The following is a 57,671-nucleotide window of genomic DNA, read 5'->3' as shown; positions in this document are numbered from 1 at the left end:
AGGGTAGAGCCCTCCGCCCTTTTGCTCCTGACAGGTGAACTTTAGGGGCGCGTACCAGACTGTTAATATACCAGGAAAGGCGGAACAGACTTATGAAGACAGGGGCTGTCATTATCGCAGCAGGCCACAAGAGCACAATCAGCCGTTTTCAGCCCATGCTTCCCGTGGGGGACAGCACGGTTATACGAAGAATCATCATCACACTGAAACGGGCGGGAATCGATCCGGTGGTAGTGGTTACAGGGCAGAAGGCGGACGAGGTGGAAAAACATATTGCCGGACTTCGGGTCATCTGCCTGCGCAACCAGGATTATGAGCAGACTCAGATGTATTACAGCATCTGTATGGGGTTAAATTATATAGAGGATTTATGCGACCGGGTATTTGTCCTGCCTGCCAAATTCCCTATGTTCCTTCCTGATACCATACAGCGGATGATGGGTTCCCGGGCCATGGCCGCCTGTCCTGTGTATGACGGGAAACGGGGCCATCCGGTTCTGGTGTCCAAGGCAGCCATTCCGTCTCTTTTGATCTATCACGGTGAAAGAGGACTCAGAGGGGCCCTGCGCCAGCCGGAAATCAATGGGCATCTGGAAGAGATTCCGGTGGAGGATGAGGGGATTATCATGGCCGTGGAATCGGACGAGGACTGCGCCCTGGGCAGCCTGGGCAGGGAAAAGCTGGCCGTATATCCCCAGGTACAGCTGACATTGGAGCGCAATGAAGGGTTTTTCGGACCCCAGGCAGCCCAGTTCCTGTCTCTGATCGACCACACAGGCTCCATGCAGACAGCCTGCAGGCAGATGCATATGTCCTATACCAAAGGATGGAAGATTTTAAAAGAGGCGGAGCGGCAGCTGGGCTACCCGCTGCTGATTACACAGTCAGGAGGGGCGGAGGGAGGATTTTCACAGCTTACGCCCAAGTCTAAGGATTTTCTGGACCGCTACCTGCGGATGGAAAGGGAACTGCGCATGGAGGGGGAACGGCTTTACAAAAAATATTTTACCGGGGAGGAAGAGACGGAGTCATGAAAACATTATTTACAGAGTTAAGACAATTACTGGAACAGGGGGAGGAAGCTGTCCTGGTGACTATCATTGCCAGTTCCGGCTCCACTCCCAGGGGAACCGGATCCCGGATGCTGGTAAGGAAGGACGGGTCCATAGAAGGAACCGTGGGCGGGGGCGCCGTGGAGTACCAGGCAATACAGGCAGCCCTTAAGGCCATGGAGGACAAGGCTTCTTTTGCCAAAGGATTCACACTTACCAGGAACCAGGTGGCGGATATCGGAATGGTGTGCGGAGGAAATGTGGTGGTATATTTCCAGTACATCCGTCCCGGCGACCAGGTGCTGACCGGTTTCTGCGGCCAGGTCCTGGACGCCCTCTCAAAGGATGAGGACAGCTGGCTTATACTGGATATCACCGACGAGACATGCTGGCAGATGGGCCTTTACAGCCCCAGTCTGGGGCTGTCCGGTATTAAGGGGCTGGGACAGCTGTTAGAGGGGGAACTTTTCGGCAGCAATGCCCTTCAGAAGGAAGTGGATGGACGAACGTTTTATATCGAGCCCCTGGTACAGGCCGGGACTGTCTATATATTCGGAGGCGGTCATGTGGCCCAGGAGCTGGTTCCGGTGCTGGCCCATGTGGGATTCCGCTGCGTGGTTATGGATGACAGGGAGGCGTTTGCCAATCCCCAGGTGTTTTTGCAGGCAGAGAGAACCGTGGTGGGGGATATGGAACATATCAGCGATTATGTGGATATCCGTCCCAGAGACTATGTGTGCGTCATGACCAGAGGGCACCAGTTTGATTATTACGTGCAGAAGCAGGCCATGGCTCTGCATCCTTATTACATCGGAATCATGGGAAGCAGGAACAAGATACGGGTGGTGACGGATAAGCTGCTGGCGGACGGCTTCTCCCTGGAGGAAATCCAAAAGTGCCATATGCCTATCGGTACGGACATAGGAGCAGAGACTCCGGCGGAAATTGCCATCAGCATAGCAGGGGAACTGATCGCCCGCAGAGCTGAAAGGATGGGTAAAAAGAAATAAATACAAAAATTTTTAGGCAATCTAAAATATTTTGCATTCATGCACAAAAAACAAATGGGTGTTCACCAAAAGATTAGATATAATGCGGATTGCGCAACCGGTCTGCCTGACATATAATGAATCTATCACAGTGATGGAAAACATTTTGAAAGGAAGGAATCAGTTATGGCAGTCATCGGAGTTATATTAGTGTTTGGTATCCTGAGTTTTGATTTGTATGGTGTGATCAGGAATAACATCCAGAAATAAGGACAGGGTAAGGATGGAATAAGGCCCGGGCAGGCCGAAGTAAGGCCGGAGTAAGGCCGGAGCAAGGCCGGAGCAAGGCCGGGCAGGATAAAATCCAGCAGAGATAGAACAGCAGGAATAGAAAGCAGGAATAGAACAGCAGCCGGAAGCAGGGGATTCCCCTTGTTTCCGGCTGTTTTTGAATGATGATTTTTGGATGTAAGTTTTGAATGGAAGGGAAAATCATCTTTCCCAATCCAATGTTTTATGATAAAATAGTCAAAGTATCAAAATAAGGGTTTGCATTAACTGTAAAAATGGAGAAATTGCCATGAGGGCTTATTTTTACCAGTGCGGCATATGGACCGGAACAGACAGCCTGTGGCATGGCCTGGGGCTTAATGGACGGATAAAGCAGGCACGGTCCGGGAAAGGACCGGGCCCTTTTGTGGTATCTCTTGCAGGAGCGGGCGGCAAGACATCCACTATCCGCAGACTGGCCTGGGAGGCTGTGGGACGGGGACTTAAGGTCCTGGTGGTTACCACGACCCATATGGCCCGCCCCGGTGCGTTCGGAGTATTTGACGGCAATGCAGAAGAAATCAGGACCGTTCTGGAACGCCGCAGCCTGGCGGTAGCCGGAAGGCCGGCAGAGAAGGGGAAAATTACATTTACAGGCTGGGAATTATATAAAGAAGCCTGTTCCCTGGCGGATTTGGTGCTGGTGGAGGCCGACGGCTCCAGACGCCTGCCTTTGAAGGTGCCGAGGGCCGGAGAGCCGGTGATACCGGACAATACAGATATGATTTTATGTCTCAATGGCCTGACATCCCTTGGAAAGCGGGCTGAGGAATGCTGCCTGAGGATTGAGGAGGCCGGGGCTCTGATGAAACGATATGGCCGGAAGATGTATGAGGATAGCCGGGAGCAGCGGGGCAGCGGGACAGATGCATTGGAGCTGAACGCAAAGCATAAGACAGACTGGATCATACAAAAAGAAGATATGATGACACTGATGAAGCATGGATATCTGCTGCCTCTGCGGGCAGCCCATCCGGGAACCGAGGTCCTGCCTGTATTCAACCAGGCCGACACCCCGCAGGAAGCAGCGCTGGCCGGAGAAATGCTGGATTGCATGGGAGAGACATCAGGGATTGCATGCGGACATCTTGACAAGGACGGCTCCGCCCGGTTATTTTAAAGGATGGTTAAGGGGAATGAGGATTTCATTTATCTATATGGCTTCCGGATTTGGAAGCCGTTTTGGCTCTAATAAGCTGCTGGTACCCTTTAAAGGAAAAGAACTTTACCGCCATGGTCTTGACTGCATCTGCCAGGCAGCAGGGGAGCTGGAGAAAGAGGGGCACCAGACAGAGGTTCTGGTGGTCAGCCAGTATGAGGCGATTTTAAAGCAGGCTGAGAGCCGGGGACTTCTGGCAGTTCCCAACAGATTCAGCGGTGAGGGAATCACCGCCTCTCTCAGATTAGGGACTTCATCGGCCTCTCCTGAAACAGAGGCCCTTCTGTTTTCAGTGGCCGACCAGCCATATATGAGTACGCCCACCCTGAAAGAATTCATACATGGTTTCCGGCTGTCAGGGAAGGGCATGGGCTGTGTGTGCCATCAGGGAAGGCGGGGGAATCCCGCTGTTTTCAGCAGCTTTTACAGGAAAGAACTTATGGCACTTCGCGGCGACAGGGGAGGAAGCGTAATCATGAAGGCGCACCCCGGGGATGTGTGGACCATGGAGGTGCCGGAGGAAGAACTTAAGGACATTGACCGAACAGAGGATTTGGGCGCGGTATAGACATTGCCGGCAGCATTTTCCAGGTATATTTGGTGCGGCCGGGTCAAAACAGACAGAATGTATGGAAATGTGGTGGGAGTATGAAACAGTCGGATAATCAAATGGACAAACAATCGGACAATCAGAAGAAAAACGATTTTTCCAGGGGCAGTGTGGTGGGAAATATCATGAAGCTGGCGGTTCCCATGACCCTGGCGCAGCTCATCAATGTGCTGTATAATATTGTGGACCGCATTTATATAGGAATGATACCGGAGAACGCCACCCTTTCCCTCACCGGGCTGGGTCTCTGCCTGCCCATCATATCCATTGTGATTGCCTTTGCCAACCTTTTCGGCATGGGCGGCGCTCCCTTGTGCTCTATTGAAAGGGGAAGGGGAAATGAGAAAGAGGCGGAGGCCATCATGGGCAATTCCTTTGTGATGATGGTGGCAGTGGGAATCCTGCTGACGGTCCTGGGCCTGATGTTCAAGCGGCCCATGCTGTATCTCTTTGGCGCCAGCGACGCCACCATACCCTACGCAGACGCTTATGTGACGATCTATCTCATGGGCAATATCTTTGTCATGACAGGCCTGGGCATGAACAGCTTTATCAATTCCCAGGGCTTTGGGACCGTGGGTATGATGACCGTGCTTTTGGGGGCGGTCACCAATATTGTACTGGATCCTGTTTTTATCTTTGTTTTCCACATGGGGGTAAGGGGCGCTGCCCTGGCCACCATTCTTTCACAGATGCTGTCGGCCCTATGGATTCTGGCCTTCCTCACAGGCAGGCGCACCATACTGAAGCTGCGGCCTTCGGCCATGAAGCTGGACGCCGGCCGGCTGCTTCGCATCGTGGGCCTGGGAATGTCCGGATTTACCATGTCCATCACAAACAGTCTTGTACAGATCATGTATAATTCCATGCTCCAGAAATTCGGCGGCGACCTCTATGTGGGAATCATGACCGTAATCAACTCGGTCAGGGAGGTTATTTCCATGCCGGTAAACGGCCTGACCAACAGTGCCCAGCCTGTGCTGGGGTATAACTACGGAGCCAGGGAGTATAAAAGGGTACAGAAGGCCATTGTATTCATGTCCGTGGTCTGTATCCTGTATACAGTTGTGGCATGGGGATTCGTGGACTGGTTTCCGGCGTTCTTTATCCGCATCTTCAACCGGGAGGGAGACATGGTGGAGGCGGGAATTCCGGCTATACGCATGTATTTCTTTGGATTTTTCATGATGTCCCTTCAGTTTGCGGGCCAGTCCGTGTTCGTGGGACTGGGAAAATCCAGAAACGCGGTATTTTTTTCCATTTTCCGCAAGGTTATCATTGTCATACCCCTTATCATCATACTGCCCACTGTATTCGGAATGGGAACCCAGGGCATACTGATGGCAGAGCCCATATCCAACTTTATCGGAGGCGCCGCCTGCTTCGGGACCATGCTGCTCACTGTGTGGCCTGAGCTGAAACGAGGCGGAGAAAAGAACCACAGCTAAAGGAGAAAGAACCAATGAAAAGACCATGTATGAAGGCCGCGGTTATACTGGGGGCGGCAGCGTTCCTGTTTACATCCGGGTTTGCCAGGGCAGAGGACCATGCTGCGGGGACAGCAGGTTACCTCAAATCAGCCACCTATTATTCCGATGACTGGGTCATCAATTTCTGGAACAGCGAGAGTGGCAATATGGACCAGGAGCTGGCCCGCATTGCCCAGGACGGCTTTAACAATATTATCCTGGTGGTGCCCTGGAGGGAATTCCAGCCCGGCATGACCCCCTGTACATACAACCAATATGCCTGGGACAAGCTGGACCGTGTTATGGATGCAGCTGCCGCCCAGGGACTGAGTGTGATGCTGAGGGTGGGATATACCTGGGATTACTGCGGGGGCGGCAATGTGATGGACCGGTACCAGGGGCTGATGCAGGAGGGGACAGAGCGGTCTGCCTGGCTGGAATATGTGGGCCGTCTGTACCAGGCGGCATCCTCCCATGAGAATTTCTGCGGAGGGTTCCTGACATGGGAGGACTTCTGGAACTTTACGGATTCCAGCGCGTCCCTGGGAAACGGGGTAAAGGGGCGCAGCATGGCCAAAGCCTTCGGATATGTGGATTACGCCATGGAAAATTATGAGCTGGAGGAATTGGAGGAAATGTACGGCCATGAGCTGGCCAGTTATGACGACCTGTATTTTCCGGCCAGGGATTCCCAGGCCAGAAGTGTATTTTATGGGTTTTACGACCAGTTTTTAAATGAACTTCTGGCTGACAGCCAGACGGTGTTTCCCGGTCTGTCCATGGAAGTGCGCCTGGATGTGGACCCGGTGGAGCACAAGGACGGAAGCCAGGAGGGCTTTATGCATTCCTCCACCTTCCCCAGCGGCAGCGCCGCCTATACCAGCGCAATGTACGGCATTCCCATGGGCTTTATGAATGAGCATGAGCGCGTGACGGCAGCGGAAGCACTGGAAAAGATTCCCGTGTTCCTGAACCGGCTTCATGTGTACAGCGGAGGCAAGCCTGTGTATCTGGACCAGTTCCTGTTTACGGACAATACAGTTGGATACGAGCACAATGCCCAGCTGCGGGATGATGAGAAATCATTGTACCTGGATGGCGTTGCTCCCATTCTTAAAAATTCCACCATGGGGTACGGCATCTGGACCTACCGGGATTATGGGGATAATAAGCTGTTCAATGCCCAGTTTGCACTCGGTATGGACGGATGGCGTTTTTCCGGAGGAAGCTACATTGCGGAGGATGAGACCGGAAAATCCGCAATGATTCCGTCGGGCGGAAATATATACCAGAACCTGGGCGGCCGGATGACCGGCAACACAGGCAAGGATACCTATGTGAAGCTGAGGACAGGGGCAGAGGAAAAATGCAGGCTGACCATACGCATGGGATCCCAGACAAGGACCGTGGACGTGAAGGAGGAGCGGAAGGTAGAGCTTAAATTCAGCAACTGCCAGCCTTCTGATGTTACCATCAGCGTAAGCGGCGGCAAAGGCGCCTATGTGGACGATATCCAGGTATATACCTTTGTGACCAGAGGAGAGCTTTATAACATGGACGGCAGTGAAGGAAAATGCATTGAAGCCCTGCGGCTTATGAATCAAAAATTATAATCCGTACATACTATCCTTGTCATTTGGTAAACATGAAGACCAGGAGAAGGAGGTAAGGACTATGACCAAGCTGGAATGTAGTGTAAAGAACTGCCTGCACAACGCTGACAACTGCTGCTGTAAGGCGGCCATTGCGGTGGATGGCAACAAGGCTAAGACGGCGGAGCAGACCTGCTGTGCAAGCTTTGACGAGAACAAGGGAGGCAAGTTCACCAACCTGTTCAAGACCCCTGAGACAAGGCTGGAGATTGCCTGCGACGCAGTAAAATGTGTCTACAATGAGGAGCACCGCTGCAGCGCTGAGCGCATTGATATAAGCGGTGACGGTGCCTGCGAGTGCACGGAGACCAGGTGCAGTACCTTTAAGGCCAGATAGATTCAGAATCAGGACAGGATGGGCGGGGACGTCTTACGGGGAACCGGAAGGCGTCCCCGCCCTTTTGCCGAAGACTGTAGAAGGGGTTATAAAGGTTTAGAAGAAAAGCATTATAAGAAATCATAAGAAAAGTTTTAAAATTAGAGTTGACAAATACGATCAAATGTAGTAAATTAATATAAGTTGTGAGAACGACTGACAGGAAAGCAGGTATCCGCCTCACCCTGGCACGAACATGTGACCCGGGTTCATAGATGAAACGATGTGCTGTATTATTTCAGGGAGTTTCCGTGTGAGATAGGGCAGCAGATGGTTTTATATGAGGAAGTGGATAGCCAGGCTGTCCGCTTTATTTTTTGCCCTACAGGGAAAGAACGGGGCATGCCGATTCCAGAACAACATGACTTATTTGGAGGTGTACGACTATTAGCGAATTAATGATTAACGAGCAAATCAGAGACAAGGAAGTACGGCTGATTGGCGAGGACGGGGAGCAGTTAGGCATCGTGCCGGGAAAAGAGGCACTGAGGATGGCTCAGGAAGCAGAGCTTGACCTGGTGAAGATTGCACCTACGGCAAAGCCGCCGGTATGTAAGATTATCGACTATGGCAAGTACCGTTATGAACTGGCACGCAAGGAAAAAGAAGCCAAGAAGAAACAGAAGGTAATCGAGATAAAGGAAGTTCGTTTGTCACCCAACATTGACACCAACGACTTGAACACCAAGGTGGGAGCTGCCAGAAAGTTTTTGGAGAAGGGCGACAAAGTGAAGGTGACACTTCGTTTCCGCGGTCGTGAGATGGCCCATATGTTCAAGTCCAAATACATCCTGGATGATTTCGCTGAGAGTTTAAAGGATATCGCAGTTATAGATAAACCCTCCAAAGTTGAAGGAAGAAGCATGGTTATGTTTTTAACTGCAAAACGTTAAAATAGAAAGTTTTAAGGAGGAAATTTACAATGCCAAAGTTAAAAACCAGCAGAGCAGCAGCAAAGCGCTTTAAAAAGACAGGAACCGGTAAGTTAGTCCGCAATAAAGCTTACAAGTCTCACATCTTAACTAAGAAATCCACTAAGAGGAAGAGAAATCTTAGAAAAGATATCGTTACCGATGCTACCAACTCAAAGGTAATGAAGAAGATTTTACCATATCTGTAAGTTTGAATTGTAGAAGGAGGAATTACCGATGGCAAGAATAAAAGGCGGTTTAAATGCAAAGAAGAAACACAATAGAGTCTTAAAGATGGCTAAGGGCTACAGAGGCGCCCGTTCCAAGCAGTACAGGATTGCAAAGCAGTCTGTAATGCGTGCCCTGACCAGCTCCTATGCAGGCAGAAAAGAGAGAAAGAGACAGTTCAGACAGCTGTGGATTGCACGTATCAACGCTGCAGCACGTATCAACGGCCTGTCCTACAGCAAGTTCATGTACGGCTTAAAGTTAGCTGAGGTTGACTTAAACCGTAAGGTTCTGTCTGAAATGGCTATCAATGACGCAGAGGGATTTGCAAAGTTAGCTGAACTGGCTAAGTCCAAGATTGCTTAACTTAGAATTGATATAGGATTACAAGAGGGTATTGCAGGACAAGCTGCAGTGCCCTCTTTTTTGAAACGGACTTTTCGCGGCTGTTTCAAAAAAGGGAGGAGAATGAGTTGAAGAAAGCGCTGATATACGGGATTCTGGCATCCTTTTTCTTTGCGTTTACCTTTATCCTGAACAGAAGCATGAATCTGGCCGGAGGATACTGGATGTGGGCGGCCAGCCTCAGGTATCTGTTTACATTTCCCATATTGTGGATTATGCTGGCAGGGAGCCCCTCGGCGGGCAGGGTGTGGAGCGCCGTAAAAGAGGCGCCTGTCTCATGGCTGGTATGGAGTACGGTGGGTTTCGGACTGTTTTACGCACCTCTTACCTTCGGATCCGTGTTGGGGGAATCCTGGCTGGCAGCGGCTACCTGGCAGCTGACCATAGTGGCTGGCGTGCTTTTGACGCCGTTATTTGGAAAAAGAATACCAATCCGGAACCTGGGGTGGTCTGTTCTCGTACTGGCAGGCGTATTTATGATGCAGGTGCCTCATCTGAAGCGGATGGAGGTGAGGACTGTGCTCTTTACGCTGGCACCCATACTGGTGGCGGCATTTTCCTATCCCCTGGGAAACCGCAAAATGATGGCGCTTTGTCCGGCAGGCATGACCACCCTGGAACGGGTTTACGGCATGACACTGTGCAGCATGCCCTTTTGGATTTTCATGTCTGGCTGGGCCTGGGTAAAAGCTGGGCCGGCAGGCCGCGGACAGGTATTCCAGTCCCTGTGCGTGGCTCTGTTTTCAGGTGTTATTGCAACGATCCTGTTCTTTAAGGCCACGGACCTGGTAAAAGAGAATCCGCGCCATCTGGCAGTGATAGAGGCTACCCAGTGCGGTGAGGTGGTATTTACCCTGCTGGGAGGAATCCTGCTGCTAAAGGACAGAGTTCCGGAGCCGGCGGGACTGGCCGGAATTGCGGTGATTGTGGCCGGCATGGTGGGAAACAGTCTGTCCGCGGGGAAACAGTGCGGTGAAAGCGCGGTATACCCGGCGGATTCCCGGCAGTAAATAAGGGAAAAAGCATCCTCCAAGCGTTATAATAACCAAAGGAGGTTGTGGGCAATGATTAAGGATGCATATGTACAATACCAGTCGCGGAAAGCGGCAAAGGACCTGTTTGATGCAATGGAACTGCTGCCGGGGCGGGTGAAGATGGAGCGGGATGTCCACTATATTGACGATAAGACAGCAGCTATGAATCTGCATCTGGTCCTGATGATGGCGGCCCTGGAGGACGGGTTATGGCAGTGAGGCTGTTCATGGAAAGGCAGACCACAGGAAAGTAAGGGAGAAAAAGAGGGACAATGAAGAAGGCGGATAATAAAGATGAGAAACTGAATATGAATCTTTCATGGAAAATACTGGATGAGACAACTGTAATTAAGGATTCATGGATTGATATGCGCGCCAGCACCTGCCAGCTGCCAGGCGGCATGGTCATTGCCCCCTTTTATGTCAATCATCTGCCGGATTTTGCGGTGGTAGTGGCGGTAACGCCGGAGCACAGGGTGATAATGGTGCGCCAGTACCGCCACGGTGTGGAGAAGGTGCTTCTGGAGCTTCCGGCGGGATGCATCGAGGCAGGAGAGGATCCAAAGGACGGTGCTGCCAGAGAACTGCTGGAGGAAACCGGATACAAGGCAGGGAGTCTGGAATTCCTCTTCAAAATCGCCCCGAATGCCAGCAACTGCACCAGCTATGCCCAGTGCTACCTGGCCAGGAATGTATTCCCGGCCGCACCCCAGAATCTGGATGAGACAGAGGCCTTGGAGGTAGTGGAGTTGGAGGGGGAGGAAGTGAAGCGTTTGCTGAGGGAAGGCGGGGTAGAACAGGCCGTACATGTGGCGGCGCTGTACAGGGCGGCTGAGCTGGGAGCATTAGGTTAAATGGGATGACTGTAAACCGTATGGGTGATGCTATGAACAAAAAATGAAACTTTGATTTGATACAGGCGGGCGCCGGATGTGGCCAGGCCCGCCTTTCCATACCTTTAATGCTCTCCTGTTTTATAATCATCTCTTGCCCAGTTGGGAGCATTGATAGGGCCTGCCTTGGCGTTTCCGTTTTTGGCAGCCCCCTGGATTTCGGGAACCTGGGCCTGCTCATTTTTGGGATGGTTCATTTTGTGGTGGTTCTCGGTTCCGTGATTATCAGCGTCGTAAGGGCTGGGCCTTCTCATTCCTGCTTTTGCCATGGTGATACCTCCTGTCCATAGTAGTTTTTGTATGATTGGCGGAAAATATTCAGGAGAAGGTTCCTTTCCGATTTTGCATTTGGTTTTTCCGCCAAATCCACATATTGCCAGCTGTGAATTTGCCTGCGTACCCGATACAGAAACATTAAAAAAACAGTACTGAAACATTACAGATAACGTTGAAAACAACGAAAAAACGTTACTGTCATTATGGCATAGTTAAGGAATCGTTAATAATTATTATTTTGCATTCCCTCCCAATATATGGTACACTGAGTCCTGTATCATATATTGTTTTTACGGGAGTGATTGCGGCGATGCTGGAGATATCAGGAATTTATAAGTCCTATCACAGACAGAATATTTTAGCGGGAGCGGACCTGACAGTGGCTCCGGGAGAATGTGTGGGCATTGTGGGGTATAACGGCTGCGGCAAGACGACTCTTTTGTCCATTCTGGCAGGTGCCCAGAAAGCGGACCGGGGCAGTATCTTATATAATGGCAGGGAGGCGTCGGGCCATCCGCGGGTATTTGCGGAGGAGGCGGCTTATGTGCCCCAGGAGAATCCTCTTATGGAGGAACTGACAGTAAGGGACAACCTGCTATTGTGGTACAGGGGAAGCAGAAAGCAGATGGAATCGGATTTAAAGGACGGAGCAGCTTCCATGCTGGGTGTGGACTGCATGCTGGATCGTACAGCGGGAAAGCTTTCCGGCGGGATGAAGAAGCGGCTCAGCATAGCATGCGCCCTGTCCAACCATGCTCCTGTTCTTATTATGGATGAGCCGGGGGCTGCCCTGGATTTGGAGTGTAAGGAAATTATCCGGAATTATCTCAGGGAATATATGGCTTCGGGCGGGGCTGTTATACTGACGTCCCATGAGCTGGCGGAGCTGGCCTTGTGTACCAGGATGTGCATACTAAAAGGCGGAGTTTTAAGGGAAATCGAATGTGGACTGTCGGCAAAAGAGCTGATTAGCCAATTTCGATAGATTCATAACAAAAGGACAGCCGCAGCAGCATTTAAGGCGGCGGAAGGATCCTTTTACAAGGGAGGAGAGAGAAATATGAAATGTACCAAGTGTGGAGCAGAGCAGGAAGCAGATGTGAAATTCTGTACCCAGTGCGGGGCTCCGATGGAACATGAGGATCAGACACCGGAAAACAACGGCCCGGAGCCGGCAGACAAGGAACCGGCGTCCGGCGCGGAGGCAGTAAAGTCGGAAGAACCGGCATCCGGTGCGGAGGCAGTAAAAGCAGAGGAACCGGCGGCCAAAGCAGAGACAGTAAAAGCAGAGGAACCGGCGGACGAAGCAGAGGCAGTAAAAGCAGAGGAACCGGCGGCTGAAGCAGAGAATGTAAAAACAGAGGAACCGGCTCCGGCAGCAGTGACTGTGCCGGAAGAGCCCCAGCCAAATAAGAAGTTTATCAAGATATTGGCTGCGGTCATCGCCTTTGCCGCTGTTATTGCCGTTGCAGCGCTGGCCTATGTGAAGATGACCACAAAGGATCCAAAGCAGGTGGTCATTGACGCTTTTGAAAATGTATTCCCGGAAGGACAGGTTTACCCTTCTGAGGAGCTGTTCGGCCTGAAGGACTTTGCTGAGACAGTGAAGACAGCAGACAGCCAGGGCGGCCTGACACTTAAGATGGACAGCTGCTCGGATGCGACAGTCAATGCTTATGCAGGAAGCGGCCTGCGCTTTGAGGCAAAGGACGACAAGACCAACGGCAGGAGCTTCTTCAACATGGGAGTTATCTACAGCGGAATGGACCTTGCCAATCTGAACGCATATTACGGGGATGATACCCTGATGCTTGCGGTTCCGGAGCTGTCCGCCAAGGTGTTTACCGTGGACCTGGGAGAAGGACTGGCAGACCGTATTAAGAATTCGCCTACCGTGGGACCTCTGCTGGAGCAGAACGGCGTGGATGTAGAAGGCATGGCTGTTTATTTCACAGAGCTGATGGACGAGGCTGAAAAAGCACAGACAGAAGGCAGACAGCCCTTTGATGTAGAGGCGCTGATTAACCGTTATAAAGAAGGATGCAAGGCCCAGGAGAATTTCAAGGCTGCCCTGACAGTTGAAAAGGCCGCTAAGGGAACCTACACCATAGACGGCGCCCAGGTAAGCTGCAAGGGATATAATGTGACTGTCAGCAAGGATTCCATGATTGAATTCCTTCGCCAGTCTTCTGATTTCTTCCTTCAGGACGAGACCCTGAAAGCAGATTTTATGCGTCAGCTGGAGACCACCGTTAAGATGAGCGAGCTTATGGGAGGAACCATGTCAGGGACCGGAACCATGTCCGCGGAGGAGATGCAGCAGCAGTCCTACGAGGAGGCAAAGAAAATGGTGGACCAGATGATAGAATATCTGGACAAGGCGCTGACTGATGTAAACATGACGGTTTATGTGGATAAGAAGGGACGCCTGGCAGCAGTGGAAGGCTCCACCAATCTCTATGTTGAGGATACAGATGTTTCTGAAGAGGGATATATTGCACTGACCTTTAGCTGCCAGCTTCAGGGCGGCGCCTATCTGACTCAGAATGCCCTGGCCAGCATTACGTTGGAGGATGCCACGGATACGGTGAGCATTGATATGGTGAAGCAGGGAAGCTACGATAAAAGCGTGCTGACCAGCGACCTTTCCCTGGATTTGACTGTTCCCGGTGATGAGACCTATAACTTTACATACACCAGTACATATGATTCCAAGGACGGAAGCTACCACCTGTCAGGCGAGGTAGGAGGAAATGGCTCACAGCTTGTGAAGATTTCCGCTGAAGGCGCAGTGGACCAGCTGGAAAAGGGAAAATCCGTCCATGTGAACATTGATTCTCTGGAGACATCCATTATGGATGATTCCGTGAATGTGGTTCTCAGCGGTGAATACTACTATCAGCCGCTGGAAGGCGAAATCAGTCCTTTAGAGGGCGAGACCATGGATGTGCTGTCTGCCACGGAAGAGGATTGGACCAATGTAGGGATGGAAATGCTGTTTGGCGTCATGGGATTAGGCAGCCAGATGGGAGTATCCATGTATTAATAAGATAAAAGGAATGGGAAGATATGTCTGCACGTCTGGTTTATCTCAGGCTTGAGTTGAAACGAGCATGTAAAAAGCTTCCCCACATCTTTGCAGGGGCAATCGTGCTGTTACTTTTAGCGGGTACGATTGCCCTTTTGTCAGCCAGGATGCTGTATGGGGAAACATCGGCGGGGAGGATTACCGTAGGGGTAGTGCTTCCTGAAGGAGATGCTGTGGCGAAGAAGGCACTGGCCATGGTCAGTTCGCTGGAAAGCGTCAAGAGCATCTGCGATTTTGAATATATGAATAAAGAAGAATGCCTGGATAAGCTGAAAGCAGGAAAACTGTACGCAGTGATGGAGGTGCCGGAGGGATTTGTGCAGGATATTATGAATGGAACCAATACCCCGGTGAAAATTCTGCTGCCAAAAGGAGCGGGTCTGGAAAGCCGCATTTTCAAAGAACTGACTGATGCAGGCGCCTCTACTCTGGGAGCCAGCCAGGCGGGAATCTACGCGGGGGACGAACTGCTGTACCTTTACGGCATGGCGGATTCGGTGAGCAGCCTGGAGGCGGACCTGAACCGGATTTATATGGGTTACAGCCTGCCGCGCATGGATTACTTTAAGAATGTAAGAGTCAGTGCCACAGGGGACGTGGATACGATTCACTTTTACGGCATCAGCACAGCTGTACTGTTTCTGCTTCTCTGTGCCATTCCCGTATCAGCCTATCTTGCCTCCGGCTCTGCGTCCATGAAGGGCCAGCTGGCCCTTATAGGAGTGGGGAAGGGGACTCTGGTTGCAGCCAGGATTTTAGGGGTGGGGATGCTGTTTCTGTCGGTGGCCCTGTGTACGGCTCTGGGAGCGTCTTTTGCGGGGCTGATAGAATTCAGCCTGCCCGGGCTGGCAGCCCTGGTGATGGTCTGCCTGGGGGCCGCGTCCCTGGTGGTGTTCCTCTACCAGGCGGCCGGAAGCCTGATGGGCGGTGTCATGCTGCTGTTTCTGGCGGTGACTGCCATGCACTTTTTGTCCGGGGGATTTCTTCCCCTGGTATTCCTGCCCACCACCTTCCGGGCTGCAGCGCCGTTTCTGCCCACCTATGTGCTGATGGAGGGGATGAAGTTGGTGGTCACATCTTCTTTTAGCCTGGCAGTATTTATAAAGCTGGCAGTCCTGGCCATGGCCGGGTTTCTGCTCAGCGTGGGAGCGGAGGTGGTCAGGGAATGAAGCGGGTCGCTATGTGGTTTTTTCTGTCATGCAAGCGATATATGAGAAAATGGTCCTTTCTTTTCATCCTCCTGCTCCTTCCTGCCGGGGTGCTGGCAGCCGGCCAGGCCCAGAAAAAGGGAAGCCAGGACATAAGTATAGCCATCAGTGTGGAAGAGAGCGGGGAGAACTCCCTGGGTGATGCCCTGGCGGACAGCCTTGTGAACCGGCCGAGAGGAGAGGATGCGGGAATGTTCCGTTTCTATCTGTGCCGTGACGAGGAAGAGGTAAAGGCAGAAGTGGCGTCCCGGCGGGCGGAATGCGGTTATGTGATATATGCCGGACTGGAGGAGAAACTGGATACCAAATCCTATAAGCGTTCTATCGGCGTATATTCGGCTCCGTCCACCGTGGCTTCGGCTCTCTCCACGGAGACTGTGTTTGCAGCCCTTATGAAGATATACGATGGGAAATTGCTGGCAGATTATGTGGCTGAAAATGAACTGTTTGACCATCTGGGAGCACCAGGCGGCGAAGCCAGAGAGGAAGCAGCCGTACAGGCAAAGGAGCTTTACACAAAATGGCTGGAGAGTGGTTCCACCTTCCGGTTTGAATACCAGTTTCAGGGCAGGGATGGAGAGGAAATAGATGTTGCCAGCAGCCGGACAGATGTCTTTCCGGTCAGGGGCCTGGTGGCTGTTTACGTGTTCATTACCGGGCTATATGGAGCTGTGGTCATGTGCGGCGATGAGGAGAGGGGATTATTTCTTCCTCTTTCATACGGATACAGGATACCCTGCCGCGTGGCTTCCATGGCGGCTCCTGCCGTCATGGTCAGCATATCAGGGCTTCTGGCCTTGTGGGCGGGCGGCGTGATGACATCCTTTCCAAGAGAGGCTGCGGCCATGGCCGGTTACTGCTGTGTTGTCATAGCATCGGCCTGGATTCTGCGCCTGGTGTGCCGCAGGCCCCAGGTTCTCTGCTGCATCATACCCTTCCTGGTTATCGGAAGCCTTGTGTTCTGTCCTGTTTTTGTGGATGCAGGGAGGTTCTTTCCGGGACTGGACCAGGTGGGGAGGCTGTTTCCTCCCTGGTATTATCTGCAGATGTTCAGGTGATTTGATCATTAGATATAGTAACATTTTTACTGCGGTTCAAAACAAACCGGAGCTGAAATCCTCTAACACAGATTTCAGCTCCGGTTTTAATTTCTAGTATCAGTCTTTTGTAAAGTACATGGAGATTCCCTGCCCGCCGCCAATGCACATGCTTACCATGGCGTCCTTTTTATCGGTCCGCTGCAGTTCATAAAGTACCTTCACGGCCAGGATAACACCGGTTGCTCCGATGGGATGGCCGATGGAGATTCCTCCGCCGTAAATATTTACTTTTTCGGGGTCCAGTCCCAGGTCGCGCCGTACGGCAAAGGCCTGGCTTGCAAAAGCCTCGTTGATTTCAAACATATCAATGGCCTTAAGGTCCAATCCCAGTTTCGCTGCCAGCTTTTCACTGGAGAGCTTGGGAGCGTATCCCATGACGGCTCCGTCGTTGCCGGCAACCGTGCAGCCCTTAATGGTAAGGAGAGGCTTGACGCCCAGGGCGTCTGCCTTTTCCCTGGACATGACAACCACAGCGGCAGCGCCGTCGTTCAGACTGGAGGAATTGCCCGCAGTCACGGTTCCGTCCTTCACAAAACATGGTTTTAAGCGCTCCAGCTTTTCTATGGTCTGGCTGGCTCTGGGGCCTTCGTCAGTGTCAAAGACAGTGATGTTTCCTTTTCTGTCCTTTAATTCCACCGGGAGGATTTCGTCTTTGAACTTACCGGCTTCGATGGCTGCCGCTGCCCTCAGGTGGCTTTCCAGGGCATACTGGTCCTGCTCCTGGCGGGTCACATTGTATTTTTCTGCTACATTTTCAGCTGTCACGCCATTGTGGTAGGGGCCTAAGGGCCAGGTCAATATATCAATGACGCCGTCCTCAAACACCTTGTGTCCCATCCTGGCACCCCAGCGGGCGTCCTTCACATAGTAGGGAAGCTGGGAAATGTTCTCGGTGCCCGCAGCAACCACCACGTCTGCAAACCCTGTCTGTATCTCCATCACTGCGTCGGCAATGGCCTGAAGGCCTGAGCCGCACTGGCGGTTGACGGAATAGGCGCATGTTGTTTCGGGAAGTCCGGCTTTCAGGCTGACGGCTCTGGCTACAAAACCGCATTCCGCAATCTGGCCCACCTGGCCCACAATAGTCTCATCTACATCAGAGGGCTCTATACCGGCACGCTTCACGGCCTCTTTTACAACCATGGCGCCCATATCAATGGCGGAAATATCCTTGAGGCTTCCGCCGAAAGAGCCGACGGGAAGCCGGACTCCGCTGACAATTACTACTTCTTTTAAATTCTCCATATCCGTATCCTCCTCATTTTATATCATTAAAGAATCATACCGCCGCCCACGTTGATTACTTCGCCTGTAATGTAGTTTGCCTCGTCAGAAGCCAGGAAAGCAACCATATTGGCTACGTCCGCAGGGCTGCCGGCCCTTCCCATAGGTATCTTGCTTATCATGGTATCCCACACCTTTTCAGGTACGCCGCGGGTCATGTCCGTGTCGATAAAACCAGGGCAGATGGCATTGCAGGTGACGCCCTTTCTTGCCAGCTCGCGGCATGCTGTCTTGGTGAGGCCCACCACGCCGGCTTTGGAGGCGGCATAATTGGCCTGTCCGATATTCCCCAGCCAGCTGGCGGAGGAGATGTTGATGATGGCGCCGCTTCCCTTTTCCCTCATAATCTGGGCAGCATACTGGACGCAGTAGAATGTGCCGGTCAGGTTAACCGCAATGACCTGATCCCACTGCTCCACAGTCATCTTGTGCAGCATGGCGTCGCGGTTGATTCCGGCGTTGTTGACAATAACATCCAATGTGCCGAAAGACTCCACGGTAAAGTCCATCATTGCCTTTACCTCGTCCTGCTTGGCGATATTGACGGCAAAGGCCTTGGCTGTGCCGCCGGAAGCGTTGATTTCCTCAGCAGTTGCAGAGGCTGTTTCCATTGACATGTCGGCTACGATGACCTTGGCGCCTTCTGCTGCCAGTTTTAAGGCAATCCCTTTGCCGAGGCCGCGGCCGGCACCTGTTACAATTGCGGTTTTGTTTTCGAGTCTCATGATTAATCCTCCTTAATGTGAATATGTTATTGGAACTGTTCAGGACGGAGTCTCATCCTGACCGTCCCGAACTGCTGCGTATTAATTAGAAAATATATACTTTCTAAGTCCGAAGGGAGCACCCTCCATGAAAATGGCTGTATCCATCTCCTTCAGATCAGGGCTGATCAGGGGAGTGAATTCCATCAGGTCCAGGACCTGGGTCTGGATATCAATTCCGGGGGCGATTTCGGTCAGGGTCAGTCCCTCCGGACGAAGCTCAAATACGGCCCGTTCCGTTACATAGTGCATTTTCTGGCCCTTTTCTCTGGCGATTCTGCCGTTATAGGAAACCTGCTTAATCCGGCTGACAAATTTAATTAAAGAACCCTCCTGGTTGATATGAAGCCTTCCTCCTTCAAAGGAGCAGTCCAGTCCTTTGGCGGTAAAAGAGGAGCAGAAGACCACGTGCTTGGCATTGGTGGTAATATCAATAAAACCGCCTGCTCCCGTGGGCTTTGGCCCTAAACGGGTGGCATTGACATTTCCCTCGGCGTCCACCTCGCCTGCACCCATGTAGGTGACATCCACACCGGGTCCGTTATAATAGTCAAACTGGTCGTCGTGCCGGACCAGGGCAAACTGGTTCCTGGCAATTCCAAAGTCGATACCGCCCATGGGAATGCCACCGTAGATACCGGATTCCACGGTTATGGTCACATCCTCCGACATCCCCTCCTCTGTGATAATGGGGCCGACGACATCATTGGGAATCCCGGTTCCCACATTCAGCACATCGTCGGGCGCCAGCTCCATCAATGCCCTGCGCCCGATAACCTTGCGCAGCGAGATGGGGAGGACGTCGTCGGATGATACAGGCGCCTTGGTATCTCCGCAGTAGGCAGGGTCCATATAGAAACTGTGGGTCTGCCTGTGGTCCTCTTCGGGATTGGGACAGATGACAACCGCATCAATGAATACCCCTGGCACAATCACGCGTTTGCAGTGGAGGGAACCGGCCCTGACTTTATACTTTGCCTGGGCCAGCACCTTTCCGCCGAATTTTTTGCATGCCATGACGGCGGAGAACACTTCCAGCTGCATGGCCTCCTCGTCTGTGGTCAGATTGCCGTATTCATCCACATAGGTTCCCCGGATGATGCAGTAATCCAGAGGGATGGGTTTATAGCGCATATATTCCTCGCCGCCGATGGTAACCACCTCATTGATATCGGGAGCGCTCATGGTGATTTCGTTCATTTTGCCTCCGTCAATCCTGGGGTCGATGAAGGTGCCCAGGCCCACCTTGGTGATTTTTCCGGGCTCGCCTCCGGCCATGCTGCGGTATAACTGGGCAAACTGGCCCTGGGGAATGCAGTAGGCCAGAATCTTGTTGTCGGCAATCAGCTGCATCATTCTGGGCTGCAGTCCCCAGTGGCCCCCGATGATTCTGGAGAGCATGGTCTCATGGGCAAAATGCTGGATACCTCGGTCTCGGTCGCTCTGCCCGCAGGAATGGACCAGAGTCAGTCCTCTGGGACTTCCTGTCTCTAAAAAGCGCTGTTCAATGGCTTTGAGAATGGTTTCGGCTGCCGACACCAGGGTCATGCCGATGGTTGCCACGGTTGCGTTGTCGGCAATCATGGCAGCGGCTTCTTCGCCGGTGATAAAAACTGGTTTTCTCATTTTTGTGTAACCTCCTTACTGTTCTGGCTGCATGAAAAGTTTCCGTATGGCTGATTTATTTACTTTGTTATTGGGCGTGAGAGGGAGCTCGTTCAGGAAAAGAATGCGGGAAGGAATCATGTATTTGGCAATCCTGCATTTCAGCAAATCCTGTATCTGCTGTTCCGTCAGAATGCTTTCAGGAGACAGCTTCACCGCGGCCACAGGCACTTCGCCGTAGATATCGTGGGGAATCCCCACCACAGCCGCCTCATCAATCCCGTCCAGCCTGTACAGCTCATTTTCAACATCAAAGCTCCATATTTTTTCTCCGCCCCGGTTTATCATGTCCTTTTTCCGGTCCACGATAAACAGATACCCCTCCCCGTTAAAATATCCCAGATCTCCGGTACGGAGCCAGCCGTCTCCGTCCAGCTCCCCGGTTCCCTTTTGATAATACCGGTCCAGGAGAACTGTCCCCCTGACTGCGATTTCCCCTACCTGGCCTGTCTGCATCTGTGAACCTGAGTCATCCAGTATACAAAAGCAGGTGCCGGGAATGGGAAGGCCCGAGGAACCAATGTAACTGCTGGTGGAAGCATCGCCCGGAAAGATGGTGGCAGGCGAACATGTCTCGGTCAGCCCGTATACAGTGTGAAATACGGCGCAGGGCAGCCAGCGGTGGATTTCTGTCAGCTTTTCCTTTGACATGTTGCTGCTTCCGCAGGCCAGAAGCCTCAGACTGGGCAGGGAAGGAAAACTGTCCTTCTCCCTCAGCAGCAGGGAAAATACGGCCGGTGCGGCGTGGAGAAATGTGATTTCCTTGTCGTTTACATCCCTGAGAACCCGTTTGGCATCAAAGAACTTGTGCAGGTAAACGGTTCCGCCTGCATACAGGGTCAGTCCCAGAAGCGCCACCAGCCCGGTTACCAGGTATATGGGAATGGGAATAAGGGTGGTGTCCCGGTCCGTTATCTGGAAAATTCTCTGGTAGGAGACAATGGCGTGCATGATGCTGTAATTTTTGATAATGACTCCCTTGCTCTGGGAGGTGGTGCCGGATGTGAACATGATGAGCGCGTCATCCTCCTCCCTGCCAAGGGAGGGAACGGGGCTGAGATAGGAGGCGCACAGGTGGGAAAAACCAAATCCGTCCTGACTCCGTCCGGGCTTCATCAGATGGACGCCGGAGGTTTCCAGCGGTACGAACCAGTCATAAAATTTTTCATCACACAGGATGTACTGGAGATCGGCCTTTGCTGTCAGTGAAAGCACTTCGTTCCGGCTGTATTTGCTGGGGAGCGGTATTACCACGGCTCCCAGTTTTGTAAGAGCCAGGAAGGTCACGCAGAATTCAACGCTGTTGAACATCATGATGCCTGTCTTGGTTCCCGGCTTGATATCCGATATGTAATATAGGTAAGAAGAAAAATGGTCGGCCATGTCCCTTAGTTCTGTATAGGTATAAGTAGCGCCGCTGTCATCCACAACTGCTGTCTTGTCCGGATGGCGTGCGGCAGATAAGGATAAGGCGTCGTATAAATTGGCAGGAAGATTGGGATAGGTCAAATAAGTCTTACCGGAAAAGGTCTTTTCTATCATATCTGAAGTATAAGAGCGATTCCAAAGAGTTGTTCCGTTAATCATAATTAATACCCCCGTGTATTAGAGAAACCGATTTCGTTCTTTAAGGCTAATAGTAAACGAAAATGATTCAATAGTCAATAACAAAAATATGTTTATTTTTGGCATTCTATTATAATAGAGACAATGTGATATAAAAATATGTAAAAAATATTATGCATATTGTACATTTGGTGAAGAGGCGAGCCAGATTTAAAACGGGTAAAATCTGACCATATGCACAATAACATTGATAAAAAATAAACAATTTTTGAAAAATAGACAATATATACACTGAAAATTTGTCAAAAAAGTAAAAAAGCATTAAAACAAGAGGAAAACCAGAATAAACTTATTGATTTTAACGAAACCGTGTGCTATGCTTGGAACAACGTAACGAAACTGTTTTCTAAAAAGAACGAAATATTACGAAACTGATTCGCTAATTACGATTGGCGGACACAAACTGTATGATGCAAAAGGAGGGGATTGAATCGTTGAGATACAGGGAAAGAAAGGGGGAAGATGGAAGATAATGATACTTGATTTAGAAGGACGCCGGGCGGTTGTCACAGGAGGCAGCCGTGGACTGGGATATGGAATTGCCCAGGCGCTGCACGATTCAGGTGCAGAGGTAATCATAACCGGCAGGACCGGGAAGGTGTGGGAAGCTGCCGCAGAAATAGGAAGCAGCGGACCTCCGGCTTATGGAGTGACAGGAGATTTAAGCAGGCAGCAGCAGCGGGAAACGGTCTGTGAGCAGATTTTGGAGATTTACAATGGACGTGTTGATATCCTGGTTAATGCGGCCGGAACATTAAACAGATGTGCCGCTTTTGAGGTGACGCAGGAGGATTGGAATGAAGTGGTGGAGCTTAATCTGAACGCTGTGTTCTTCATGTCTCAGAGAATTGGAAGGTCTATGGCGGCCCGCCGTTACGGAAAGATTATCAACATAGCATCCATGGATTCCTTTTTTGGCAGTGTTCTGGTTCCGGCCTACAGTGCCAGCAAAGGCGGGGTTGCCCAGCTGACAAAAGCATTATCAAATGAGTGGGCGGCAGAAGGAATCAATGTCAATGCCATTGCCCCTGGATACATGGCCACGGAGCTGACAGATACCATGAAGGTAAAGAATCCTGCCCAATACGAGGAAACCACCCGCAGGATACCCATGGGAAGATGGGGGACTGCGGAGGATCTTAAGGGGCTGGCAGTGTTTTTGGCTTCCGATGCCTCTGCTTATATATCCGGGGCAGTTATACCGGTAGACGGAGGTTTTTTGGGAAGGTAGAAACGGGTGGAAACGTGTTCGTGAACACGGAGCTGTTATCAAATTAGTTGGGAGGTAGTAACATGAATATATTTTTGCAGGCGGCTGCCAATGGGATTATGGTGGGCGGAATTTATGCACTGATAGGTATGAGCCTGACGCTGATTTTCGGAGTTATGAAGATTATCAATTTTTGCCAGGGCGAGCTGCTGATGCTGGGTATGTACATATCCTTTGTTCTGTTTGACCAATGCGGTCTTGACCCCTTTGTGGCAATCCCCATTGTGGCGGTGGTGATGTTCGCCTTTGGGGCGCTTTTGCAGTCAACGCTGATTACGCGGTCCCTGCACGGCAATGACGATACCAATGTGCTGTTTTTAACGGTTGGACTGGGAATTCTGTTCCAGAATGTAGCGCTTCTTTATTTTAAATCGGATTACAGAACGGCCCAGAGTATGTTTTCCGAGAAAATCGTGCAGCTGGGAGCCATAAACTTAAGCCTTCCCAAGGTGCTGAGCTTTGTGATTCTTCTGGCGGTAACCATCCTTTTGTTTGCTTTCTTAAAGTATACCAATATAGGAAAGCAGATTCGCGCCACTTCCCAGAACAGTACCGGAGCCCAGGTCTGCGGTATCAAAACAAAGCTGGTCTATGCCACTACATACGGTCTGGGAGCTGCCATTGCCGGAATCACCGGAGCCTGTCTGATGTCCTTTTATTATGTATTCCCTACGGTTGGCGCCGTGTATGGGACGAGGTCCTTCATTGTGGTAACCATGGGAGGACTGGGAAGTGTTATCGGAGCCTTTGTCAGCGGCATTGTATTGGGACTTATGGAAACCGTGGGAGCCGTGGTTGTGGGTTCCTCCTTTAAGGATACCATCGTGTTCCTGGCATTTATATTGATTCTGGTAGTGAAACAGACAGTGAAAACAAGACGGGGGTAGATAGCAATGAAGAAAAAAATAGGTTCCAGACAGATTTTATTATTGATTTTACTTCTAATCGCAGCTGTGATACCCGTATTTGTCCGTACACCGTACCTGCTGTCGATTTGCGTGATGACATTTTACATGGCCAGCGCGTCCCTGGCCTGGAGTATCCTGGGCGGGCTGACAGGCCAGATTTCCCTGGGACATGCCTCCTTTATGGGGCTGGGCGCATATATGTCCACTCTTTTGCTGGTTAAGCTGAATGTATCGCCGTGGATCAGCATTCCTCTGGTGTTTCTGTTTGTGGGAGCGTTAACCGCATTGCTGCTGTCGCCCTGTTTCGTGCTGAGGGGGCCGTATTTTTCACTGGTTACCATTGCGTTTGGAGAGGCGTTCCGCAATCTGATGACCAACTGGGATTTTGCCGGCAAGGGGCAGGGGCTTTTGCTTCCCTTTGGCGATAATTCCCTGGCTCTGCTGCGATTTAAGAGTAAAGTGCCCTATTTTTATCTGTCCCTTCTTATGGTAATAGCGGTATATCTGATTGTGCGCGCAATTGACCGTTCCAAGTTTGGATATGCCTTAAAGACAGTGAGGGAGGATGAGGACACAGCCAATGCAATCGGAATCAATCCTCTCAAATATAAGGTGCTGGCCACCTTTGTCAGCTGCGGCCTGATTGCTGTATGCGGTGTGTTCTATGCAAATTATATCCGTTTCATTAACCCGGATATCATGATTCAGGCACAGTCCGTGGAATTCGTTCTTCCGGCTGTAATCGGAGGAATCGGAAGCGTGACAGGCCCCCTGATTGGAGCTATTATTCTTACACCGTTAGCTCAGTATCTCAACTCTACCCTGAGCAGTATAGCGCCCGGAGCCAATCTGCTGGTTTACGCCATCATTCTGATTGTGGTTATCCTGTTCCAGCCAAGAGGTATTATGGGCTGGTATAACGGCAGCAAATTCAAGGTAAAGGTCAATGATATGTTTGACAGGATGGACGGTAAAAAGTAAATCAGGAGAGGAGGGGTTTTAAGTGGGCAACATATTGGAAATAAAGGATTTGAGTAAGAATTTCAAAGGACTGAAGGCTGTGGACAGTGTCAGCTTTGCTGTGGAGGAGGGCGGCATTACCGGGCTCATCGGTTCCAACGGAGCCGGAAAGACAACGGTATTCAATATGATAAGCGGCGTGTTCCCGCCTACGGCCGGCCATATTATCTATAAAAACAAAGAAATTACCGGCATGAAGCCATATCACTATACGTCCATGGGAATTGCCAGGACATTCCAGATCATGAAGCCTCTGGCTTCCATGTCTGTATTGGATAATGTTGCTTCGGGTGCTCTATATGGAAGAAAAAAATATAAATCAGTAAAAGAGGCAAAGGAATACGCAGAGGAAATCCTGCATTTTACCGGATTGTACGAGCGGAAGGACTGGCTGCCGGGAGAAATGGGCACTCCCTTTAAGAAGCGCCTGGAGCTGGCCAGGGCCCTGGCCACGGATCCTGATATGCTGCTTTTGGATGAGGTTATGGCTGGCTTAAATCCCACGGAGACAGATGAGGCGGTGGAGCTGATTCGTAAAATCAATGAGAACGGGACCACCATACTGCTGATTGAGCATGTAATGAGAGCAGTGGCCAATCTCTGCCAGAAAGTGGTTGTTATGCATCATGGTGAGAAAATAACAGAGGGAACGCCGGAGATGGTAATGAATGACCCCTATGTCATCGAGATTTATCTTGGTAAGGAGGAGCATTGATATGGCAGACAGGTATTTTGAGGTAAATAAAATCAATGTCCGGTACGGGGACATTCAGGTGCTTTGGGATATTGAATTTACGGCGGATAAAGGGGAAATCGTAGCCCTGGTGGGAAGCAACGGGGCGGGCAAGAGCACCACGGTTAAGACCTGCGCCGGCCTGATCAGGCCGTTTCAGGGAAATATCCGTTTGGACGGACATGATCTTACCGGAGCGGCTTGCAGAACCTTTATTGACCACGGGGTTATCCTGGTTCCGGAGGGCAGGCAGCTGTTTCCTTCCATGACAATCTATGAGAATCTGGAGATGGGAGCCAGCAGCAAGGCGGCGAAAGCGGCTAAGAAGGACACCATTGAACGGATCTATAACTGGTTTCCTAAGCTGAAGGACAGAAAGAACCAGCTGGCAGGCACCTTAAGCGGAGGCGAACAGCAGATGCTTGCCTTTTCCAGAGGCATGATGGGACTTCCGAAGCTTCTTATTATGGATGAACCTTCCCTGGGACTGGCCCCCAACATCGTGGACAACATATTTTCCATTGCCAAAGAGGTGGCGCAGGAATCCGGGCTTACCATTATCCTGGTGGAACAGGATGTGAGGAAGGCGCTGAGGATTGCCAACAGGGGATACGTGATTGAAAACGGCCAGATTACCGTATCGGGCACAGCCGAAGAGCTTTTGAACAACGATGAGGTGAAAAAGGCGTATCTGGGATTTTAGAGCGCGGTTGGCAGCTGTGTTCCTGCTGCTGCGGAAACAAACTAAAAATGAAAGATGGCCCGTATATGGGTTAATCAAATAAAAGGAGGAGAAATACATGAGGAAACAATTGGTGGCATTGACATTAAGCGCGGCTATGGCAGCGGGTATGCTGTCCGGATGCGGGGGATATGGTTCTGGTTCAGGAGGACAGAAGGATGCGGCAGAGGCAGCAGGAACGGCAGCGGGGGCGGCGGCCACGACCGCGGCCGCAGGCAGTGACGGGACGGCGGAGCCGGCAAAGGCGTCCACCGCAGATGGGGAGCCCATACTGATTGGCGCGCTTTATCCCATGACGGGAGCGCTGGCTGATTCGGGCCAGAACATGAAGGACGGTATTGACTTGGCAGTGGAGGAAATCAACGCGGCAGGAGGAATAAGCGGCCGGCCTATCCAGATTGTATACGGTGATACCCAGGGGGCCAATGCCACGGGCATGACTGAGATGGAACGTTTGATTACACAGGATAAGGTGATGGCGGTAATGGGCGCATATCAGAGCGGTGTTACCGAGGTGGTGTCCCAGGTGGCGGAAAACTACCAGGTGCCCATGATAACAGCCAATGCCACGTCGGATTCCCTTACATCTCACGGATATGAGTATTTCTTCCGCCTGGCTCCCACCAATATGATGTTTATACGTGATATGGAGCAGTATCTTCTGGATTTGTCGGCCAAGGATCCGGCAGATGATATCGACGTCAAGAGTGTTGCGGTCTGCGCGGACAATACTGAATTAGGACAGCAGACAGCCACCTGGGCAAAATACTTTGCAGAAGAGAACGGCCTGGAATTTAAGGGAGAGGTTCTTTACTCCCAGGGCGCGGCGGATTTGACCAGCGAGGTGCTGCAGTTAAAGTCCCTGAATCCGGACGCCCTTATTGTTGACAATTATGTATCGGACGCGATTCTCCTTACAAAGACCATGAACGAGCAGGGGTACAAGCCCAATATCATGATTGCCAAGGCAAACGGTTATACGGAATCCTCTTATCTTCCGTCTGTGGGAGGCCTTGCAAACGGAATCCTTACAGCCACGGAATTCCTGCCGGGGGACAAGGGAACCAAGGTTTCGGACGCGTTTAAGGCAAAGTACGGCGTTGATATGAACGGGCATTCCGCGGAGGCGTACACGGTAGTCTGGATTTTCAGGACAGCTCTTCAGAATCTTGCAGACGCAGGCAAGGAGATTACCTCTGAAGCATTAAAGGATGAGCTGAGTACTCTGGAGATTAAAGATGCCTTCCCGGGAGGCGAGGAGATTATTCTTCCTTATGACACTATCAAGTTCTCCGAGTCTGAATTTAACGGTATTCCTTATAAGAATACCAATATGGACGGCAAGCTGACAATCGCTCAGTTCCAGGATGGTTCGCTTGTTACTGTATGGCCGTTTGATATTGCAAAACACGATACCATTTATCCGGCGCCGTTCAATTAAGGATGACGGGCGAAAGGGGGGAACAGCTGGGGGCTGCTCCTCCTTTTTCGTTTCTCGCAATACCGATTGCATTACATTTTTACTTATATTATAATAATAGCAAGACGCTTATTGGGATAGGTGGATCACAGCCATGTTATTTCAAAGCAGATAAGGAAGTAAGAGAATGAGTATCCAGAAAAAAGATAAGTATACCATTTCCGACGTGGCCCAGATGCTGGGGGTATCGCGTTCCACTATTTCCAGAGCCATGAATAACTCGCCGGGAGTCGGGGAGGAGCTGCGCAAAAAGGTGCTGGATTTTGTGGAGGAGATAGGGTATCAGCCAAATACAATAGCCAGAAGTCTGAGCAAGGGCAGACAAAGCATCATTGCGCTGATTGTCAGCGACATCCGCAATCCGTTTTATGCGGATCTTACCTTTTACATCCAGAAGATTCTTCACAACAATGGATATATGCTGATGGTCCTGAACAGTGAATACGATATCAGGCGGGAAAAAGAGTTCATTCATATGGCTATCCAATTTAATTTTTCAGGTGTATTTTTGCTTACTGCCCAATCAGAGGAGATTGAAAAGGAATTAGATGATATTGAGATTCCGGTTGTGCTGGTAAACAGGATCCTGGGGTCCTATGAAGGGGATTCGGTGCTGTCGGACAATTTCAAGGCCGGTTATATTGCGGCCATGCATCTCATTGAGCTGGGGTATCCGGAGATTGCCTTTGTGAAGGGGCCGGATGTTTCGTCCGCATCGGAGCAGCGGTTCAGGGGATACAGGCAGGCACTGGAAAATTACCGTCTCCCCTTTAAGGAACAAAATGTATTCAAGGGTGATTTGAAGCTGGACACGGGAAGTGAACTGGCAAAGATTTATATATCGGATTTGAAGAACCGTCCAAAGGGAATCGTGATTTCCAACGATATGATGGCCATTGGGTTTGTTGAGCACTGCCGGGAGTCCGGAGTCAAGATTCCGGAACAGATTTCCGTGGTGAGTTTCGACAATATTGTTTTTTCATCACTCTATGACATCAGCTTGACAACGGTGAGCCAGCATGTCAGGGAGATGAGCGAGCATGCCGCCAGACTGATGTTAAAACAGCTGAAAAACCCACAGGAAAAGCCGGAACGGGTGATACTTGACCCCACATTGATTGTGCGCAGAACCACATGTCCGTATGTTCCTGAACAGGATGGGGAATAGGCGGCCGGCTGCTGGGCCGGAGAAGGACCGGATGTGCCGGCGGTGCCGGACTGTCTGGTGCCTGGCCGGTCTGCTGCAGAAAAATGAACATAAAAACAGGAATCTCCATACTGGAAATTCCTGTTTTCTGCCTGCAGAAGATGGGAGTCGAACCCACAAGGTATTACTACCACACGGACCTGAACCGTGCGCGTCTGCCAATTCCGCCACTTCTGCATTTTGTTTTGTTCTGCTGCTTTGTTCAAGCAACGAAGGTTATTATAAATGAGCAGCAGCGATTTGTCAATATTATTTTTTAAATTTTTTATCGAATTTGATTTTTGAAAAAAATTAAAAAAATTTGTCAAAAATGGTTGCCAAGTCGAAAAATCTATGCTATACTACCATTCGTGTTGCGGGAGTGCTGGAATTGGCAGACAGGCAAGACTAAGGATCTTGTGGGTGTATGCTCGTGTGGGTTCAAGTCCCATCTCCCGCATTTTAGAAAAAGGAATCCTTCCAGGCAGGGTTCCTTTTTTTGTTTCTCATAGACTTTCGCTTGTTCCACGCTTGTTCTGTAATTTCCTCATATCGTTGCACAAATATCCTCAACCTGCTATAATTTATACAATATGTTATATTTTTTTCGTCATTTTCATTTGAGAACGGTTTCTGTGACCAGAACCGGAATGAGGGGGATTTTCATGGATTTAAATACAATACTTGAATTAAAGGGCGCAGGGGTGGATATAGATGGCGCCTTACGGCGTTTCAGCGGCAATTCCGCACTGTACGAGAAGTTTCTGAAGAAGTTTCTGACAGACAGTACTTTTTCCCAGATCACAAAGGCCTTTGAGGGAGAGAACCGGGAGGATGCCCTGATGGCAACCCATACCTTTAAGGGTGTTACGGCCAATCTGGGTATGGATAAGCTGTTTAACATATCCTCTTTTATGGTGGACCATATCAGGGCAGACCGTTTTGATGAAGCTGCCGAAGCATATCCGGAGCTGGAAGAGGCTTACAAGGAGATATGCAGAATACTTGCAAATGACTAGCGGCAGCTTGTGTCTTACGGCTGCGGAGAGGAAGTGACGATATGCGTCAGCGGGATACCATACTGATTGTAGACGATATGGAAATAAACCGCGTGATTCTGGATGGACTGTTCCAGGAGGAATACCATCTGCTGGAGGCTGAGAATGGGGAGCAGGCCCTGCTTCTGCTGCGGCAGTATCACGAGAATATAGCCATCATGCTGCTGGATGTGGTGATGCCCGTGATGGATGGATACAAGGTGCTGCAGGAGATGGGTGCCAACGGGCTTCTGGACGAGGTTCCTGTGGTGGTAATCACGGCTGATAACTCCCTGGAAGGGGAGCTGAGGGCCTTTGACCTGGGGGCGTCCGACATCATAGTCAAGCCCTTTGAGCCCCATGTGGTCAAGCGGCGGGTACATAATATCATAGAGCTTTATCTTCATAAACATAATCTGGAGGACATGGTAGAGCAGCAGGCGCAGAAGCTGAGGGAGTCCAACGATGTGCTGGTGGACGCCCTTTCATCTGTCATTGAATACAGGAGTCTGGAGTCGGGGCAGCATATCAAGCGCATCCGTCTGCTGACCCAGGTGCTTTTGGAGGAGGTGTGCAGGAATTGTCCTGAATACGGGCTGGATAAGAAAAAGATTGAAGTCATTGCCTCGGCCTCGGCCCTTCACGATATCGGCAAGATTGCCATTGAGGATAAGATACTTAATAAACCGGGCCGCCTCACTGCGGAAGAGTTTGAAATCATGAAGACCCATACACTCAGGGGATGCCAGATTCTGGAGGGCCTGGAACGCATGAGCGATAAGGGGTATCTTGAATACGCCTACAACATCTGCCGGTACCATCATGAGCGCTGGGACGGCAGGGGATATCCGGATGGGCTGTACGGAGATGCCATCCCTATCTGCGCCCAGGCCGTGTCCATTGTGGATGCATACGATGCCCTCACGTCGGACCGTGTTTATAAGAAGGCGATTCCCCATGAACAGGCCTTCAACATGATTCTGAACGGTGAATGCGGATGCTTTTCCTCCAGACTGCTGGACTGCTTTAAGAATGTGGAGCCGCAGCTGGCTGACCTGTGCAAACGGTACCGGGACGGCAATGTCCCTGCGCCTGCAAAACTTTCCCACCACGGCAGTGTCCTGGGGGTGGGGGACGGCAGCCTGAGCGCCCTGCAGCTGGAACAGATGAAGTATTTTGCCATGCTGCGGTATGTGGATACCACGGTGGCTGAGGTGGACTTTTCCACGGGCAGCTATCATGTGGTATACGCGCCGGACGAGCGGATTAAGAAGCTGTTTCAGGGAGAATGCCTGGAAGCCGTGGCGGAATGCTGCATAAATGATTTGGTGGTGCCGGAGGAACAGGACAATGTGCGGCGGATATGGAAAACAGAGATACCGCGTTTCTTTGAAGAGGGGATGCTGAAACAGAGCTGGAAGTACCGGCTGAAGGATGAGCACAGGTCTGAGGAGTGGTATGAGCTGACCCTTCTGCGGGTGGACATCGAACATCCCCGCCGCCGAAAGGCATTGCTGCTGTGGCGGCTCGTGGACAGAGCGCATCAGGAGGCGGATTTGGACGAAAACAGGCTCCGTGAGGACCGCCGGGTTCTTCACAACATATTGAAGGGAATCCTGCGCTGCCGCAATGACAGGTGGTTCACCATGATGGATGTTGACGACGGGTTCCTTGGATATACCAGGGAGGAGATAAAAGAGCGGTTCAACAACTGTTATATAAAAATGATACGCCCGGATGACAGGGAGCGGATGCGCAGGGAGCTGACAGAACAGATCAACCGGGGCGGGGAATATGAAGTGGAATACCGGGTGGAGGACCGCAGCGGCCGCAGCATCTGGATGCTGGACAAGGGGCGTCTGATGTATGATAACGAGGGCAGGGAATATTTTTACAGCGTAATCATAGACATAGACCAGACCAAACATGCCCAGGAGGAGCTGCGCCTGGGACTGGAACGGTATAAAATCGTTATGGAACAGACCAATGATATTTTCTTTGAATGGGACATCGGTTCTGACACAGTGGTATACTCCATCAACTGGAAGGCCAAGTTCGGATATGACCCCATCTCAGAGCAGGCATCGGTACGGATACCTAAGATATCCCATCTGTATCCGGAGGATATGGCGCCGTTCGGACATCTTATCGAAGAGATACGGGACGGAAGGCGGTATGGTGAGCTGGAGTTCAGGGTGTCTGATTCCAAGGGCCGCTATCAGTGGTGCAAGCTGAGGGCCACCACCCAGTTTGACGATCAGGAACAGCCCTGCAAGGCAGTGGGAATCGTTATTGACATAAATGATGAAAAGCTTGCTGCCCAGGAGTTAAAGGCACGGGCGGAGCGTGATACCCTGACCAGGCTGTACAACAAGGAATCAGCCAGGCAGAGAATCGAACACCTGCTGGTGAACCGGGAGGAAGGGGAAGGGGCTGCGCTGTTCGTCATTGATATTGACAATTTTAAGATGGTCAATGACCAGTACGGGCATATGTTTGGGGATGCGGTGCTCACAAAGATTGCCGGGCAGCTTTCCCGGCTGTTTCGCAGCAGCGATATTGTCTCCAGAATTGGAGGGGACGAGTTCATGGCCCTTTTGCAGGGAGTGGTCAATGAACAGCGGGTAAAGTCTGTGGCCGGCCGGCTCATCGAGTGCTTTGAGCGTGTGCTGGAGGAGCTGCCCAAGGACTGCTGTATTACATGCAGCATCGGAATTGCCGTATGCCCAAGGGATGGGGAGAACTTCCAGACTTTGTTCCGGCGGGCTGACGTGGCGCTGTACCAGGCCAAGGCCTGCGGAAAAAAACAGTACCAGATCTACGACCAGTCCATGGAGGACAAGGCGTTCGGCCAGGGAGCGGGGCGAAAGGCAACTGTGAATACCACCATTGAGTCGGAACAGAATGGGGACATGATGTTAAATGACCTGCTTCCAAGAGCCTTTAACATCCTGTCCAAGTCAGAGCAGATGGACAAGGCCGTTGAAAGTGTGCTGGAGCTTTTGGGGGAGCGTCTGCAGGTGAGCCGCGCCTATGTATTTGAGAATTCGGAGGATGGGACCTGCTACAGCAACACCTTTGAGTGGTGCGCCCGGGGAATCCGGTCCCAGAAGGATTTGCTGCAGGGATGTTCCTATGCGGAGTTCAGTACAGATTACCAGAGCTGCTTTAATGAGAGCGGGATTCTCTACTGCGATGATATAGGCCAGCTTCCCGGCGACATCCAAAGACGGCTGAAGCAAAGGGGCGTCAAGTCCATGCTCCAGTGCGCCATCAGGGATAACGGCGTGTTCAAGGGATGGGTGGGATTTGATGACTGTACCTCCCACTGCCTGTGGACCATAAGCCAGATCGAGGTTCTCTCCTTTGTGTCCGAGCTGCTGTCCCTGTTCCTCCTTAAGCAGAGGGCACAGGACAGCGCCGTGGATTTGGCAGAGGACTTAAGGACCATTCTGGACCACCAGAACTCATGGATTTATGTGGTGGACATGGAAAGTCATGAACTGCTGTTTATTAACGATAAGACCTACAGGCTTGCGCCGGATTCAAGGCTGGGCATGAGCTGTCATGAAGCGTTTTTTAAAAATGATAAGCCCTGCCAACGGTGTCCCATGAAGCAGGTGGAGGATAAGATAAACTACACCATGGAGGTCTATAATCCAGTCCTTAAGGTCTGGTCATCGGCCGACGCCTCCCGGATACACTGGGGCGGCAAGGATGCCTGCCTGCTGTGCTGCCATGATATCACATGCTATAAGAAGGCGGAAGAAAATAGTGCAAATCAATAAAACAGGTGAGCAGAATGTGGAATCTGGAATATTCTGACAGTAGAGACTTTTGTCAAGAAGGAGTTCCATATGAAACGTTGTGTACCGTTAGAGCCGGCGGCAGAGGAGGTCTGTCAGGCAAATTCCAAACCGCCCCTTATATTTGAACTGCCGCCTGCCGAGGGAAGGATGGTTCTGGAAAAGGCCCAGGATACGCCTGTGTACAAATATCCCGCCCGGGTCGGCAAGGTGCGGGTCAATACAGGAAGATGGGGGACCATTCCGGTATGGCTGGTGGATCCGGGGGTTTCCTGCCAGCCGGCCAATGTGATCTTTTATATCCACGGCGCAGGCTGGGTGTTCGGAAGCTTCCACACCCATGAAAAGCTGGTGAGGGAGCTGGCTGCCAGGACTGGCTGCCTTTTGATATTCCCTGAGTACTCCCGTTCGCCTGAGGTGCGCTGCCCCACCGCCATTGAGCAGTGCTACAGCGTCATGTGTACGGCTCCCGACCTTGTGAAATCCATGGGATATGCCATGAATCCCGGAACCTTCACTGTGGCGGGGGACAGCGTAGGAGGCAATATGGCTGCGGCCATGACCCTTATGTCAAAGTACAGGAAGGGGCCCTTCATCCAGAAACAGCTGCTGTATTATCCGGTCACCAATGCCTGTTTTGATACCTGTTCCTACAATGAATTCGCAGCGGGATACTACCTGTACCGGGCAGGCATGCAGTGGTTCTGGAACCAGTATGCCCCCTGCCAGAAAGACAGGGCGCAGATTACGGTCTCTCCCCTCAGGGCGTCTGCGGAGCAGCTGAGGGGTCTGCCGGATGCCATGATACTGAACGGCGAGGCGGATGTGCTCAGGGATGAGGGGGAGGCCTATGCCGGGAAGCTGCGCGAAGCAGGGGTGGATGTGACGGCCCTGCGGTTCCAGGCCATAATCCATGATTTTGTTATGCTGAATTCCCTGGACGAGACAAGGGCCTGCCGGGCGGCCATGGATGTGTCAACGGAATGGATTAACCGGAAGAACCGGGAAAAACAGTAAGCCGGTAAAATGAAACAAAGGCGGAGACAGCGCACAGGTCTCTGCTTTTTCTTTTTTAGGAAGAATCTTGAAAATGAATGTGTTATATTTTATACTGTAAGACAGCAAATGGATGGTATGGAAAAAAATACATAAGAGGGGGGAACTGGATTATGATAAAGGTATTTCTTGTGGAGGATGAGATTGTCATGCGAAATGGCATCAAGAACAACATCCCATGGGAGAAGGAAGGGCTGGAATTCGCAGGGGAAGCCAGCGACGGAGAACTGGCATATCCGCTTATCAGGAAGGTGCAGCCGGACATCCTCATAACAGATATCCGCATGCCCTTCATGGACGGACTGGAACTCTCTGAACTGGTGAAGAAGGAATTTCCCAGAATCAAAATCATTATTCTCAGCGGGTATAATGAATTTGACTATGCCAAGCAGGCCATTCACATCGGAGTGACGGACTACCTTCTGAAGCCCATCACGGCTGCCAAGCTTCTGGAGGCAGTGAAGAAGGTGGCGGATGTGATTGAGAAGGAGCGGGAGGACGCCAGGCTTATGGATAAGTACCGCCTGGAGATGGCTGAGAACACGGTGCTGGAACGCCAGCGCCTTCTGCGGGACCTGGTGACGGGCCGGGTCAATTTTAAGGAAGCCCTGGAGAGGGGAGAACAGGTGGGGATGGATTTGTCCGCCTCCTTTTACCAGCTCATGCTGTTTAAGCTCATGCCTATGGGATCTGCCGTTGCCTATTCCGACCGGGTGGTATCCTGCCAGGAGGCGATTGAGGAACGGATGGAGGGCCGGCAGCACATTCTGGTTTTTGACCGCGGGGACGAGGGGTGGGCCTTCGTTCTCACGGGGGAGTCTGAGCAGGAGGTGGAACGCAGAATGAGCGAGTGTGCCGCCAGCCTGGGAAAGATGGCCGGAGCCTGTAAGGATATACAGTATTTCGGCGGAATCGGAAGCTGTGTGAACCGTCTGGGCGATTTGCAGACCTCCTATCTGCAGGCGGGGAGGGCGTTTGCCGCCAGATTTTTCACGGAGATGAACCGGATTATAAGCTACAGCCAGATGGACGGCATGGTCCACGGAACAGGGGAAACCATTGATATTAATTCAGTGGATGCGTCCAAGGTGAACAGAAAGACCCTGGAAAATTTTCTGAAACAGGGGACCGTGGGAGAGGCCTCCGGGTTTGTGGAGGAGTATTTCCAGAATGTGGGGGAAAAGAACTGCCAGTCTTTTATGTTCCGCCAGTACATTGTCATGGACTGCTATCTCTGTGTCAGCACATTTCTGGAACAGCTGGGACTGGACATGGGACGTCTCCCGCGGGAATTGTCGGATATGGAAAAGGTACTTAAGGACGGTTGTGCCCTGGACATGCTGAAGGAGAAGCTGGTGAGGCTTTTTGAGGAGGTCATGACCCTGAGGGACAGCCAGACAGCCAGCAAGTACAGTCAGGTTCTGGATGAGGCCAAGGCGTTTATCTATGATAATTACGCCAAGGAGGAGATTTCCCTGAACACGGTGGCTGCCAGGGTCAATATCAGTCCCAGCTATTTCAGCTCCATCTTCAGCCAGGAGATGGGAGTGACTTTTGTGGAGTTTCTGACAGGAGTGCGCATGGAAAAGGCAAAGGAGCTGCTGATGTGCTCTAATCTTAAGACCTCTGAAATCGGGTACGAGGTGGGATATAAGGATTCCCATTACTTCGGCTATCTGTTTAAGAAAACCGTTGGATGTACACCTAAGGAGTACAGGGCGGGAAGCAGGGAGGGGTCATGACGGGAAAATGGAGGACCGGGTCCGGCAAAAAAGGGCAGGACGGAGCAAATGAGAAGGAACAGGGCATTGGGAAGGATTGGGACACGAACCATATCCTGGATCGCCTGCCCCTGGAAAAGCGTCTGAACCTGATGACTTTTATCATCATCATTCCCCTGGCGGTGCTGGTTATCTATCTTATGGCCACGGTGGCCAAGTTCTGCAATGCCTACACCCAGAGTATCGCCAATATCACCCAGGCCAACAGTGTCACGGCCAACCTGCGGGAGGATGTGGACTACAGCATGTACCGCATTGTCATAGGAATGCGGACCTACCAGTCCATCCATGAGCTGATGGAGGAGGACCGGCCCTACGGATGGGAACAGATTAAGGACCCGCATCAGACCATAAGCGATGCCAGAAAGACATACCGCCAGCTGTTAAAGCGGACGCCGGAGGGGGCCAACCGGACCAGGATTAACTGGCTGCTCCACTGCCTGGACCAGCTGGAGCAGAGGGTGGACGAGATAGAGGACAACCTGCCCCACGGCATGTATGATAAAAACATGGAAATACTGGATTACGGCGTCCGTGTACTGACCGCTGATATTGAAAAGCAGGGCAGGGAGTATGTATACTATGAGACGCTCCATGTCCAGGAGATACAGAAGGAGCTGGAGAGCCAGGAGCACACAGCCATTGTGGTCAGCCTGACTCTGCTGGTGTCCATCCTGATTATCAGCCTTCTGCTCAGCCGCAGGATAACCAAGAGCGTCACTGTGCCCATACAGAAGCTCTGCAATGAGACGGAGAGGGTTGCAAAGGGGGATTTTACCTCCGGCCCCAAGATTGAGGCAGGGGATGAGCTGGCAATTCTTACGGGAAGCTTTGACCACATGAAGGAGGAAATCGGACGGCTGATTGAGGATATACGGCAGGAACAGAACCAGCGCCGCGTCATGGAGCTGCAGCTGCTCCAGGAGCAGATTAATCCCCATTTCCTCTACAACACCCTGGATACCATTGTGTGGCTGGCAGAGGGGGGACAGAACCGGGCTGTGGTGGACATGGTTACCTCCCTGTCCGAATTTTTCCGCACAACCCTCAGCGGCGGAAAGGATTTTATCACCATGCGGGAGGAAATCGGCCATATCAAAAGCTATCTCCAGATCCAGAAGATCCGGTACCAGGATATCATGGATTATGAGGTCACCCTTGAAAAATCCCTGGAGGAACGAAGAATCCTGAAGCTTACCCTCCAGCCCCTGGTGGAGAACGCCCTTTACCACGGAATCAAGAATAAAAGGGGCAGGGGACGCATCTGGGTCCGGGGATACGCAAAGGAGGACATGGCTGTGCTGGAGGTGGAGGACGACGGAGCCGGCATGACAGAAGAGGAGATGGAGGCCGTCAGGCGGAAGCTGAGAGGGGAAAAAGATTTGGCTTTCCAGGAGGGACCTGCTCCCAAGGGCGGTTTCGGGCTTTTCAATGTGGCGGAGCGCCTGCGCCTGAACTATGGTTCCCGGTGCAGCCTGGAGTTTAAGAGCGTCCTGGGGCTGGGCACAAGAGCTGTGGTGAATATTCCGCTGGAGTCCGGATATGACAGGGAAGGGGAGGATTGAAAAATATCCAACCATAATCGTAAAAAAACACCCAAATGTATGAACAAACTGTAAAAATTCTAAAAATCGTGTACAAAACAACGGAGAAATTCCGTTGTTTTTGTTATTAACAACTGATATGATTATACCAACAAGGGGAAACAAAATACAAATCAAGGAGGTTTACGTATTATGAGGAAAAAAGGATTAAGCGTTATGTTATGTGCAGCAATGGCAGCATCCCTGCTGGCAGGGTGCGGCGGCGGAAATAAGCCTGCAGAGACAACAGCAGCTCCCGCAGCAGCTGAGACAACGGCAGCAGCAGCCGACACCACGGCGGCTCCTGAGAAGTCAGAGGCTGAGACAGAGGCAGAGGCAAAGGATGACGCTGCATCCGGTGATTTGATTGTGGTTGGCTACGCCCAGGTTGGCGCTGAGTCTGACTGGAGAACAGCTAATACAGAGTCCTTCAAGTCCACCTTTACAGAGGAAAACGGCTACAAGCTGATTTTTGACGACGCACAGCAGAAACAGGAGAACCAGATTAAGGCCATCAGAAGCTTTATCCAGCAGGATGTTGACTATATCGTAGTGGCTCCCGTTGTTGAGACAGGTTGGGAAGCAGTTCTCCAGGAAGCACAGGAAGCAGGCATTCCGGTTATCCTGTCCGACCGTCAGATGGACGTGGATGAAAGCCTGTATGAGTGCTGGGTAGGCGGCAACTTCATCAAGGAAGGCGAGACAGCAGGAAACTGGCTGGCTGATTACTTAAAGGCACAGGGAAGAGACGGCGAGGACATCAACATCGTTACTCTTCAGGGAACCATCGGAGCATCCGCTCAGGTTGGTCGTACAGAAGGTTTCGGAAACATCTTAAAGCAGCATGACAACTGGAAAATGTTAGATATGCAGACAGGTGAATTCACACAGGCTAAGGGCCAGGAAGTTATGGAATCCTTCCTTAAGTCCTATGACGATATTGATGTGGTAGTAGCTGAGAACGACAACATGGCATTCGGCGCTATCGACGCAATCAAGGCAGCCGGCAAGACCTGCGGACCTGACGGCGACATCATCATCTTCTCCTTCGACGCAGTTAAGGCAGCATTTGACGCCATGATAGCCGGCGACTTAAACGCAGCATTTGAGTGCAACCCATTACACGGACCGCGTGTAGATGAGATCATCAAGAAGCTGGAGAAGGGCGAGACCGTTGAGAAGATTCAGTATGTAGACGAAGCTTACTTCGATACATCCATGGATTTAGAGTCTATCAAGGCTGAGCGTGCTTATTAATCAACATTTTCGTAACAGTTCAGGAAAGGCGGTGGGGAGAGTCGTTGCACGGCTCTCCCCCTTTTCAAGCCTGAGGCTGGATGTGTTCTAGTAACTGAGCCCTGGAAATGGGGCGTATAACGGTAGAAAGGCGGAAATCGCATGGAGCAGAACGTTGTTTTGGAAATGCGGGGAATCAACAAGAATTTCCCCGGTGTAAAGGCGCTGCAGGATGTGGATTTTACTTTGAGAAAAGGCGAAATCCATGCCCTTATGGGCGAGAATGGTGCCGGGAAGTCTACACTGATCAAGGTGCTGACCGGCGTGGAGGAGTTTGAGACCGGTACAATCCGAATGGAAGGTTCATCCAATACCATCATCAACCGGTCGCCCCAGGAAGCACAGGAAAATGGCATCAGCACGGTTTACCAGGAGGTGAACCTGTGTCCCAATCTGTCAGTGGCAGAGAACCTTTATATTGGCAGAGAACCGAAAAAAGGTCCCATGATTGACTGGAGGACCATGAAGGAGGATGCCAGGAAGCTGTTGGAGGGACTGGATGTCCACATTGATGTGACCATGGCTGTGGAGAACTATTCCATTGCCATCCAGCAGATGATTGCCATTGCCAGGGCGGTGGATATGTCGGCCAAGGTGCTGATTCTGGATGAACCCACATCCTCCCTGGACGACGGTGAGGTGGAGAAGCTGTTTGTGCTGATGAGACAGCTTAAGGACAAGGGAATCGGAATCATCTTTGTCACCCATTTCCTGGAACAGGTATATGCTGTCTGCGACAGGATTACGGTTCTTAGAAACGGAACCCTGGTGGGAGAATTCAAGGTGGAGGAGCTGCCGAGGGTACAGCTGGTGGCCAAAATGATGGGTAAGGATTTCGACGATCTGGCAGCCATCAAGAAGGAGGGCGTGTCCACGGTCAAGGAAGATGTAATCATAAGCGCCAGGGGGCTGGGCCACAAGGGAACCATCAAACCCTTCAGCCTGGATATACATAAAGGCGAGGTCATCGGCCTTACAGGACTTCTGGGATCCGGACGTTCCGAGCTGGTCCGCGCCATATACGGCGCCGATAAGCCGGACAGCGGCGAGCTGGCCGTAAAGGGGAAGAAGTTAAAGGTCAACGCTCCCATTGACGCCATGATGGAAGGCATGGCCTATCTGCCTGAGAACCGCAAGGAGGAGGGGATCATCGCGGATCTGTCTGTGCGCGAAAATATCATCATTGCCCTCCAGGCCAAGAAAGGCATGTTCAGGCTCATGAGCAGGAAGGAACAGGAGGAATTCACGGATAAATACATTGATATTCTTCAAATCAAGACAGCCGACAGGGAGACTCCTATCAAACAGCTCTCCGGCGGCAACCAGCAGAAGGTAATTCTGGGACGCTGGCTCCTGACCAATCCTGATTTTCTGATTCTGGATGAGCCTACAAGGGGAATTGATATCGGTACCAAGACAGAGATCCAGAAGCTGGTGCTGAAGCTTGCGGAGGACGGCATGTCCGTGGTGTTTATATCCTCTGAAATCGAGGAGATGCTCCGCACCTGCAGCCGTATGGCGGTCATGCGCGACGGCGGGAAGGTGGGAGAGCTTAAGGAAGACGAGCTGAGCCAGGATTCCATCATGAAGGCAATTGCAGGAGGAGGGGAAGAATGATGGGGAAACTTAAAAAGTTGACAGGTTACAGGCTGTTTCTTCCGTTATCCTGTCTTATCATAGTACTGTTAATCAATCTGATTACCACGCCCACGTTTTTTAGGATTACGATTAATAACGGCGTCCTCTACGGATATATCATTGACGTAATCAACCGTGCCAGCGAGCTGGTGGTGCTGGCCGTGGGCATGACCCTGGTGGTATCTGCCTCCGCCGGAACCGATATTTCCGTGGGCGCTGTCATGGCAGTGGCTGCGGCTGTGTGTACCAGGGTCCTGGCAGGCGGTGAGGTGTCGGTCAATGAGTATGCCAATCCCTACGTCCTGGCTGTGCTGGCAGCCCTGGCAGCGGCCGTGGTGTGCGGCGGCTTTAACGGCTTACTGGTTGCAAAGCTTAAGATACAGCCCATGGTGGCGACCCTGATTCTGTTTACTGCGGGCAGGGGTATCTCCCAGCTGGTGACAAACGGACAGATCACATACATCCGCGTGGACGGATATAAGCTGCTGGGCAACAACATACCGGGAATTCCCATTCCCACCCCAATTTTTGTGGCTGTAATCGTGGTGGCGCTCACCTATATTCTGCTGAAGAAAACAGCCATGGGAATGTACATCCAGTCCGTGGGCATCAATGAGAGGGCATCCCGGCTGGTAGGTCTTAAATCCGTGAAAATCATCTGGATGGCCTATGCGTTCTGCGGACTGTGCGCAGGTATCGCAGGACTGGTGGCATCCTCCCGCATCTATTCCGCAGACGCCAACAACATCGGCCTCAACATGGAGCTTGACGCCATCGCGGCAGTGGCCCTGGGCGGCAACTCCCTGGGCGGCGGCCGGTTCTCCCTGCTGGGATCCGTAATCGGCGCATATACCATCCAGGCCCTGACCACCACCCTCTATGCCATGAGCGTGCCTGCGGACCAGATTCCTGTATATAAGGCCATTGTGGTTATACTGATTGTGGCTGTGCAGTCAGAGGAACTTAAGAAATTCAGGAAACGTCTGGCCTCCAGACATTCATCCAAGAACGTGGAAGGAGGAGTGGCATAATGAAAAACAGAAGTGAAAAGAAAAGACTGGACGGCAACTCCTTCCTGCTGGCTGTGACCATCATATTATTCTTTGTGATGTATATAGCAGGTATCATCATGTTTGGCGGCAGAGGATTTGCAAAGGTACAGAACTTCCTCAACCTGTTCATATCCAACGCGGGCCTGATTGTGGTGGCAACCGGCATGACCATTGTCATGATTACAGGCGGTATCGACATTTCCGTTGGTTCTGTGGTGGCCATGGTGTGCATGATGCTGGCCTGGATGATGGAGAGGGGAAATATCGGTGCGTTTCCGGCCATCCTTATCGTGCTGGCAACGGGATGTATATTCGGCCTGGTACAGGGCTTTTTGGTGGCCTACCTTAAGATACAGCCCTTTATCGTGACCCTGGCGGGCATGTTCTTTGCAAGAGGCATGACCTCCATTATCAGCCAGGAGATGATCAGCATCACAAATAAGACATTTACCGGCATTGCCACATTCAAGATGTACCTGCCCTTTGGCGGTTACCTGAATAAAAAGGGAGTCATGATTTATCCTTACGTATACCCCAGTGTTATCATCGCCCTGGTGGTTCTGGCCATTGTGTTTGTAGTGCTTAAGTATACCAAGTTCGGCCGTTCCATTTACGCCATTGGCGGAAATGAGCAGTCTGCCCTGCTGCTGGGTCTGAATGTGAGAAGAATCAAGCTCCAGGCTTATGTGCTGGATGGATTCCTGGCTGGACTGGGCGGCCTTCTGTTCTGTATGAACACATGCTCCGGTTTCGTGGAGCAGGCCAAGGGATTTGAGATGGATGCCATCGCGTCCTCAGTTATCGGCGGAACCCTTCTGACCGGCGGCGTGGGAAATGTTATCGGAAGCCTTTTCGGAGTTTTGATTAAGGGAACCATCGAGTCCTTTATTACCTTCCAGGGAACGCTTTCCTCCTGGTGGGTGAGAATTACCATTGCGGCCCTTCTGTGCTTCTTCATCGTGCTTCAGAGTCTGATTGCAGCACTGAAAAGAAAGAACAAGTAAGGGGAATCACCGAAACATGGCCATCAGGCAAAAGTAAACAAAAAAGAGTTAAAAATTTAACAGAACATTGTGCCAGCAAGCCTGTCGTCGGCTTGCTGGCATTTTTTGCGTCCGGGGAACGGGATTCAGAACTATTTACAGGATGAGACAGGTCGTTTTTAGACGAAAATAGAAAAAATGACGTTAAAGTTGTACGTACAACAATAAAAAATATAAAAAAGTTCTAAATACCTATTGACAAACATGCATCAAAAATGTATAGTGTATTTAAAGAAAAACGTAAGAAATATTGACGAAACGCACAATGCAGACAGAGCGAAATCTACAAAAGTGCAAAATAGTCCAAATGAATCAGATGGTATGACGCAAGGGTTAGCTGAATTAACGAAAGTACAAGCTTGTGAACATGTACACAAGTTGTATGTATAAATTAAACCATGGGAGGTAACATATGAAACGAAAAATTTTAAGCATGATACTGGGGACGGCAATCGCAGCTTCACTGTTAACAGGATGCGGCGGCTCACAGGAGGCAGCAGCTACCACAGCGGCAGCGGCAGCAGACACAACCGCAGCAGCGGCTGATTCCAGCGCAGCGGCAGACGCAGCTACCGAGGCAGCCAAGGCAGCAACCGGGGAAGGCAAGAAGGTAGGCGTTGCCATGCCTACACAGTCATCCGAGCGCTGGATTAACGACGGTGCCAACATGAAGAAGCAGCTGGAAGCACTTGGATATGAAGTAGACCTTCAGTATGCAGAAGATGATGTGCAGATGCAGGTTTCACAGATTGAGAACATGATTGCATCCGGTGTTAACTGTCTGGTAATCGCATCCATCGACTCCTCCGCACTTGTAAACGTAGAGGAGCAGGCTAAGAACGCAGGCATCCCCATCATCGCTTATGACCGTCTTCTGATGGATACCGACGCAGTTTCCTACTATGCAACCTTTGACAACAAGGGAGTTGGTACTGCAATCGGCAACTACATAAAGGAAGCAAAGGACCTGGACGCAGCCAAGGCAGCCGGCGAGTCCTATACCATCGAGTTCTTCATGGGCTCACCTGATGACAACAACGCACTGTTCCTGTACAACGGACTGATGGAAGTTCTTCAGCCATACCTGGATGACGGAACACTGGTCTGCAAGTCCGGACGTACCTCCTTCGAGGATACATGTATCCTGAGATGGTCCCAGGAAACAGCACAGCAGAACTGCGAGAACTATCTGACCGGCTTCTATGCTGACGAGAAGTTAGACATCTGCGCAAGCGCATTTGACGGTTTCGCATACGGCTGTAAGGCTGCTCTGGAAGGCGCCGGCTACAAGGTTGGCGAGGACTGGCCGCTGATTACAGGACAGGATGCTGAGCTGATGGCAGTTAAGAACATCATTTCCGGTTACCAGACAGCAACCATTTACAAAGATACACGTCTCCTGGCTGAGAAGTGCGTAACCATGGTACAGGCTGTTCTGGAAGGCGCAGAGCCGGAAATCAACGACACCGAACAGTACAATAACGGCAAGGTTGTGGTTCCTGCTTACCTGTGCACACCGGTAGCAGTAGACAAGGACAACTATAAGGAAATTATCGTAGACGGCGGCTACTATACAGAGGAGCAGCTGGCACAGTAAAGATGATTCGGGCGGCGGCATAGGTTCCGCCGCCCGATTGCGCTTTTTACAGAGTATCTTTCAAGAAAAGGAGTTGAAAAGATGTCCGATTATATTTTGGAGATGAACCACATCACGAAGGAATTCTCGGGCGTGAAAGCCTTGGACGATGTCAATATCAAGGTAAAACGCGGAGAAATCCATGCGCTGTGCGGTGAGAACGGGGCTGGAAAGTCCACCCTGATGAATGTGCTGTCCGGCGTTTATCCCTTTGGTTCATACAGCGGGGATATCGTGTATAACGGCAATGTGTGTCAGTTCCACAGCATCAAGCAGTCTGAGGCCAAGGGCATTGTTATCATCCACCAGGAGCTGGCCCTGAGCCCGTACATGTCGGTGGCTGAGAACGTGTTTCTGGGAAATGAGCAGAAAGCAGCCAAAGGTATCATTGACTGGACACTTACCCATAAGAAGGCCCAGGAAATGCTTGAAAAGGTTGGACTGGGAGGCGAAAACCTGAACGCGCCCATCAGCAGCCTGGGCGTGGGAAAACAGCAGCTGATAGAGATTGCCAAGGCCATGGCCAAGAAGGTGGAGCTGCTGATTCTGGATGAGCCCACAGCCGCACTCAACGACGAAGAGAGCCGCCGGCTTCTGGACATCATGCTGGACCTTAAATCCCATGGAATCACCAGCATAATTATCTCCCATAAGTTGAACGAAATCAGTTATGTGGCTGATTCCATTACCGTTATCCGTGATGGAAAGACCATTGAGACCCTGGAGAAGGGCAGAGATGAATTTACGGAAGACCGCATCATCAAAGGCATGGTGGGCCGCGAGCTGACCAACCGTTACCCGGAACGGCACTGTGAAATTGGTGATACGATTTTCGAGATAAAGGACTGGAATGTGTACCATTCCGACGACGCCCAGAGGCAGGTCATCAAGGACGTTTCCCTTCATGTGCGCAAAGGCGAGGTTGTGGGCCTGGCAGGACTTATGGGCGCGGGCAGGACCGAGCTGGCCATGAGCATATTCGGCAGGTCCTACGGACAGAAAATAAGCGGTACCATTAAGATAAACGGCAGGGAAGTACATATAAAGGACGTTAAGGACGCCATCAACAACAAACTGGCATACGTGTCCGAGGACAGGAAGAATTATGGACTTGTGCTGATTAAGGATATCAAGTGGAATATGACCCTGTCCGCCATGAGAAATTTCTTTTCCAAGAACGGTGTTCTCAATGAAAATGATGAGATTCTGGCTGCGGAGGATTACAAGAAGAAAATTAACATCAAGTCTAATTCCATTAACCAGACCGTGGGCTCCCTATCGGGCGGCAACCAGCAGAAGGTGGTTCTTGCCAAGTGGATGCTGACACAGCCGGATGTGCTGATTCTGGATGAGCCTACCAGGGGTATTGACGTAGGCGCCAAGTATGAGATTTACTGCGTCATCAATGAACTGGCCAAGTCAGGCAAGGCGGTAATCGTCATCTCCTCTGAGATGCAGGAGGTAATCGGTACCTGTGACCGTGTATACGTCATCAACGAAGGACGGATTGCAGGAGAGCTGACCAAGGAAGAGGTAACCCAGGAACGAATCATGAAATGTATTATGGCGGATAATGGAAAGGAAGCGTAGAGATGGATAAGAAGAAAACAGTTAATATTGATATGAAGCAGTATGGCATGGTACTTGCTTTAATCGCGGTGTTCTTGATTTTCGCAGTCATGACCGGCGGAAAGAATATGTCGCCGGCCAACATCAACAACCTGATCATGCAGAACGGATATGTGGTTATCCTGGCAGTTGGTATGCTGTTATGCTGTCTGACAGGAAACATTGACCTGGGCGTCGGCTCTATCGTGGCCCTGTGCGGCGCAACCGTAGGTATCCTGATGATTGACTACCACACCAATATGTGGGTCGCCATCCTGGCTGCCCTGGCAGTGGGCGCCCTGGCCGGTATGTTCGTGGGTCTGTTTGTATCCAAGCTCAGCATTCCGCCGTTCATCGTAACCCTGGCAACCATGCTTATGGGCCGCGGACTTACATATACCCTGTTAAAGGCCCAGACAAAGGGACCCCTTCCCACCAGTTATACTTACATCGGCGCAGGCTTTCTGCCAACTGTGAAGATTCCCTTTGGAAACGGCACCCTGGACCTGGTTTCCATTATTGTGGCAGGCATTGCCACGGTACTGGTTATTATGGCAGAGCTTAAGAGCATTAATACCAAGAAAAAATATGGTTTCTCAACCAATCCATTGTGGCAGGTTATTATAAAGGAAGCCGTCATTCTGATGATCGTATGGTTCTTCTTCTACAAGCTGTCACGCTATAACGGCATCCCGTTTGTGCTGGTCATCATGGGCGTACTGGTGGGCCTGTATCATTTCATCACCAGCAAGACCGTTGCCGGACGCCAGATATACGCCCTGGGCGGCAATGCCAAGGCGGCAAAGCTTTCCGGTATCAATACTGAGAAAGTGTTCTTCTGGGTATACACCAACATGGGTATTTTAAGTGCTATTGCAGGTATCGTGCTTTCCGCACGTAACGCCTCCGCAACCCCCAAGGCCGGCGACGGTTTTGAGATGGATGCCATTGCCTCCTGTTACATCGGCGGCGCGGCTACCAGCGGCGGTATCGGAACCATCATAGGAGCTGTGGTAGGTGCTTTTATCATGGGTATCCTGAACAATGGTATGTCCCTCTACGGATGGTCCACCGACATCCAGAAAATCGTAAAAGGCGCTGTACTTTTAGGTGCGGTTACGGTAGACTTGTTATCAAAGAGGAAAAAAGGATAGGTTTTGATTATGGGTACACAGGAGCTGAAATATAAAGCAGTCTATAACTGGGTGTTGGACAACATTAACAGCGGGGCTTTGAAGGTGGGCGAAAAGCTGCCTTCGGAGAATGAACTCAGCGAGCGTTTCGGTCTGAGCCGCCAGACGGTGCGCCATGCCGTGGATATTCTGGAGCAGCAGAAGCTGGTCTTACGGGTGCGGGGAAGCGGTACGTATGTGGGCGGCAACGGCAAGGCGGAGCGCCAGGAGCGGTACATGAACATCGCTGTAATCAGTACCTATGTGGACAGCTATATTTTCCCTCCTGTGGTGCGGGGAATCGAGAGGGTTCTCTCCAAAAAAGGTTACACCACCCAGATTGCCTTTACCGGCAACCGGGTCAGCAGGGAACAGGACATATTGAATAACCTGATCGACAAAGACATTATAGACGGACTGATTGTGGAGCCGGCCAAAAGCGCCCTCCCCAATCCAAATCTGCATTACTACCAGGAGCTTAAGGAACGGGGAATCCCGATTCTGTTCTTCAACAGCCGGTATCCGGAGCTGGAGCTGCCCTGCGTGTCCATGAACGACGAGCAGGTGGGCAAAAAGGCTGTGGAATATCTGATTAAGAACGGCCACCGGAATATCGGAGGCGTGTTCAAAAGCGATGACGGACAGGGGCATTTGAGGTATAAGGGGTTTCTGTCAGGCATGCTGGAGGCAGGAATCAAGGTAAAGGATGCCAATGTGGTATGGCTGGACACGGAAGATTTTCTGGACCTGGACCAGTGGGCGGATTATCTGTTTCGCAGACTGGAAAGCTGTACGGGAGTGGTATGCTATAACGATGAGGTGGCCTATGTGCTGTCAGGACTCTGCGAGAAGCGGGGCATTGCCATCCCGGACCAGCTGTCTGTTGTCAGCATTGACAACTCGGACCTGGCAACCCTGGCCGGCGTAAAGCTTACCTCCTTCCCGCACCCCATGGAGGCGCTGGGCAGGAAAGCAGCAGAGAACATGATAAGTATGATTGAAAATCCCTATTTTGACGGTAACTATCTGTTTGATTCGGATATCATTGAGCGGGATTCGGTAAAGGTCCTGAAACAGCCGCATAAGGAGGAAATGTAATGGGTGCAAAAACCGGTGCAAAGAAAGAAGAAAATGCCGCGAAACCAACTCAGATAACCGTAATACTGCGTCTGGCGGCAGGAGGCTATCTTGTATACCTGGCCTTTGGCCTGCTGCAGGAGTTTTTAAAACCTGCGGGCGGAGGCAAGATGGTACAGCTTGGCTGTGCAGTTCTTTTTGGCGCCATAGGTGCATTTCTGGCCGGCTGGTCCCTTAAGAAATTCATAAAAGGCGAATATATTAAGTATGGCGAGATTCCGGATGATGAGGAAGAAGAACAGACAGAAGATTGACAGACAGCGATGCGCCAACCGGCCGGCAGCGGCCTGAGGGGCTGACAATTAAGGAGGATGAGAGATATGATAGCAGTAAAGAATTATAAGTTCTGGTTCTGTACAGGTTCACAGGATCTCTATGGAGATGAGTGCCTGGCACATGTGGCGGAGCATTCGGGAATCATTGTGGACAGTCTTAATAAATCAGGCATCCTGCCCTATGAGGTGGTGTGGAAACCCACACTGATTACCAATGAGCTGATCCGCAGGACGTTTAACGAGGCAAATGCGGATGAGGAGTGTGCAGGCGTCATCACCTGGATGCATACATTTTCACCGGCCAAGTCCTGGATTTTGGGACTGCAGGAATACAGAAAGCCCCTGATGCATTTTCATACACAGTTTAACCAGGAGATTCCCTATGATACCATTGACATGGATTTCATGAATGAGAACCAGTCCGCTCACGGAGACAGGGAATACGGCCACATGGTGACACGCATGGGCATAGAGAGAAAGGTCATTGTGGGCCACTGGAGCGATGAGAAGGTGGTGGGCCGCATAGCCGCATGGATGCGCACTGCTGTGGGCATCATGGAGAGCAGCCATGTCAGGGTGGCAAGGTTTGCGGACAACATGAGGAATGTGGCTGTCACCGAAGGCGACAAGGTAGAGGCCCAGATGAAGTTTGGCTGGGAAGTGGACGCTTACCCGGTCAATGAGCTGGCCGAGTATGTAAAGGCTGTGCCAAAGGGAGATATCACAGCCCTGGTGGACGAGTATTACAGCAAGTACACCATCCTGCCGGAAGGCAGGGATCCGGAGGAATTTAAGCGCCATGTGGCGGTACAGGCCCAGATTGAGGCCGGCCTTGAGAAGTTCCTTTTAGAAAAGGATTACCACGCCATCGTTACCCACTTTGGGGATTTGGGCGAGCTGCAGCAGCTTCCCGGTCTGGCTATCCAGCGTCTCATGGAAAAGGGATACGGATTCGGCGCAGAGGGCGACTGGAAGACGGCTGCCATGGTCAGGCTGATGAAGATTATGACCCAGGGCATGAAGGACGCCAAGGGAACCTCTTTCATGGAAGATTATACATACAACTTAGTGCCTGGCAAGGAGGGAATCCTGGAAGCCCACATGCTGGAGGTATGCCCCACCATTGCAGACGGGGAAATCAGCATCAAGGCCTGCCCGCTGTCCATGGGTGACAGGGAGGACCCGGCCAGACTTGTATTCACATCCAAGACAGGCCATGGTATCGCCACATCTTTAGTGGATCTGGGCACAAGGTTCCGCCTGATTATCAACGATGTGGAGTGCAAAAAAACAGAAAAGCCAATGCCTAAGCTTCCTGTGGCAACCGCGTTCTGGACGCCGGAGCCAAACCTGGCAACCGGGGCAGAAAGCTGGATTCTGGCAGGCGGCGCCCACCATACGGCGTTCTCCTATGACCTGACGGCCGAGCAGATGGGAGACTGGGCTGATGCCATGGGTATTGAGACAGTCTATATTGACAAGGACACAAGCATCCGCGCTCTTAAGAACGAGCTTCGCTGGAATGCGGCAGCTTACAGGTAGGCATGAGGCAGAATGCTTTGCGTCCGGAAGCTGCGGCGGTTTGAGGCGGCCTGCGGATTAGGAACAGGATATATGGGGCGGACCCTGGGAGCATATTTTTTATGTGCCCTCAGGCCCGCTCCTTAATGAGTAAGTGGAGGGGCAATTCATGAGTTTAGATATAAATAAGATAAAAGAACAGATTGAGCATGGAAATACTTCCCTGGGCATAGAGCTGGGCTCCACCAGGATTAAGGCAGTCCTTATCGGTGAGGACCACACACCCATTGCCTCCGGCAGTCATGATTGGGAAAACAGGTATGTGGATCACATCTGGACCTATACCCTGGAGGATATCTGGACCGGCATCCGGGACTGCTACGGCAAAATGGCTGAGGATGTGAAGGAAACCTACGGCATCACCCTGACCACCATTGGTTCCATTGGTTTTTCAGCCATGATGCACGGTTATATGGCATTTGATAAAGAGGGCGAGCTTCTGGTGCCCTTCCGCACCTGGAGGAACACCATTACAGGTCCTGCCGCCGGGAAGCTGACAGAGGTATTCCGGTACAATATCCCTCAGAGATGGAGCATTGCCCATCTCTACCAGGCCATCCTCAATAAAGAAGAGCATGTGAAGGATATCGACTACCTCATTACACTGGAGGGATATGTGCACTGGAAGCTGACAGGCAGACGTGTTCTGGGCATTGGTGATGTGGCAGGCATGTTCCCGGTGGACATCCATGCCAGGGATTTTGACCAGAAGCGCGTGGAACAGTTTGACCAACTGGTGGCAGGAGAGAATTTCCCATGGAAGCTGCGGGACATCTTGCCCAAGGCTCTGGTGGCGGGAGAGGACGCAGGTGTCCTGACGGAAGAAGGGGCAAAGCTTCTTGATGCATCCGGAAACCTGAAAGCCGGCATTCCCATGTGTCCGCCGGAGGGCGACGCAGGCACCGGCATGGCGGCCACCAACAGCGTGGCTGTGCGCACCGGAAACGTGTCTGCCGGTACCAGCGTGTTTGCCATGGTGGTATTGGAAAAGGAACTGGAGCACGTATATCCTGAGATTGATCTGGTGACCACGCCGGCCGGCGATATGGTAGCCATGGTGCACTGCAACAACTGTACGTCGGATTTGAATGCATGGGTGAACCTGTTTAAGGAGTTCTCAGAGGCCATGGGTATGAAGGCAGATATGAACCAGCTCTTTGGAACCCTTTACAACAAGGCCCTGGAGGGAGATTCCGACTGCGGCGGACTGCTGGCCTACAATTATTTCTCAGGAGAGCACATCACACACTTTGAGGAAGGCCGTCCCCTGTTTGTGCGTATGCCGGACAGCCGGTTTAACCTGGCAAATTTCATGAGAGTACACCTGTATACATCCCTGGGCGCCCTTAAGACCGGCATGGATATCCTGCTTAAGAAGGAGCATGTGAAGGTGGACAGTATTCTGGGCCACGGCGGTCTCTTTAAGACAAAGGGTGTGGGACAGAGAATCCTGGCAGGAGCCATGAACGCGCCGGTGTCTGTCATGGAGACAGCCGGTGAAGGCGGTGCCTGGGGCATTGCGCTGCTGGCCTCCTACATGCGGTGCAGGCAGGAGGGCGAGACCCTGGACGCTTACCTGGCCAACAAGGTTTTTGCCGGGGATAAGGGAACCAGAATGGAGCCTGTGAAAGAGGATGTGGAAGGATTCGAGGCATTCATGAAGCGGTATGCAGAGGGGCTTGCCATTGAGAAGGCTGCTGTGGAGCATATGAAGGATTAAGCTGTGAGCAAGAAGGATTAAGCTGTGAGCAAGAAGGACTAAGTTGTGGAGCACAGAAGGATTAACAGGAACGGGAGCGGATACAGATTATGTTAGAAGAATTGAAACAAAAGGTATATGAAGCCAATATGGAGCTGCCCCGCAGGGGCCTTATCACCTACACCTGGGGAAATGTAAGCGGAATTGACCGGGAAAAGGGACTGTTTGTCATAAAGCCCAGCGGGGTGGATTACGACGTGTTAAAGCCATCTGATATGGTGGTCATGGACCTGGAGGGCAATAAGGTGGAAGGTGAGATGAACCCGTCCTCCGACACAGCCACCCATGTGGAGCTGTACAATGCGTTTAAGGAGATTGGCGGTATTGTCCATACCCATTCCCCTCATGCAACGGCCTGGGCACAGGCAGGCAGGGCTCTTCCCTGCTACGGCACCACCCATGCGGACTATTTTTACGGTGAGATTCCCTGCGCCAGAAACCTGACGGCAGAGGAAATCGAGGAAGGCTACGAGATGAATACTGGAAGGGTTATCATTGAGACCTTCCAGGGCAAGAACCCGGTTTACATTCCGGCTGTGCTTTGTAAAAACCATGGTCCCTTTACATGGGGGAAGGACGCGGCTGAGGCTGTCCACAATGCCGTTGTGCTGGAGGAGATTGCCAGGATGAATTTCATGACGGAACTCATCAATCCCCAGGCAGGACCAGCTCCCCAGTGTATGCAGGATAAGCATTTCATGCGCAAGCATGGGCCCAATGCTTATTACGGACAGGGGAAATAAATGCAGCAGATGTATATGAAATAGTAAGAAGGCCTTCGGGGCAGTCCTGTGTTTTTGGATTTGCCCTGGGGGCTTTTTTTGTTTTGTATTTTGTCTGTTTAAATGGTATGCTTCATGATACAATATATATATATACTTTTTGTGAGCAGGATTCAGATATATAGAAATGGATTCCGAAAAAGTAAGTGAGATAAATGGGCATGGCTGCTGCCGGAGGATAAGGAAGATGGATTTTTATAAACGGGTGGGAATTACGGTGAGGACAGTGCCGGAAGGAAAGGTAGCTACCTATGGTCAAATCGCCCTGCTCTGCGGAAAACCGAAAAACGCAAGGCAGGTGGGTTATGCGCTGAACCGCGGTCTGGCCGGAGAAGTTCCGGCCCACCGTGTGGTCAACAGCCAGGGATATCTGACCGGCGCAGCGTCCTTTGAACATCCGGACCTGCAGAGAATGCTTCTGGAGGAGGAAGAGGTCCTGGTATCGGCGGAGGGACGCGTGGACATGAAACGGGATGGATGGAAGAATACGCTGGAGGACGCCCTCAGGCTGAAGGAGATATTTGAGCGGGAGGGGATATGAATTCCGGAGGATGGATGATATATGGCGGAGAGAAAATATGCGTCGGAGAGAAACCATGTGACGGGGAGAACCATGAGACGGAGAAAAACCATGTGACGGAGAGAAAACATGTGACAGCGTAACGTTGACAATGAAAGAGCAGCAGAGGAGGCAGCGGAAAAAACCATGGAATAGCAGTTTGCAGGATGGAGAAAGAAGTTTTTTGTAATTTGGACCGGCCAGGGTATATCGACCCTGACCAGCTCTATTGTACAAATGGCAATCATATGGTATATAACCGGAAAGACAAAGTCAGCGGCCGTTCTTTCCTTTGCAACGCTGGCCGGGTTCCTGCCCCAGGCCGTACTGGGAATGTTCATCGGCGTGCTGATTGACCAGCATGACAGGAAGAAAATCATGATTTGCTCGGATCTGGTGATGTCCTCAGCCTGTGTGGCACTGGCTGTTTCAGGTATTTGGGGGGACATTCCGATCTGGCTGATTTTTATTGTATTATTCATCCGAAGCATTGGCAATGCGTTTTATGCCCCGTCCCTTCAGGCTATTATGCCGTCCATCTTACCAAAGGACCAGCTGACAAAATACGCCGGTTATTCACAGAGCTTTGAATCTGCGTCCATGATAGCCAGTCCTGCCATTGCGGCTGTATTGTACAGTATGTTTCCGCTGAAAGCCATTCTGATGCTGGATGTGTTGGGAGCGTTTTTTACAGTGGGTACCCTGGCGGCAGTGGATATACCGGGAATTTTCAGGGAAGATAAGGAAAAAACGAATCTTCTGGCAGAGGTCAAGGAGGGGTACAACGTTATGCGCAGTGTACCCGGAATGCGGGAGCTGCTGGTGATTGGCGCATTATATGCAGTCATATATTTTCCCATAGGGACCCTGTATCCTCTGATTACCATGTCTTATTTTAACGGCAGTGTCAGGGAATCGGGGCTGGTGGAGACTGTTTTTGCAGCTGGTACCCTGGTTGGCTCTGTTTCCCTGGGTATATGGGGCGGACGGATAGACAAGATAAAGGCTATCGCCGGGTCCATAGGTATATATGGAGCCGGTACCCTGATAACCGGCCTGCTGCCTCCACAAGGATTTTATATCTTTGCCTTCCTGTCATTTTTCATGGGAATCTCTGTCCCCTTTTATTTTGGGGTACAGACATCCATTTATCAGATCAAAATTCAGGGGGAATACCTGGGCAGGGCGCTGTCATTGTCCGGCAGTATCAGCATGGCGGCAATGCCGCTGGGGCTTGTTCTGTCAGGAGCCCTGGCCGGTCCGCTGGGAATCGAGAACTGGTTTCTGATATCCGGCGGGGCAACACTGGGGATAGCGGTGTTTGCCTTAACTCTTCCTGCTTTGCGGCACTGTATGGACGGATGATTCCGGCAAAGTATGTCTCAGGGAGGCAATCCATGATTCAATTGCCTGGGCCAGGATGAACTGTTGCTGCAGCACTGCCATACCTGTCTCAGGAATCTCCGGCAAATGTTCTTTCAGCGAGATATTTTCTTCCAGGTATGTTTTTAAAATGTTCACGTTCTGTTCAATCCTGTCCAGACAATCTGCCTGATTGTCCGGGGACAGGCTTGGCAGATTTACAATGACGGAGTTAAAATCCAGAAAGATGTGGATTGGTTTGGACGCAATTTCCAACATCAGGCCTTCAAATGCCTGTTCACCGGCTTCTGTCAGGGAATAGACTGCCTTTTCCGGCATTTTTCCTTCTTTTATCATATTGCTCTTAATATATCCCTTTTCTTCCAGCTGGATTACTTTTTTGTAGATGGATGGGGTGCTGATTTTCACCCACTTTGAAATGTTCCGGTATTCTACCAGCTTCTGGATATCATAGGCGCTCAGGGATTCCTTTTTTAAAATACCCAGTACAATTAAATCTATGGTTGCCATGGCGACCTCCTTTTTTCTCTTGACAAGTACTATAAATTATAGTATCATGTGCCCTATGGCCATTTTACTATAATTTATAGTACTATATTTTACAAGTTGTGTCAAGTGAAAGGAGAGTACAAGATGGAAGGACGTAATAAGAAAATGGAGCTGCTGGGAAACGCGCCCATACCAAAGGTACTGTTAGCCATGGGGCTGCCCACCATGATTGGAATGATGATTAATGCGCTGTATAACCTGGTGGATGCTTATTTTGTGGGAGGTCTGGGGACAAGTCAGATGGGGGCGATTTCCGTTGCGTTTCCCCTGGGGCAGGTCGTGGTAGGATTGGGCTTACTCTTTGGAAACGGCGGGGCATCCTATATATCCAGACTGTTAGGCCGCGGGGACAGGGAGACTGCGGACAGGGCGGCAAGCACGGCCCTGTACAGCAGTATTTTTGTGGGAGCGGCGGTCATCCTTTGCGCGGTCATTTTTTTGAAGCCCCTGTTAAAGTGTCTGGGAGCAACGGACAGTATACTTCCCTATGCTGTTACATACGCGGGTATTTATGTGGTGTCATCCATATTCAATGTGTTTAACGTCACCATGAATAATATTGTGACCAGCGAGGGCGCAGCCAGGACCACCATGTGCGTTCTGCTGACAGGCGCTGCGTTTAATATGGTCCTGGATCCTGTTTTTATCTATGTCCTGAAGCTGGGAGTGGCTGGAGCAGCCATTGCCACGGCTATTTCACAGGCAGTTTCCACCCTGATCTATCTGTATTATGTTATCAGCGGAAGGAGCATGTTCAGCTTTCGTTTCAGGAACTGCTGTTTTTCCAATGAAATCATGTCTGAGATACTGAAAATAGGGATTCCCACTCTGGCCTTCCAGCTGCTGACCAGCCTCTCCATCACCATGATTAATATGCAGGCAAAGCCGTATGGGGACTCTGTGATTGCCGGGATGGGAGCTGTCACAAGAATGATTTCCCTGGGAAGCCTGATGGTATTTGGATTCATCAAAGGATTTCAGCCCATTGCCGGTTATAATTACGGGGCAGGGAACTATGAGCGCCTTCATGAGGCAATCAGGATATCGGTGGTGTGGTCCACCCTGTTCTGCGCGGTATTCGGACTTACTATGGCAGTTTTCTCCGGCCCTGTCATTTCACGGTTTACAAAGAACGACATGGAAATGATCCGTATAGGACAAAAGGCTCTTAAGGCCAATGGATTATCCTTCCTGTTATTTGGATTCTACACCGTGTATTCCTCTCTGTTCCTGGCTCTTGGAAAGGCAGGGGAGGGGTTTGTTCTTGGGGCATGCAGACAGGGAATTTGTTTTGTTCCCATTATCCTGGTTTTCCCGGCGCTGTGGGGATTAAACGGCATCCTGTATGCGCAGCCGGCAGCAGATGTTCTCTCCGCCATGACAGCCTTATTCATGGCTGTTCATTTGAATAGGGATATAGGAAAGAATGATCTCTCGGAATCTTGAGTGATCATGCCAGCAAAACTCTGGCATTGAACTT

General features: G+C 51.2%; 52 protein-coding genes and 2 tRNA genes (1 of these 54 running past the window's edge). 47 read left to right on the top strand and 7 right to left on the bottom strand.

What is annotated here, in order from left to right:
* From LI015_RS14895 to LI015_RS14830, 14 genes are all read left to right on the top strand, one after another.
* Positions 1 to 45: the final stretch of a sulfate/molybdate ABC transporter ATP-binding protein gene (locus LI015_RS14895; RefSeq protein WP_118024066.1), read on the top strand. It extends 1,104 nt beyond the left edge of the window; the window shows 45 of its 1,149 coding nt (coding positions 1,105–1,149); the start codon falls outside the window, past its left edge; the stop codon is at positions 43 to 45.
* A 47-nt stretch (positions 46 to 92) separates the two neighbouring features.
* Positions 93 to 1,034 carry an NTP transferase domain-containing protein gene (locus LI015_RS14890; RefSeq protein ID WP_002565224.1) on the top strand — a complete coding sequence of 314 codons (942 nt, stop codon included), beginning with the start codon at positions 93 to 95 and terminating at the stop codon, positions 1,032 to 1,034.
* Positions 1,031 to 2,062, top strand: a complete 1,032-nt coding sequence (locus LI015_RS14885; protein WP_227125519.1) for an XdhC family protein — start codon at positions 1,031 to 1,033, stop codon at positions 2,060 to 2,062. Before LI015_RS14890 ends, LI015_RS14885 begins: the two co-directional genes overlap by 4 nt.
* Before the next feature lie 559 nt (positions 2,063 to 2,621).
* Complete coding sequence (yqeC, locus tag LI015_RS14880; protein ID WP_002572232.1) at positions 2,622 to 3,491, top strand: selenium cofactor biosynthesis protein YqeC; 870 nt, start codon at positions 2,622 to 2,624, stop codon at positions 3,489 to 3,491.
* Positions 3,492 to 3,507: 16 nt separating this feature from the next.
* Positions 3,508 to 4,098 (top strand): nucleotidyltransferase family protein, encoded by a 591-nt coding sequence (locus LI015_RS14875; RefSeq protein WP_002572233.1) that lies wholly within the window; start codon positions 3,508 to 3,510, stop codon positions 4,096 to 4,098.
* An 80-nt stretch (positions 4,099 to 4,178) separates the two neighbouring features.
* A complete protein-coding gene (locus LI015_RS14870) occupies positions 4,179 to 5,588 on the top strand; it encodes an MATE family efflux transporter (protein ID WP_002565220.1) in 1,410 nt (469 codons plus the stop codon).
* A gap of 14 nt (positions 5,589 to 5,602) precedes the next feature.
* On the top strand, positions 5,603 to 7,222 hold the full coding sequence (locus tag LI015_RS14865) for a hypothetical protein (RefSeq protein WP_002565219.1): 1,620 nt from the start codon (positions 5,603 to 5,605) through the stop codon (positions 7,220 to 7,222).
* 61 nt (positions 7,223 to 7,283) lie between these two features.
* Positions 7,284 to 7,598 carry a DUF1540 domain-containing protein gene (locus tag LI015_RS14860; RefSeq protein ID WP_002565218.1) on the top strand — a complete coding sequence of 105 codons (315 nt, stop codon included), beginning with the start codon at positions 7,284 to 7,286 and terminating at the stop codon, positions 7,596 to 7,598.
* A 437-nt stretch (positions 7,599 to 8,035) separates the two neighbouring features.
* Positions 8,036 to 8,530, top strand: a complete 495-nt coding sequence (infC, locus tag LI015_RS14855; RefSeq protein WP_002565217.1) for a translation initiation factor IF-3 — start codon at positions 8,036 to 8,038, stop codon at positions 8,528 to 8,530.
* A gap of 29 nt (positions 8,531 to 8,559) precedes the next feature.
* The gene (gene rpmI / locus LI015_RS14850) at positions 8,560 to 8,757 is read left to right on the top strand and encodes a 50S ribosomal protein L35 (protein ID WP_002565216.1); all 198 of its coding nucleotides are present in this window, start codon (positions 8,560 to 8,562) and stop codon (positions 8,755 to 8,757) included.
* A gap of 28 nt (positions 8,758 to 8,785) precedes the next feature.
* Positions 8,786 to 9,142 (top strand): 50S ribosomal protein L20, encoded by a 357-nt coding sequence (gene rplT, locus LI015_RS14845; RefSeq protein WP_002565215.1) that lies wholly within the window; start codon positions 8,786 to 8,788, stop codon positions 9,140 to 9,142.
* Positions 9,143 to 9,249: 107 nt separating this feature from the next.
* On the top strand, positions 9,250 to 10,191 hold the full coding sequence (locus tag LI015_RS14840; protein ID WP_002565214.1) for a DMT family transporter: 942 nt from the start codon (positions 9,250 to 9,252) through the stop codon (positions 10,189 to 10,191).
* A gap of 54 nt (positions 10,192 to 10,245) precedes the next feature.
* On the top strand, positions 10,246 to 10,434 hold the full coding sequence (locus tag LI015_RS14835) for a hypothetical protein (RefSeq protein ID WP_002565213.1): 189 nt from the start codon (positions 10,246 to 10,248) through the stop codon (positions 10,432 to 10,434).
* Positions 10,435 to 10,487: 53 nt separating this feature from the next.
* Positions 10,488 to 11,069, top strand: a complete 582-nt coding sequence (locus LI015_RS14830; RefSeq protein ID WP_002572236.1) for an NUDIX hydrolase — start codon at positions 10,488 to 10,490, stop codon at positions 11,067 to 11,069.
* A gap of 104 nt (positions 11,070 to 11,173) precedes the next feature.
* Here LI015_RS14830 and LI015_RS14825 read toward each other — a convergent pair whose 3' ends face one another.
* Positions 11,174 to 11,377, bottom strand: coding sequence for a hypothetical protein (locus tag LI015_RS14825; RefSeq protein WP_002565211.1), 204 nt, complete (start codon positions 11,375 to 11,377; stop codon positions 11,174 to 11,176).
* 317 nt (positions 11,378 to 11,694) lie between these two features.
* On the opposite strand from LI015_RS14825, the gene LI015_RS14820 reads away from it, so the two are divergent.
* The 4 genes from LI015_RS14820 to LI015_RS14805 all read left to right on the top strand — a co-directional run bounded on the left by LI015_RS14820 (position 11,695) and on the right by LI015_RS14805 (position 16,738).
* On the top strand, positions 11,695 to 12,369 hold the full coding sequence (locus tag LI015_RS14820; RefSeq protein ID WP_227125517.1) for an ABC transporter ATP-binding protein: 675 nt from the start codon (positions 11,695 to 11,697) through the stop codon (positions 12,367 to 12,369).
* 75 nt (positions 12,370 to 12,444) lie between these two features.
* A complete protein-coding gene (locus tag LI015_RS14815) occupies positions 12,445 to 14,430 on the top strand; it encodes a zinc ribbon domain-containing protein (RefSeq protein WP_227125515.1) in 1,986 nt (661 codons plus the stop codon).
* A gap of 23 nt (positions 14,431 to 14,453) precedes the next feature.
* Complete coding sequence (locus tag LI015_RS14810; RefSeq protein ID WP_002565208.1) at positions 14,454 to 15,641, top strand: ABC transporter permease; 1,188 nt, start codon at positions 14,454 to 14,456, stop codon at positions 15,639 to 15,641.
* The gene (locus tag LI015_RS14805) at positions 15,638 to 16,738 is read left to right on the top strand and encodes a hypothetical protein (protein ID WP_227125513.1); all 1,101 of its coding nucleotides are present in this window, start codon (positions 15,638 to 15,640) and stop codon (positions 16,736 to 16,738) included. The genes LI015_RS14810 and LI015_RS14805 overlap by 4 nt, the downstream gene beginning before the upstream one ends.
* Before the next feature lie 99 nt (positions 16,739 to 16,837).
* On the opposite strand, the gene LI015_RS14800 is transcribed toward LI015_RS14805, so the two are convergent.
* The 4 genes from LI015_RS14800 to LI015_RS14785 all read right to left on the bottom strand — a co-directional run bounded on the left by LI015_RS14800 (position 16,838) and on the right by LI015_RS14785 (position 22,080).
* Positions 16,838 to 18,025, bottom strand: a complete 1,188-nt coding sequence (locus LI015_RS14800) for a thiolase family protein (RefSeq protein WP_002572239.1) — start codon at positions 18,023 to 18,025, stop codon at positions 16,838 to 16,840.
* A gap of 26 nt (positions 18,026 to 18,051) precedes the next feature.
* The gene (fabG, locus tag LI015_RS14795) at positions 18,052 to 18,789 is read right to left on the bottom strand and encodes a 3-oxoacyl-ACP reductase FabG (RefSeq protein ID WP_002572240.1); all 738 of its coding nucleotides are present in this window, start codon (positions 18,787 to 18,789) and stop codon (positions 18,052 to 18,054) included.
* A gap of 81 nt (positions 18,790 to 18,870) precedes the next feature.
* Positions 18,871 to 20,454, bottom strand: a complete 1,584-nt coding sequence (locus LI015_RS14790; protein ID WP_002565198.1) for an acyl CoA:acetate/3-ketoacid CoA transferase — start codon at positions 20,452 to 20,454, stop codon at positions 18,871 to 18,873.
* 15 nt (positions 20,455 to 20,469) lie between these two features.
* Complete coding sequence (locus LI015_RS14785; protein ID WP_195632088.1) at positions 20,470 to 22,080, bottom strand: class I adenylate-forming enzyme family protein; 1,611 nt, start codon at positions 22,078 to 22,080, stop codon at positions 20,470 to 20,472.
* Positions 22,081 to 22,591: 511 nt separating this feature from the next.
* On the opposite strand from LI015_RS14785, the gene LI015_RS14780 reads away from it, so the two are divergent.
* From LI015_RS14780 to LI015_RS14750, 7 genes are all read left to right on the top strand, one after another.
* Positions 22,592 to 23,350 (top strand): glucose 1-dehydrogenase, encoded by a 759-nt coding sequence (locus LI015_RS14780; protein ID WP_227125511.1) that lies wholly within the window; start codon positions 22,592 to 22,594, stop codon positions 23,348 to 23,350.
* Positions 23,351 to 23,412: 62 nt separating this feature from the next.
* Positions 23,413 to 24,276: a branched-chain amino acid ABC transporter permease gene (locus LI015_RS14775; RefSeq protein WP_002565195.1), complete on the top strand. Its 864-nt coding sequence runs from the start codon at positions 23,413 to 23,415 to the stop codon at positions 24,274 to 24,276.
* 6 nt (positions 24,277 to 24,282) lie between these two features.
* On the top strand, positions 24,283 to 25,278 hold the full coding sequence (locus tag LI015_RS14770) for a branched-chain amino acid ABC transporter permease (protein WP_002565194.1): 996 nt from the start codon (positions 24,283 to 24,285) through the stop codon (positions 25,276 to 25,278).
* Between the two features lie 22 nt (positions 25,279 to 25,300).
* A complete protein-coding gene (locus LI015_RS14765; protein ID WP_002565193.1) occupies positions 25,301 to 26,032 on the top strand; it encodes an ABC transporter ATP-binding protein in 732 nt (243 codons plus the stop codon).
* Position 26,033: 1 nt separating this feature from the next.
* Positions 26,034 to 26,753: an ABC transporter ATP-binding protein gene (locus LI015_RS14760; RefSeq protein ID WP_227125509.1), complete on the top strand. Its 720-nt coding sequence runs from the start codon at positions 26,034 to 26,036 to the stop codon at positions 26,751 to 26,753.
* Positions 26,754 to 26,850: 97 nt separating this feature from the next.
* Entirely contained in the window at positions 26,851 to 28,233 is a 1,383-nt protein-coding gene (locus tag LI015_RS14755; protein ID WP_002572244.1) for an ABC transporter substrate-binding protein, read from the top strand.
* 166 nt (positions 28,234 to 28,399) lie between these two features.
* The gene (locus LI015_RS14750; RefSeq protein ID WP_002565190.1) at positions 28,400 to 29,440 is read left to right on the top strand and encodes a LacI family DNA-binding transcriptional regulator; all 1,041 of its coding nucleotides are present in this window, start codon (positions 28,400 to 28,402) and stop codon (positions 29,438 to 29,440) included.
* Between the two features lie 132 nt (positions 29,441 to 29,572).
* Here LI015_RS14750 and LI015_RS14745 read toward each other — a convergent pair.
* Positions 29,573 to 29,656, bottom strand: a tRNA-Leu gene (locus LI015_RS14745).
* 178 nt (positions 29,657 to 29,834) lie between these two features.
* Here LI015_RS14745 and LI015_RS14740 point away from each other — a divergent pair.
* The 21 genes from LI015_RS14740 (at position 29,835) to LI015_RS14645 (ending at position 55,624) form a co-directional block, all read left to right on the top strand.
* Positions 29,835 to 29,918 (top strand) — tRNA-Leu (locus tag LI015_RS14740).
* A 205-nt stretch (positions 29,919 to 30,123) separates the two neighbouring features.
* A complete protein-coding gene (locus LI015_RS14735; protein WP_002572246.1) occupies positions 30,124 to 30,477 on the top strand; it encodes an Hpt domain-containing protein in 354 nt (117 codons plus the stop codon).
* 41 nt (positions 30,478 to 30,518) lie between these two features.
* On the top strand, positions 30,519 to 34,283 hold the full coding sequence (locus LI015_RS14730; protein ID WP_227125507.1) for a sensor domain-containing diguanylate cyclase/phosphohydrolase: 3,765 nt from the start codon (positions 30,519 to 30,521) through the stop codon (positions 34,281 to 34,283).
* Between the two features lie 69 nt (positions 34,284 to 34,352).
* Positions 34,353 to 35,318 (top strand): alpha/beta hydrolase, encoded by a 966-nt coding sequence (locus LI015_RS14725; RefSeq protein WP_227125497.1) that lies wholly within the window; start codon positions 34,353 to 34,355, stop codon positions 35,316 to 35,318.
* A 152-nt stretch (positions 35,319 to 35,470) separates the two neighbouring features.
* Positions 35,471 to 37,099, top strand: a complete 1,629-nt coding sequence (locus tag LI015_RS14720; protein WP_002565186.1) for a response regulator transcription factor — start codon at positions 35,471 to 35,473, stop codon at positions 37,097 to 37,099.
* Entirely contained in the window at positions 37,096 to 38,703 is a 1,608-nt protein-coding gene (locus LI015_RS14715; protein ID WP_002565185.1) for a sensor histidine kinase, read from the top strand. Before LI015_RS14720 ends, LI015_RS14715 begins: the two co-directional genes overlap by 4 nt.
* A gap of 171 nt (positions 38,704 to 38,874) precedes the next feature.
* Positions 38,875 to 39,978, top strand: a complete 1,104-nt coding sequence (locus LI015_RS14710; protein ID WP_002565184.1) for an ABC transporter substrate-binding protein — start codon at positions 38,875 to 38,877, stop codon at positions 39,976 to 39,978.
* Positions 39,979 to 40,119: 141 nt separating this feature from the next.
* Positions 40,120 to 41,634 carry a sugar ABC transporter ATP-binding protein gene (locus LI015_RS14705; protein WP_002565183.1) on the top strand — a complete coding sequence of 505 codons (1,515 nt, stop codon included), beginning with the start codon at positions 40,120 to 40,122 and terminating at the stop codon, positions 41,632 to 41,634.
* Complete coding sequence (locus LI015_RS14700) at positions 41,631 to 42,686, top strand: ABC transporter permease (protein ID WP_002565182.1); 1,056 nt, start codon at positions 41,631 to 41,633, stop codon at positions 42,684 to 42,686. The genes LI015_RS14705 and LI015_RS14700 overlap by 4 nt, the downstream gene beginning before the upstream one ends.
* Positions 42,686 to 43,711 (top strand): ABC transporter permease subunit, encoded by a 1,026-nt coding sequence (locus LI015_RS14695; protein WP_002572249.1) that lies wholly within the window; start codon positions 42,686 to 42,688, stop codon positions 43,709 to 43,711. Before LI015_RS14700 ends, LI015_RS14695 begins: the two co-directional genes overlap by 1 nt.
* A gap of 451 nt (positions 43,712 to 44,162) precedes the next feature.
* Positions 44,163 to 45,347: a multiple monosaccharide ABC transporter substrate-binding protein gene (gene chvE / locus LI015_RS14690; protein WP_002565180.1), complete on the top strand. Its 1,185-nt coding sequence runs from the start codon at positions 44,163 to 44,165 to the stop codon at positions 45,345 to 45,347.
* Between the two features lie 81 nt (positions 45,348 to 45,428).
* Positions 45,429 to 46,976: a multiple monosaccharide ABC transporter ATP-binding protein gene (gene mmsA, locus LI015_RS14685; RefSeq protein WP_002565179.1), complete on the top strand. Its 1,548-nt coding sequence runs from the start codon at positions 45,429 to 45,431 to the stop codon at positions 46,974 to 46,976.
* Between the two features lie 2 nt (positions 46,977 to 46,978).
* Positions 46,979 to 48,148: a multiple monosaccharide ABC transporter permease gene (mmsB, locus tag LI015_RS14680; protein ID WP_002565178.1), complete on the top strand. Its 1,170-nt coding sequence runs from the start codon at positions 46,979 to 46,981 to the stop codon at positions 48,146 to 48,148.
* A gap of 9 nt (positions 48,149 to 48,157) precedes the next feature.
* Positions 48,158 to 49,264 (top strand): GntR family transcriptional regulator, encoded by a 1,107-nt coding sequence (locus LI015_RS14675; protein WP_054354725.1) that lies wholly within the window; start codon positions 48,158 to 48,160, stop codon positions 49,262 to 49,264.
* The gene (locus LI015_RS14670; RefSeq protein ID WP_002565176.1) at positions 49,264 to 49,557 is read left to right on the top strand and encodes a hypothetical protein; all 294 of its coding nucleotides are present in this window, start codon (positions 49,264 to 49,266) and stop codon (positions 49,555 to 49,557) included. Before LI015_RS14675 ends, LI015_RS14670 begins: the two co-directional genes overlap by 1 nt.
* A 66-nt stretch (positions 49,558 to 49,623) precedes the next feature.
* Entirely contained in the window at positions 49,624 to 51,120 is a 1,497-nt protein-coding gene (araA, locus tag LI015_RS14665) for an L-arabinose isomerase (RefSeq protein WP_002565175.1), read from the top strand.
* Between the two features lie 148 nt (positions 51,121 to 51,268).
* Entirely contained in the window at positions 51,269 to 52,879 is a 1,611-nt protein-coding gene (locus LI015_RS14660) for a xylulokinase (RefSeq protein WP_002572252.1), read from the top strand.
* A gap of 89 nt (positions 52,880 to 52,968) precedes the next feature.
* Entirely contained in the window at positions 52,969 to 53,661 is a 693-nt protein-coding gene (locus LI015_RS14655; protein WP_002565173.1) for an L-ribulose-5-phosphate 4-epimerase, read from the top strand.
* Positions 53,662 to 53,887: 226 nt separating this feature from the next.
* Entirely contained in the window at positions 53,888 to 54,241 is a 354-nt protein-coding gene (locus LI015_RS14650) for an MGMT family protein (RefSeq protein ID WP_002565172.1), read from the top strand.
* Complete coding sequence (locus LI015_RS28255; RefSeq protein ID WP_264468435.1) at positions 54,238 to 54,363, top strand: hypothetical protein; 126 nt, start codon at positions 54,238 to 54,240, stop codon at positions 54,361 to 54,363. Before LI015_RS14650 ends, LI015_RS28255 begins: the two co-directional genes overlap by 4 nt.
* An 85-nt stretch (positions 54,364 to 54,448) precedes the next feature.
* Positions 54,449 to 55,624 carry an MFS transporter gene (locus LI015_RS14645; RefSeq protein WP_227125546.1) on the top strand — a complete coding sequence of 392 codons (1,176 nt, stop codon included), beginning with the start codon at positions 54,449 to 54,451 and terminating at the stop codon, positions 55,622 to 55,624.
* On the opposite strand, the gene LI015_RS14640 is transcribed toward LI015_RS14645, so the two are convergent.
* Positions 55,586 to 56,152 carry a PadR family transcriptional regulator gene (locus LI015_RS14640; protein WP_002565169.1) on the bottom strand — a complete coding sequence of 189 codons (567 nt, stop codon included), beginning with the start codon at positions 56,150 to 56,152 and terminating at the stop codon, positions 55,586 to 55,588. The two genes, LI015_RS14645 and LI015_RS14640, sit on opposite strands and share 39 nt — an antisense overlap.
* Positions 56,153 to 56,275: 123 nt before the next feature.
* Between LI015_RS14640 and LI015_RS14635 the strand changes: the two genes are divergently transcribed.
* Positions 56,276 to 57,637, top strand: coding sequence for an MATE family efflux transporter (locus LI015_RS14635; protein WP_227125495.1), 1,362 nt, complete (start codon positions 56,276 to 56,278; stop codon positions 57,635 to 57,637).
* Positions 57,638 to 57,671 lie beyond the last annotated feature (34 nt).

This window comes from Enterocloster sp. 210928-DFI.2.20 (assembly GCF_020554465.1).
GTDB classification, from domain to species: domain Bacteria; phylum Bacillota; class Clostridia; order Lachnospirales; family Lachnospiraceae; genus Enterocloster; species Enterocloster bolteae.
This window is presented reverse-complemented; position numbering and strand designations above follow the sequence as displayed.

What these genes read in the sequence shown, in the direction of transcription:
- LI015_RS14865 (WP_002565219.1), top strand. Translation starts at nt 5,603, where the DNA reads ATGAAAAGACCATGTATGAAGGCCGCGGTTATACTGGGGGCGGCAGCG.
- LI015_RS14670 (WP_002565176.1), top strand. Translation starts at nt 49,264, where the DNA reads ATGGGTGCAAAAACCGGTGCAAAGAAAGAAGAAAATGCCGCGAAACCA.
- LI015_RS14675 (WP_054354725.1), top strand. Translation starts at nt 48,158, where the DNA reads ATGGGTACACAGGAGCTGAAATATAAAGCAGTCTATAACTGGGTGTTG.
- LI015_RS14775 (WP_002565195.1), top strand. Translation starts at nt 23,413, where the DNA reads ATGAATATATTTTTGCAGGCGGCTGCCAATGGGATTATGGTGGGCGGA.
- LI015_RS14635 (WP_227125495.1), top strand. Translation starts at nt 56,276, where the DNA reads ATGGAAGGACGTAATAAGAAAATGGAGCTGCTGGGAAACGCGCCCATA.
- araA (WP_002565175.1), top strand. Translation starts at nt 49,624, where the DNA reads ATGATAGCAGTAAAGAATTATAAGTTCTGGTTCTGTACAGGTTCACAG.
- LI015_RS14655 (WP_002565173.1), top strand. Translation starts at nt 52,969, where the DNA reads ATGTTAGAAGAATTGAAACAAAAGGTATATGAAGCCAATATGGAGCTG.
- LI015_RS14820 (WP_227125517.1), top strand. Translation starts at nt 11,695, where the DNA reads ATGCTGGAGATATCAGGAATTTATAAGTCCTATCACAGACAGAATATT.
- LI015_RS14710 (WP_002565184.1), top strand. Translation starts at nt 38,875, where the DNA reads ATGAGGAAAAAAGGATTAAGCGTTATGTTATGTGCAGCAATGGCAGCA.
- LI015_RS14640 (WP_002565169.1), bottom strand. Translation starts at nt 56,152, where the DNA reads ATGGCAACCATAGATTTAATTGTACTGGGTATTTTAAAAAAGGAATCC.
- LI015_RS14790 (WP_002565198.1), bottom strand. Translation starts at nt 20,454, where the DNA reads ATGAGAAAACCAGTTTTTATCACCGGCGAAGAAGCCGCTGCCATGATT.
- LI015_RS14780 (WP_227125511.1), top strand. Translation starts at nt 22,592, where the DNA reads ATGATACTTGATTTAGAAGGACGCCGGGCGGTTGTCACAGGAGGCAGC.
- LI015_RS14660 (WP_002572252.1), top strand. Translation starts at nt 51,269, where the DNA reads ATGAGTTTAGATATAAATAAGATAAAAGAACAGATTGAGCATGGAAAT.
- LI015_RS14890 (WP_002565224.1), top strand. Translation starts at nt 93, where the DNA reads ATGAAGACAGGGGCTGTCATTATCGCAGCAGGCCACAAGAGCACAATC.
- LI015_RS14875 (WP_002572233.1), top strand. Translation starts at nt 3,508, where the DNA reads ATGAGGATTTCATTTATCTATATGGCTTCCGGATTTGGAAGCCGTTTT.
- LI015_RS14860 (WP_002565218.1), top strand. Translation starts at nt 7,284, where the DNA reads ATGACCAAGCTGGAATGTAGTGTAAAGAACTGCCTGCACAACGCTGAC.
- LI015_RS14730 (WP_227125507.1), top strand. Translation starts at nt 30,519, where the DNA reads ATGCGTCAGCGGGATACCATACTGATTGTAGACGATATGGAAATAAAC.
- LI015_RS28255 (WP_264468435.1), top strand. Translation starts at nt 54,238, where the DNA reads ATGAATTCCGGAGGATGGATGATATATGGCGGAGAGAAAATATGCGTC.
- LI015_RS14810 (WP_002565208.1), top strand. Translation starts at nt 14,454, where the DNA reads ATGTCTGCACGTCTGGTTTATCTCAGGCTTGAGTTGAAACGAGCATGT.
- chvE (WP_002565180.1), top strand. Translation starts at nt 44,163, where the DNA reads ATGAAACGAAAAATTTTAAGCATGATACTGGGGACGGCAATCGCAGCT.
- fabG (WP_002572240.1), bottom strand. Translation starts at nt 18,789, where the DNA reads ATGAGACTCGAAAACAAAACCGCAATTGTAACAGGTGCCGGCCGCGGC.
- LI015_RS14705 (WP_002565183.1), top strand. Translation starts at nt 40,120, where the DNA reads ATGGAGCAGAACGTTGTTTTGGAAATGCGGGGAATCAACAAGAATTTC.
- LI015_RS14725 (WP_227125497.1), top strand. Translation starts at nt 34,353, where the DNA reads ATGAAACGTTGTGTACCGTTAGAGCCGGCGGCAGAGGAGGTCTGTCAG.
- mmsA (WP_002565179.1), top strand. Translation starts at nt 45,429, where the DNA reads ATGTCCGATTATATTTTGGAGATGAACCACATCACGAAGGAATTCTCG.
- rpmI (WP_002565216.1), top strand. Translation starts at nt 8,560, where the DNA reads ATGCCAAAGTTAAAAACCAGCAGAGCAGCAGCAAAGCGCTTTAAAAAG.
- LI015_RS14870 (WP_002565220.1), top strand. Translation starts at nt 4,179, where the DNA reads ATGAAACAGTCGGATAATCAAATGGACAAACAATCGGACAATCAGAAG.
- LI015_RS14770 (WP_002565194.1), top strand. Translation starts at nt 24,283, where the DNA reads ATGAAGAAAAAAATAGGTTCCAGACAGATTTTATTATTGATTTTACTT.
- LI015_RS14715 (WP_002565185.1), top strand. Translation starts at nt 37,096, where the DNA reads ATGACGGGAAAATGGAGGACCGGGTCCGGCAAAAAAGGGCAGGACGGA.
- LI015_RS14700 (WP_002565182.1), top strand. Translation starts at nt 41,631, where the DNA reads ATGATGGGGAAACTTAAAAAGTTGACAGGTTACAGGCTGTTTCTTCCG.
- LI015_RS14755 (WP_002572244.1), top strand. Translation starts at nt 26,851, where the DNA reads ATGAGGAAACAATTGGTGGCATTGACATTAAGCGCGGCTATGGCAGCG.
- LI015_RS14760 (WP_227125509.1), top strand. Translation starts at nt 26,034, where the DNA reads ATGGCAGACAGGTATTTTGAGGTAAATAAAATCAATGTCCGGTACGGG.
- LI015_RS14800 (WP_002572239.1), bottom strand. Translation starts at nt 18,025, where the DNA reads ATGGAGAATTTAAAAGAAGTAGTAATTGTCAGCGGAGTCCGGCTTCCC.
- LI015_RS14835 (WP_002565213.1), top strand. Translation starts at nt 10,246, where the DNA reads ATGATTAAGGATGCATATGTACAATACCAGTCGCGGAAAGCGGCAAAG.
- rplT (WP_002565215.1), top strand. Translation starts at nt 8,786, where the DNA reads ATGGCAAGAATAAAAGGCGGTTTAAATGCAAAGAAGAAACACAATAGA.
- yqeC (WP_002572232.1), top strand. Translation starts at nt 2,622, where the DNA reads ATGAGGGCTTATTTTTACCAGTGCGGCATATGGACCGGAACAGACAGC.
- LI015_RS14825 (WP_002565211.1), bottom strand. Translation starts at nt 11,377, where the DNA reads ATGGCAAAAGCAGGAATGAGAAGGCCCAGCCCTTACGACGCTGATAAT.
- LI015_RS14785 (WP_195632088.1), bottom strand. Translation starts at nt 22,080, where the DNA reads ATGATTAACGGAACAACTCTTTGGAATCGCTCTTATACTTCAGATATG.
- mmsB (WP_002565178.1), top strand. Translation starts at nt 46,979, where the DNA reads ATGGATAAGAAGAAAACAGTTAATATTGATATGAAGCAGTATGGCATG.
- LI015_RS14695 (WP_002572249.1), top strand. Translation starts at nt 42,686, where the DNA reads ATGAAAAACAGAAGTGAAAAGAAAAGACTGGACGGCAACTCCTTCCTG.
- LI015_RS14735 (WP_002572246.1), top strand. Translation starts at nt 30,124, where the DNA reads ATGGATTTAAATACAATACTTGAATTAAAGGGCGCAGGGGTGGATATA.
- LI015_RS14815 (WP_227125515.1), top strand. Translation starts at nt 12,445, where the DNA reads ATGAAATGTACCAAGTGTGGAGCAGAGCAGGAAGCAGATGTGAAATTC.
- LI015_RS14750 (WP_002565190.1), top strand. Translation starts at nt 28,400, where the DNA reads ATGAGTATCCAGAAAAAAGATAAGTATACCATTTCCGACGTGGCCCAG.
- LI015_RS14805 (WP_227125513.1), top strand. Translation starts at nt 15,638, where the DNA reads ATGAAGCGGGTCGCTATGTGGTTTTTTCTGTCATGCAAGCGATATATG.
- LI015_RS14720 (WP_002565186.1), top strand. Translation starts at nt 35,471, where the DNA reads ATGATAAAGGTATTTCTTGTGGAGGATGAGATTGTCATGCGAAATGGC.
- LI015_RS14885 (WP_227125519.1), top strand. Translation starts at nt 1,031, where the DNA reads ATGAAAACATTATTTACAGAGTTAAGACAATTACTGGAACAGGGGGAG.
- infC (WP_002565217.1), top strand. Translation starts at nt 8,036, where the DNA reads ATGATTAACGAGCAAATCAGAGACAAGGAAGTACGGCTGATTGGCGAG.
- LI015_RS14830 (WP_002572236.1), top strand. Translation starts at nt 10,488, where the DNA reads ATGAAGAAGGCGGATAATAAAGATGAGAAACTGAATATGAATCTTTCA.
- LI015_RS14650 (WP_002565172.1), top strand. Translation starts at nt 53,888, where the DNA reads ATGGATTTTTATAAACGGGTGGGAATTACGGTGAGGACAGTGCCGGAA.